We start from the raw sequence: 44,326 nt of genomic DNA, 5'->3' as shown, positions 1-44,326 counted from the left end.
TTGTAAAGGTACTCTCATGCAAACTGAAGCAAACGACCAAAACAACGCCAAGGCCATCTATGAGAAGCCGGAGTTGGAAGATCATGGTTCGCTGGCGGAGCATACGCAATCTGATCCCTTCGGCGGCGGAGGACCTGACTTTGGTTCTTCATGAGCTTTTAGAATCCAGGTAAATTATTGAGCGGCCTGCATAGCAATTTACGCCGGCCGATTGGTGGAATCCGTGTAATCCCCATTCCATCTATTGAGAAAGCCCCATATGGTGGATGCGATTCTGGAGGGTATGGTTGGGTATCGCCTTGGGCGAAACGGGTTTGCGCCTCCAATATCCGCTTCCGTTCAAGTTGATGCGGCCGGTGCGTTCCACGCCCACTCTAGTTTACATGTCTATCCTGTAAATCGGGGCGGATGGCTGGTGGCGGATGCCCGGCTAGACAACCGTGACGAGATCATCGAAAAATTACCGATACCGGCAGCGCAGACTAAGAACATGGTCGATACCGCGCTATTGGCTCAGGCTTATGATGTTTGGGGCACCGATGTCGGTTCCTATTTGCTTGGGTCATGGAGTTTTGCGGCGTGGAAGCCACAAGAGAAACAGCTGATACTGGCGCGCGACGCTTTGGGTTTCAATTCGCTTTATTATCACCTTTCTCCCGGCGGGATCACATTTGCCGACCGAATGCCCTCGCTGCTCGCTCATGCCGACACCAGGCGGCATCTCAATATGGCTGCGCTGGCGCAATTATCCTACGGCACAAAAAGAGACACCAGCAGCTTTTACAAAAACATCCATAAAGTTCCACCCGCCAGCCTCTTGATTTTCAACGAGGGCACGACGCCGCGCCGTCATCGCTATTGGGATCCGGGAGAGGTTCCCGATATACGGCTCCGCAGCGATGATGAATATCGCGAGGCATTTCTCGAGACCTACCGCACAGCGGTGGCGAGCAAATTGCACGGCGAGGGGCCGTTTGGGATCACTCTGAGCGGCGGACTGGATTCGGGTTCTACGGCAGCATTGGCGGTGCCGATGCTGGCTGCGCGCGGACAGCGGTTAAAGGCCTTCACATGGACTCCGGGCGGAGAGACGCCGGACGTCAAGAACGACCGCACACCCGATGAATGGGCAAATGTGCAAAGACTGGCCGCATTTACCGGAGGGATTGATGTCACGCGGGTCTCCGGATTCCCGACTTCTCCTCTCAAGGCTCTAAGGACAATGCTCGACATCACCGAGGAGCCGGGAAACGCGCTGGCCGGTTGGTCATGGTATTATGGTGTGTTGCAACAAGCCGGACAAAGCGGAATCAAGACGCTGCTCACCGGTGAGGCAGGCAATTTCACGGTTTCGCTTGACCATATGGAGCGTAGGCGATCTTTCTGGCGACGACATTATCGGCGAATGAGAGAACGAATTAAAGCACACCGGCGCGGCGACCAGGCACATGCCCGCATGCTGATCCGCCCCGATTTTGCACAAAGGATATTGGAGGCATCGCCCCCCGCCGACCCCGAATTGCACGATAAATGGAAAACCGCGCCGCAGCCGATGCGATCAGCCTATAATATCATGCAATCGGGCGGGTTGACCGTATCGAGAGAGATTGCCGGCCATTTTGGCGTCGACCTCCAGATTCCAGCGATGGACCGCAGGCTGTTCGAATTTTGTTATGGCATCCCACCCGAACAATATGCGCGCGGCGGCGAGGGTCGCTTGCTTATCCGTCATGCTTTTGCCGGCCTTATGCCGCATGAACAGCTGTGGGATAAAAAGCGCGGACTGCTGGCCGGCAATATGAACCAGATATTATCTGGGAGTCGTGATGAAATCATGGAGATCATTGAAAACGCAAGGTCTTCGCCGATCGCCAGCGAAGCGCTTGATCTCGACTGGATAGAAAGGAGTGCCAATACGATATGTTCAAACGGGGAAAGCAGAGGCCTTTTAAACGGCAAGATAGTGTTGCGCGGCCTGACTTACGCCATGTTTCTCGAACGGTTCAGTGATACAGATACGGGAGCGGAATGATCAAGGCGACAGCTGTTTCCCTTGGCGATGTGAGCCGGCCTTTCGTGCTGATACTGGGCATGCATCGTAGCGGTACCAGCTGCTTGGCGGGCGCGCTCGAGCGTTGCGGGCTGCATCTGGGCGATGTCCGCAGGACGGGTACGCACAATAAAAGGGATATTTTGAATCTCGCGAGTTGGTGGCGCTGCATGACGAAATATTGACGACCAATGGTGCGGCGTGGGACCGGCCAGCAGTGGCCGTGGATATCGCGCCCGCACAGCAATTAAGGCTCGCGCGCTTTGCCGCTTTATTGGCTGCGGACCGGCCCTGCGGCATCAAGGATCCTCGCACTTTATTGCTGTTGGACGACTGGTTGAATATAGCGCCCCAACCGGTATCTTGCATCGGAACATTCCGTCATCCTCTGGCGGTGGCGTCCTCGCTGCATCATCGCAATGGTCTGCCAATTGAGCGCGGGTTGGCACTTTGGGAAGACTATAACCAACGGCTGATCAAGCAACATCGGAACGCCCCCTTTCCCATCATCACCTATGACTTGAAACAGCCGGGCAAGTACCGACAAACGATCAAGGATCTTGCCGGCGATTTGGGATTGCAGCCGTCGTCATGGAAATTGTGGCGCTTTGTCAGTAGCAATCTTGATCATCAACGACCATCTTCAGACGCCGAAATGCCCAAATCTTGCGCACATCTATATAGCTATCTATGCCAGCACAGCCTGAACCCTCCGGAAAGCAACCTTGTTCGATGCTAATGGCGCTCAAAAGCCTGCCACGCCGGCTGGCGAAGAAATATTTGTGGTCGCGGCGGATGCGCGCGACTGAGTCGTTGCGACCATCGCCATCTGCCTCGCCAATCTATGTGTTCATCAAAAGCTGGAACCGCCCGCTGCATCTTTGGGCGTCGCTAGATTCCTTCTACCGAAACACCAAAAGCCCCTGCCGGTTCGTGCTGATCGACAACGCGTCCGACGATCCGGTGGTGGACCAGATCATAGCGTCTTTTTCACGGCGCGGGATGTTTCATGCGGTGCATAAAATGCCCGAAAATATTCCCGAGAATCAGGAAATGATTTACGCGCAGCACCGCGCCGATATGGGCGACTATATGGTTCTCGCCGATGGCGATGTAACGATCGATGACGGTCAGCCTGATTGGCTCTCGCGGATGTTGAATGTTATGCAGGTCCGGCCAACCTTGGGGCTGCTTGGAACGTCGATTGATTTGTCAGACTTTATTTCCCCCGTACAAGCCCGACAAATAGCACCCGGCATGCCTGAAGATGTTTTGATGGCCTTGATCAAAGCAAAGAGTCCCGAACGCGCTCAGCCGGATGCGCATGGTATGGATATCATTAATCCGTATAAGCCTGCTGGACGGTTGCTGCTTGCGAGGACAGAAACGCTCGATAAAACCGGCGCCTTGATTGGCAACAACAAACTATGCGAGGCTGTAAAAATGCAGGCTATGATATCGGCATCACGCCAAAAGTAGTGCATCGGCACCTCTCTTTGCTCAATCTGTATGATTATCCCGAATATGATTTTGGACAATTGCAACGCTATTTGGGGAAAGTTTAGTTCGTGCTGCCCAATTTCCTTTGCATCGGCGCGCAGAAATGCGGCACTACGAGCTTGTGGCATTTGTTGAATGCGCATCCTGATATCTATATGGCCAGCCCGCGCGAGACCCGTTTTTCAGCGAGGATGTGCGCTATGCTGAAGGTTTGGCCGCTTATGAGCTAAGGCATTTCGCGGGCTGGAACGGCGAGGTGGCAGTGGGAGAGAAGTGTCCCGAATATCTCTATTTGCCGAAAGTGCCGCAACGTCTCCATGATGGTCTTGGCAAAGATCTGCGGTTACTGATCAGTCTGCGTAGTCCAGCCGCCCGCGCCTATTCGCATTATCGCCACAATGTCGCGCAATTTCGCGAATCACGGTCTTTCGCAGAAGTTGTCGAAAACGAGGCAATGTCGCTCGTGACTGGCAAGCGCGACCAACCGCCATTCGGCTATCTGGGCCGCGGCCTGTATGCCGAGCAGATCGAACGCTATCTGGATAAATTTCCCACCAACCAATGTCATTTCATTTCTTTCGAGGCAATGACACAACGTCAATCGTCGATCATGCAAAGCATCTATTCCTTCCTCGGTGTTGCCCCTTTCAAAATCACCAGCCGGTTTCGTCAGGGCGGCCGCCCGCTCGCAACTTACAATTGCTGTCGGGCGACCAAGGTAACGAAGCCGTCGTAACCGTGAATACCGGTGGGCGAAATGAGGCTGCAAAGCCGGTTAAACAAAGTCTCGTGACTTTGGCAAAAACGGCCTTGGGGCATCCACCGCGATCAGCCACGGGGGTCGATACTATCACTGTGCGCAACCCGTCGAAGCAGTTACGCGCCTTTGCATCGCGGACAAGCGCGTTGGGATCGCTGCCGTTAGGATTAACGGCAGAGGAAGAACTGCGTATCAACCGGAGATATTTTTCCGATGATATCGCAAAGCTGAGCAAGCTGATACCTTTCGAGGTCGGGCATTGGCTAGATCGCTCCCTCGCACCGAAAGCGAACTCATGATGGAACAGATCACGTTCAACATAATCTACACGCCGGGTACGGTGATCCACCTGCTGCCCTTTGTGCAGTCCTTGCTGCGCCAGAGCGCGGCGCGTTTCCGCTTGGTCGACAATGGCTGTATGATGCCGGAACGCAGGATATTAGAAAATTTTGTCAAGACCCATGAGAGGCTCGAACTATGGCAAATGTCCGGAGATGGTTGCCGCCCGCATGGCGAAGTGCTTGATGCACTTTTTGCTCTGGAAACGCCGGGACCTTTTGCCTTCATGGATTCCGATATCGTCGCATCCGGCCCGTTTCTGGACGATGTGCTCGATACCGCAAAACTGCGCCAGCGGTATTCTCGGGTGCACCGGTTTGGCTGGCGGACGGCGCTGGCATATTCAGGGATGATTTTCAGAGCCTGACTGGTGAATATATCTGGGATTCACGAGGCGATTGCCTGGGCTGCACTTACCTGGCCGTCTATGACCGCGCGCCGTTGGGCGACATCATGAGAAAATATGACCTGCGGTTTGGCGAGTATCGATGGGAAGCTTTGCCGCCTACCGTGCAACAGGAGTTGATACGGCGCGGACGCAAAGCCGCGATTTATGACACCGGGAAAGTGATCAACGCCATGCTGCCCACACCGGGATACTACATAGAGCTGCCCCATCTACATCATCTGGGCGGATTTAGTTTTCCGGCATTGCGCGCAGCGGGACCGCAAGGTCGGCTTGCACGTTGGGGACTCGACAAGAGTCGCTTGCTTGCACCGCTGCTCCGCCTTAGATCGCTGCGCAGATATCGGCGTTTTGGCGAAGCTGCCGAAGCCCGTTCACATTACACCCGCCGCGTCCTCTTTCGCGATCCCGTTCGGGAATATTTCCACTCATTGTTGCGCGATATTTCGATGAGCGGCACTTCCTTGCCAACTATGCCGGATACCGACTGCGCCTCGGTCAACGCGCAAGTTGCTGCAGCCACAACCGCGATCCTGGAGAACTGCTCCGCTGAGGGGCAAACCGCAACACATGCGGTCAACCTGCGATGACCCGATTTCATTATCATGCCTATGGCATGCAAATCACCTCCAACCAGCCGCTTGATTCATTGAAACCAGGCGCTGGCGGAGGCTCTGCCGATCTGACTTTGCAATTCTCGGAGATGGCAGAATTGCCAGAACAGTCGGCAGGCCATTCGATATTGCGGACCACGGGACTGAACGCAGCCGGTCTACCCTATCTCGAGATATTGATGGCGGATGAAGGCGGCAATGGCCCATGGCTGGCCAAGCACCGGAGCGACAAAGGTGCGATCGATTATATCCTGCACCTTTCGCCCAAACGTATCGAGGTCATCGTACAATCTGGAACGCCAGCCGAGGACGTCGAAGCCTATCTTACCGGCGCAGTTTTCGGGTATTTTTGCGGCTTTGCGGGAATAGCTGTTTGCATGGTGGTTTCCTTTCATGGCACGGAAAAGCTATCGGTGTAGTTGGTCCCAAAGGCGCTGGAAAATCCTCTCTGACCGCAGGCTGGGCCCAGCAAGGTGTGCCGGTTTTAGCCGATGATGTCGGGCGCTTGATCACCAACGGCGAGAATTGGAAAATTGCATCCGCTTATCCCAGAATCCGGCTTTGGCCCGAGACCTTCAATGGTCTCTTACTCGAAAATTCGCAAAATATTGGCAGCGTAATGTCTTTCGCTGACAAGCTTTATGTTGATCTGGAGCAATCGCCATTCCGTTTTGAGGCCGAGGCAAGGCCGTTGGGCACGATTCTTGTTCTGGCGCCACGTAGGGCAGGTGAGTTAACAATTGAGAAACTGAGCGGCGCCAGTGCACTCGCCGCTTTGCTTGGCCAAATATACGCGCCGCAGGCGGGCGGGAAGCAAGCGCGCATACGCGATGTGAACAGGCTCACCGACGTTATAAAGACTGTTTCCGTCTACCGCGCCGCCCTACCCGACAGATATGACTGGCTGCGCCATAACAGCTTGGAATTACTCGACCGCATAACCAACCAATGCAGTAGTGACATATAGTTCGCCCCTGGAAGTTTAGCCGGTCAGGGCCGACATCCGCCCATCGATCTATTGAGTGCCGACGACATACATATAATTCTTATCCACAAACGCGGCAGTCGCGCTCCGACCATGCGAGCAATTTTTGCACATTGGGCACGGGGTTGGCAATTATGCTGCACTGGCGCTAGTGCCTGGCTACAGCTATTTTCGAGGCCGTAGATAAAGGAGGTTGCGTGCGTAAGGGCATTGTACTCGCAGGAGGTTCCGGCACTCGGCTTTATCCGGCTACCAAGGCGATTAGCAAACAACTCATGCCGATTTATGACAAGCCGATGATCTATTATCCGCTATCGGTGCTCATGATGGCGGGTATCCGCGAAATCATGATTATTACAACCCCCGATGACGCATCATCATTTCAACATCTGCTCGGCAACGGCAGGGATTGGGGCATTGACCTGACCTATGCCGAGCAGCCCGAGCCAATGGGCCTTGCCCAAGCCTTTCATATTGGCGAGAATTTTATCGGAAATGATCCGAGTGCGCTTATCCTCGGAGACAATATTTTTATGGTCATGGCCTGCCCGAGTTGATCCGCGCTGCCAATGATCGGGATTATGGTGCAACCGTATTTGGCTATCATGTCAAAGATCCGGAGCGTTACGGCGTGGTCGAATTTAATGCTGATCGTCAGGCTATTTCCATCGAGGAAAAGCCCGCAGAGCCAAAATCCAACTATGCCGTTACGGGCCTCTATTTTTATGACGATCAGGCCGTGGAATTCGCCAAAACGGTCGGACCATCGCATCGCGGGGAGTTTGAAATTACCGACCTCAACCGGCTCTATCTCGAACAAGGCTCGCTCAATGTCGAGATTATGGGCCGTGGCTTTGCATGGCTCGACACCGGCACGCATGATAGTCTTCTGGAGGCATCGCAGTTTACACAGGTGATAGAAGACCGCCAAGGCATGAAAATCTGCTGCCCCGAGGAAGTGGCGTGGGAAATGGGCTTTATCGATGATGAGCAATTGCTGCGAATAGCGCAGCCGCTTATCAAAAGTGATTACGGCGTATATCTAAAGCGTTTGCTCGAACGGAAGCATGACTGATGCGATTGGTTGACACCAGCATAGCAGATATCAAAATTATCGAACCTGAAGTGTTTGGCGATGATCGTGGCTTTTTCTACGAAAGTTGGAATGAGGCGAGGTTTGCCGAGCTGGGGCTGGAATTGAAATTCGTACAAGACAATCACAGCCGGTCGGCCAAAGGTGTGTTGCGCGGGCTGCATTACCAGATACAGAAACCGCAGGGAAAACTGGTCCGCGTCGTGGCGGGGTCGATCTATGACGTCGTGATCGATTTGCGGAAATCCTCGCCGACATTCGGCAAATGGGAAGGCTTCACGCTGTCGGAAGAAAATAGAAACCTGCTGTGGGTGCCTCCGGGCTTTGCTCATGGGTTTCTATCGCTCGAAGACCGGACGGAGGTGCTATACCGCTGCACTGATTTTTACGCGCCGGAACATGAGCGGTCCTTGCTGTGGAATGATGCAGAGCTCGGCATCGACTGGCCCCTAGATGGCGAGCCGCTCTTATCGGACAAAGATGCCGCAGCCGTGGCTTTCGCGCAGGCGGAAACATTTATATGAAGGCGCTTGTTTTCGGCGGCAGTGGGCAGCTGGGGCGAGCCCTGCAAGCCAAAGCAGGTGATGGCTGGACAATAGAAGCTCTCGGTCGAGCAGAATGCGACATCACCGATGAGGGTGCGACCAGGGCAATGATTGCTGCCAGCGATTGTGATATTATCATCAACGCAGCGGCATATACTGCCGTGGATAAGGCCGAGGGCGAGCGGGCGCTGGCGCGAAAGATCAACGGGGATGCGCCGGGCTGGATAGCGCAGCAATGTGCAGCTTCGAACAAGGCGCTAGTGCATATTTCAACCGACTTCATCTTTGGCGAAGGCCACGACGAGCCAATCAAGCCAAACGCCAAAGCTTCGCCGCTCAGTGTTTATGGCGCGACCAAGCTAGCCGGGGAGCTTGCGGTACAGGCAGCCTTACGCGACGTTTTGATCATTCGTACTTCACGGGTTTATGCGGCAGAAGGTTCGAATTTCGTTCTCACTATGCTTCGGCTCATGGCCGAGCGAGATGAATTGGACGTGGTAGCCGACCAGACCGGGTCGCCGACTGCTGCGGGAGACCTTGCGGATGCGGTGATAAGATTTGCGGATGCTGGAGCGACGGGCATCTATCATTTCACAAACGACGGAATGTGCAACTGGCATGAATTTGCCATCGCAATTGCAGAAGAGAGCCTGGCGGTTGGATTGCTCGGAAAATGCCCGATCATCACCGCTGTCCCGACAAGTTGCTATCCTACACCCGCTCGTCGCCCGAGCTATTCAGTGCTCGACAAGCAGGCAGCATGGAACGTCCTGGGTAGTCCGGACCGCCATTGGCGCGACGCCCTGCGTGACACCATTTTGGAGATCAAGGAGAATGGCTAATTTGCTCGTCACTGGCGGCGCTGGATTTATCGGAGCAAATTTTGTCCGTTACTGGAACGGCAAGAATCCCGGTGACACGATTACGGTTGTTGATGCGCTCACTTATGCGGGTAATGCGCAAAGTCTCGAAGGCGTTAATGCCGAACTGGTGGTTGCTGACATCTGTGACCATCCCGCAATGACGGCTTTGGTGAGAGCCCGCGATATTGATACCATTGTCCATTTTGCAGCAGAGAGCCATGTGGACCGGTCGATTGATGGCCCCGACGCTTTTTGCAAACCAACATTATCGGTACACACAGCCTGTTGAAAGCAGCCAAAGAGAACTGGCTGGATGGCGGGGGAAAAGCACACCGTTTCCATCATGTTTCCACCGATGAAGTTTATGGTAGCCTTGATCCCGGTGATCAGGCTTTCAGCGAGACCACAGCTTTTAGACCCAATTCGCCATACGCGGCATCGAAGGCAGCAAGCGACCATCTGGTCCGTGCCTATCACCAAACATATGGGCTGGAGACCACGACCAGCAACTGTTCCAATAATTACGGACCCTACCAGTTCCCCGAAAAACTGATTCCGCTGTTTCTTCTCAACTGTCTCCATGGCAAGCAGCTTCCAATCTATGGGGACGGCATGAATGTGCGCGACTGGTTGCACGTGGAAGATCATTGCAGAGGAATTGAAGCAGTGATTGCAAAAGGCCAGATTGGCGAAACCTATAATATAGGTGGCGGGCAGAAACTAACGAACCTGTCGGTAATACAAAGACTGTGCGAAACCGTAGACGCTGCCTTTGTTCACGACCGCGCCCTAGCCCGACATTTTCCAGACGCACCTGCAGCGCAGGGAAAGTGTAGCGATACACTTCAAATCTTTGTCGCTGACCGGCCGGGGCATGATCGCTGCTATGCGATTGACGAAACGAAAGCTCGCGAGCAGCTTGGTTATCAGCCCAGCCGCACTTTCGAAGAGGGTCTGGCGCAAACGGTCAAATGGTATCTACACAATCAGAATTGGTGGCAGAAGTCGACCACGTGGGAAATCTAGCGAGTCGAAGACAAAGAGGGTTCCTATCAGGGAATCGGCACCTGCTATTCAACCATGCGTCTTTTGTACCATCATCGCAAAACGAACAATCAGGACGGGTTGGGAAAATAGGGATCGTCCTCCATTAAAATTCTCCGGGACGCTCGGAAACTGCCTTCGTCCAACTACAGGCGCACCCTTTACGTTACGCTTGAACTGCCGCCCGAGGTGATTCCTGGCGGTAGCATACGCGGGTATCACAGCTTCGGCTTGCAACGGGGTGCCGGCTAATGCACGATGCCGGCCGCCTTGAGCGTGGCGATCTGTTCTGCGGTGAAGCCGAGTTCGCCCAGCAGGGAGCCGGTATCGGCCCCTTCCGTCTTCAGCGTGGCCGCAGCCGAGGGGCGGGTGCCGTTCATTTCGATCGGCAGGGCCGGCAGCCTGGTCTGCGTGCCATCGACCAGGGTCACGTCTTCCAGCCCGCCACTGGCGGTCAGATGCGGATCATCGAACATGTCCTCGGTGCGTGCGATGGGGGCAAAAGGCAGGCCGGTGCCGTCCAGCAGGGCGATCAGATCATCGCGCCTGTAGGTCGCCACCAGCTCGCGGATCTGCGGCATGATCCGGTCGCGCGCGGCCACACGATTGTTGTTCTCGCGAATGCTTTCGTCGGCCCATAGTTCGTCCAGCGCGAAGAGCTTGCAGAATTTCTCCCATAGAGCGTCGGTGACCACGCCGATGAATATCGGATCATCCTTTGTCTGGAACACATCGTAAATCGCCCAGGCCGAAATCCGTGCGGGCATCGGGTCGGCAGCTTTTCCGGTGACCGCCTTCTGCGCCATATGCTGGCCGATCAGATAGACGGTGGTCTCGAACAGCGAGCTTTGTACTTTCTGCCCCTTGCCGGTGCGATGGCGTTCCTCGACGGCAGCAAGAATGGCAATGACGCCGAACATCCCGCCGGTCACGTCGATGACGCTGGAACCGGCGCGCAACGGCTGGCCGGGAGGCCCCGTCATATAGGCAAGTCCGCCCATCATCTGCGCAACCTCATCGAGCGCCGTGCGGTTTTCATAGGGACCGGGAAGAAAGCCTTTTTCCGAACAGTAGATCAGACGCTCGTTATTTTCGGACAGCGCCTCATAGCCGAGTCCCAGACGGTCCATCGCGCCGGGACGGTAATTTTCGATCAGGATATCAGCGTCCGAGACCAGTTTTCGCGCGATAGCCAGCCCTTCCGGATCCTTCAGATTGAGCGAGATGCTCTGCTTGTGCCGGTTATACATCGGGAAATAGCCCGATCCCGAGCCGACCAGATTGCGGGTCCGGTCGCCGCCGATCGGTTCGACACGGATGACGTCCGCGCCCAGCGAGGCGAGAATCGCGCCGACCGCCGGCCCCATCACCATATGGGTGAATTCGATGACTTTCAGGCCTGCAAGGGGAGTCGGTTGGTTCATGCTGCTGCTTTCTCAAATCCAAGGGGAAGGCCTGCGTCTGGGGTGAAGCCGTACAGGGGCTCGCCGGGAAGCGCTTCGGCCACGATATCACGCACTTTGAGCAATTTTTCCAGATCGATACCGGTGTCGATGCCCATCGCTTCCAGCATGAACACCAGGTCTTCGGTCACGATATTGCCCGAAGCACCCGGCGCGAACGGACATCCGCCAAGGCCACCGAGCGAACTGTCGAAGGTGGTGATTCCTTCAGTCAGGCCGGCCATGACATTTGCCAGACCCAGCCCCCGCGTGTTGTGGAGATGCAATGTATTGAGCTTGTCCGCGCCGATTGCCGCCTTCACCTTGCGCACCAGCCGCGTCACTTGCGCGGGATTGGCATAGCCCGTGGTGTCGGAGAGGCCGCATTCGGCGACACCGGCCTCCATCGCCGCTTCAGCCAGACGGACGATCTGGTCGTCCGGCACAGGCCCCTCGAGCGTGCAGCCGAAAGCGGTCGACAGGCCGACTTCGAAATGGGGGCGCTGGCCCTCGGGCTGCTGCGCGACCAGATCGGCGATGCCCCTGATCTCCGCCAGCATCGCCGGATGATCTTTGCGGACATTGTTGATCGAGTGGGTTTCCGACATGGAAAAGGGGATCGACATCTTATCAACACCGCAGGCGATGGCGCGCTCGGCGCCCTTCAGATTGGGTATCAGCGCCACCACGTCGAGATTCGGGATGGTCTTGGCAAAAGCGACAATCTCCGCCGTATCGGCCATCTGCGGGAGCAGCGAAGGCGGCACGAAGCTGCCGACCTCGATCTCGCTCACGCCAGCCTCTGCTTCGGCCCGGATCCAGGCCTTTTTCGCTTCAGTTGCCATGACACGATCCACGCTTTGCAGGCCGTCGCGCGGCCCGACTTCGCTGATCGTCACGGATTTGCTCATCTGTTTGCTCCTAGATATATCCACGGTCGCATGGCGCGGTCAGCCTGCTGCCATGCGGTGATTTCATCGGCCATTTTCAGGCTGAGATCGATAGCGTCCAGTCCTTCCAGCAGCATCGCCTTTGCCTCGGCCTCAATCGGGAAGCTCCAGATTTGGCCGTCGGCGGTTGCGATGGTCTGGGCACGCAGGTCGACGGTGACCGCTGTCTTGGACCGTTCGATCGTCGTGATCGCAGCGGCATCCAATATCGCTGGCAGGATTCCGTTGCGCACGCAATTTCCGGCAAAAATGGGCGCGAAGCTTTGCGCGATCACCGCGCGGAAGCCATATTCCGAAAGCGCCCAGACCGCATGTTCCCGGCTTGAACCCGAACCGAAATTGGTGCCGCCCAGAATGATCTGGCTATCAGCATAGACCGGATCGTTCATCACGAAATCGGTATCGGGCTCGCGACCGCCTATCTCGGTGTAGCGCCAGCCGGCAAACAGGCCGTCGGAGAGGCCGGTCTTGCCGGTGCTCTTCATCTCGCGCGATGGAATGATCTGGTCGGTGTCGATATTGTCGCGGATCAGCGGCATCGGCAGCGAGATCAGGATTTCAAAAGCTTTCGCCATCAGACCAGCTCGCTTTCCAACAGGTCCCGGGGATCGGAGATCATGCCGGCGAGAGCACTGACAACCACCGTTTCCGGACTGGCAATATGGGTCCGGACATTCGGCCCCTGGCGGCTTTCGAAATTGCGATTGGTCGTAGAGATCACCCGTGAACCGGCCGCAAAGCTTTCGCCCCCTGCGTAAAAACACATGGAACAGCCGCTCTCGCGCCATTCGAACCCGGCATCGGTGAAAATCCGGTCGATCCCCTCCGCTTCTGCCTCGCGCTTGACACGGGTGGAGCCGGGCACACAGATCGCCTTGATTCCCTCGGCGATTTTCCGCCCCCTGAGCAGGGCGGAAGCCCGGCGCAAATCGGACAGGCGGCTGTTCGTGCAACTGCCAATGAACGCAGCGTCGATCGGCACCCCCCTGATCGGCTGGTCCGCCGTCAGGCCGATATAAGCGAGAGGTGCTGGCGGGGCGTCGACCGGGACGGCACCGTCAATGCTGCATGTCTGGCCGGGATTGGTACCCCAACTCACCATCGGCGCGATCGCGCCCGCATCAATTTCGATCTCCTGGTCGAAGACCGCCTCGCTATCACCGACCAGTTCCCGCCAATGGTTGCAAGCCCGCTGCCATTGGTCACCCGAGGGGGCATAGCGACGACCTTCGAGATATTCGAACGTCTTGTCGTCCGGCGCGATGAAGCCGGACATGGCGGAAAATTCCGTCGCCATGTTGCACAAGGTCATCCGTCCTTCCATATCCAGCGCCGACACCGCTTCTCCGGCAAATTCCACGGCATGCCCCTTGCCGCCGGCCGCACCATGGTGCGCCAGCAGGGTCAGGATCATATCTTTCGGCGTAACTCCGGCGGCTAACTTGCCCGTGAACGTCACCCGCATGGATTTTGGATTGGACAGGCGCAGCGTACCGGTCGCCATGGCATGTTCGGCCTCCGAGGAACCGATGCCCCATGCCAGAGCACCAAAGGCCCCCTGCGTGCAGGTATGGCTGTCCGGCGCAATGACCGTGGTACCTGGCAGAACAATGGCAAGCTCCGGCGATATCACATGGACGATCCCCTGGTCGGGATCATTGACATCGAACAATGTGATCCCCGCTGCCCTGGCCGCGGCGCGTGTCTCGGTAATGAAGGCCTGACCACCGGGCATCAGCGTCTGGTCCGTGCGGCCCGGCCGCGTGTCGACAATATGATCGGTAACGGCAAACACCCGAGACGGATCGGCGACCTTGCGACCGGCTTCCGCAAGCGAATTCAGCGCTGCCGCTCCGGTACGCTCGTGCAGGAACACCCGGTCGATGGCTATCAGCGCTCCGCCGCCAGGCAAATCGGCCACCACATGGCTGCGCCACAATTTGTCGAAAAGGGTCAGCGCCTGTTTCAGATGCCCAGCCCCATTTCCTTGTCGATCGCGCGCCAGTCCTTGGTTACGAAAGTTTCCTGAATCGCGGTGCGCGTTTCCAGCTTGCCGTCGCGAATCCAGTGCCAGGTCCGGCACCGGTTTTGCCCGTCGTCGCTGATCTGGATTTGTTCGTAGAGATAAAGCGAAGGATCGCCAGTGCGTTGCCAGTAGAGCATCACGGTGCGGTTATATTCATCCAGCGGCACTTCGGCGGCCCAGCCGATGATCAGGTCATTGTTCCACCAGATACGATTGTCGCGATATTCGGCGGGGAACTCGCGAATCTCGGTCTTGCCGTCCGCCCATGTATAATGGTTGGTCTGGTGATAAGGTGCCTTGCTCTCATCATCGGGAAAGCGGCAGAGCAAGCGCGATGCATGCTCGTCAATCTTTTCGTTCTGCGCGTTGAAATAGCTATAGGTACCATCCCAAACGCCTTCGTGGCGCGCCAGCAGGGGCATGTTTTCGCGAATTCCCATAATTTATTCCTTCGTTAGCGTATCTGTCTGTTCTGTAATGCGAGATGATATTCCTTGGCCGCTCTGGCGTTCAGCAATTCGAGATGCCGTTCGGCCAGCATGTGCGGTTCCAGATTTTCGGGATCGAACGGAACGGCGTGGGCCGCCGTTGCCTCATACCATGGTTCGAATATCTCCGCCGCCCGGACAATCTGCCATGCTTTTGTCAGGTAAGAGCCAAAGCGGTCCGGCGAAAGATCGGGGTAGAGCAAATCCGCCTCACCAGCAGGCAGGGTCTCGTACCGGACATCATCCGTACCGAGCCGTTTTGCGCAGGCTTCGACAAGATTCGCCCAGCCAGACCAGTCTGTAGGGGCCTGGCCTTGCCAGTCATCCGACAAGCCGTGCCCGGCCATGTCGATATACACGGCGTCGCTTCCGGTTTTCCTGGGTGCAGCCCGGCCCGGCGCATGCAGCACCAGAGTAGATGCCGCTGGGTTGCCGCACCAGTGTATCAGTCCGTCAAAACCGTCGGATTCAATATGAATGAATCCTTCGTCCGTGACATCGTTCAAGGGACCGGTCACCGGCGTTTCTGTCTGCCGCAGATGCGCCAGACTATGGTGCTGATGGTCGTCCGGCGTCGCAACCTTGCGGGCCGACCATGATGGCGGCAATTCGCCGAGCCGGTCGATATGATCCTGCAACGGATCCCCCTGATAGGCGCTGATCAGGCAGGGTGGCACGTCTGCATCCACCGCCGGAATATCGCGCGGCGCGCGCAGAACAGCCCCATAGCCAAACTGATAGGCATTGCCGGCATCCAGCATTTCCCGGACCACGGCATCCACGCGTAGCGGATCGGCATGGGCCACCGACAGACGATGTTGGTTATCGGCTGCAAACCACGGGAAAAACCAGCTCTGCTCCAAAATCCGGCTCCATAACCAGACCAGATGCTCGCCATATTTTGAAGGGTGGAATTCGGGCAGATATTGCTGGCTGAACAGCTCCATCTCTTCCGGCGTCCATATGGCATAGCCGCCGATCGCCAAAGTCGTGAAGTGATTCGCGTGACGCTTGACCGCCGTGACCAGAATGATCCCGCCACTGTGGAAGCCGTAAGCCGCGCATTTTTTGACACCCAGTGCATCGAGAAATTCGATCAGCGCGTCGGCATAGTCATTGATATCGGGCGTTCCGGGCAACCGGTCCGACTGGCCGAAACCCGGCGTATCAGGGGCGATACAGGTGAAATATTTCCCCCATTTTCGCATCAGGGGTTCATATTCCTTTGAACTGCGCGGACTCTGGTGCACCATCAGCAACACCGGCCCGCTACCCGACAAGCGATAATGGACACGGCGTTTGTTGCCGTTGGACTCGACGTCGATAAAGTGGCGTGTAATCATAAACCCCAATTTGTCCGGACAAATATGTCTCGACAAGCTTTTTCTTGTGATTAAGATGCTTTATTCGAATCCGGAGTACAAAAATTATGACGCTTATTGGTACCAAAATGGTGGAAGATGGCCGCACAGCGAGAGAAATCTTCGACCAGGTGATTGGTAATCCTGCCCGTAAAAAATTTGGATTTGGCGAAAAACTGGCGATCGTCAATGTCGATGTGCAGCAAGCCTATACGCGGACCGACATGTTCAAGACCGCTTATGAGACCGATCCCGGACAGATCGACTATATCAACAGGATTTCGAATCTGGCGCGGGCGAAGGACATGCCCGTGATCTGGAGCCAGGTCGCCTACAAGAATGACGCCGGCGACGCCGGGGTCTGGGGCACGCGCACCGATACCGAAGATTCGCTTCAGAATATCAAATATGGCAGCGAGCGGCACAAACTGGATCCGCGTTGCGAAGTCGGTCCCAATGACCTGCAATATACCAAGCGGATGCCAAGCGCTTTTTTGAAACGCAGCTGGCGAGCTATCTGGTCTGGCACAAGGTCGATACGGTTGTGGTCACCGGCGGCTCGACCTCCGGTTGCGTCCGGGCAACCGCCGTTGATGCGCTCAGCTACGGTTATCGCACGATAGTCCCGATCGAAACCTGTGCCGACAAGCACGAAAGCTACCATTTTGCCAATTTGACGGACTTGCAGATCAAATATGCCGATGTTGAACCGGTGCAGACGGTGATCGACTGGCTGGAAGCGCGATGATGGGGGAGATGCAGAAAGCCGATCCCGGCCTTTATGACTATCTGCCCTACCGCAACCGGCCCAGGATCGAATGGCCGGACGGCAAGACCTGCGCCGTCTGGGTGGCGCCCAATCTCGAATTTTACGAACTCGACCCCGCGGTCAATCCGCATCGTAAAAGCTGGGCAAAGCCGCATCCCGATGTGGTCGGCTATTCCCATCGCGATCATGCCAACCGCGTGTCGCACTGGCGCATGGCCGAGATGATGAGCAAACACGGCTTCCCCGGCTCGGTCAGCCTGTCGGTGGCGCTTTGCGACCATATTCCCGAAGTGGTCGAAGATGCGAGCCAGCGCGGCTGGGAGTTTTTCAGCCATGGCATCTACAATACGCGCTACAGCTACGGGATGGACGAAGCGCAGGAACGCGCGATCATCGAAGACAGTATTGAGACGGTAGAGCGCGCCACCGGTCAGCGGATCCGCGGCTGGCTGGCGCCGGCACTCACCCACACGCCCCGCACGCTCGACCTGATCGCCGAATATGGTCTCGACTATACCTGCGACCTCTATCATGATGACCAGCCCACCGACGTGAAAGTGAAATCGGGGAAGCTGACCGCTATCCCTTACAGTCTCGAGGTCAACGACCATTACGGCTTTTTCATCTACAATATGTCACCACGCGAATATGCCGACACGCTGATCCGGCAATATGACCGGCTGGCAGAAGAGGGCGAAGCGTCCAGAACGGTCATGTGCATCCCGCTGCACAGCTATCTGATCGGTCAGCCTCACCGTATCGGCGCCTTTGAATCGGTGCTCGAACATATCGCCGGCGATGGCCGGGCCTGGATTACAAAGGCCGGCGACATCGTCGATCGTTTCCGGGAGCAAAACGCATGAGCCTTGATCCGAGCTATCTGGAATATCCGAAACGTGGCCGCGGGATGGATCACGACTATTATCCCTATTCGAATTTTTTCGAGCGCAAACCGCTGCAATGGCCGGATGCCAAGAAGCTGCTGATCTGGCCGGTCATCAGTCTGGAATATTTTCCGATGATTCCCGGTGATGATCCGTTTCGCGCGCCGGGTCACATGCAGACCGCCTATCCCGACTATCGCCATTATACCGCGCGGGAATACGGCACCAGAATAGGCATTTACCGGCTGCTTGGCGCGTTCGAGAAAGTGGGCGCCAGAATTTCGGTGGCAACCAACAGTGCAGTCGCCGAACGCTATCCCGAGCTGATCGCGGATATCCTGGCGGGCGGACACGAGATTGTCGCCCATAGCACCGACATGAACGGCACCATTGCCAGCGGATTGGGCGAGGCAGACGAAAAGGCGTTGATCATGCAATCGCTCGACAGCCTTGAAAAAGCGACCGGCGACCGGCCCCGCGGCTGGCTCTCGATTGCCCGGTCACAAAGCTTCAACACGGCCAGATTACTGGCCGGTGCCGGTCTCGATTATATGTGCGACTGGGCCAATGACGAATTGCCCTATGGCTTTCAGACACCGGCCGGCGAGATTACCAACCTGCCGCTCAACCATGAATTGTCGGATCGGCAGATCATCAATGTCCAGCAACAATCGGTAGACAGCTACGCGCAGCAGATGACCGATGCGGCCGACTGGCTACTCGGCGAAGCGGATCAATTCGGCGGGCGGATGATGCCGATGCACCTCACGCCCTATATCATGGGCCTGCCCTATCGCATTGCCGCATTTGAAACGCTGATTGCCGGCCTCGCCGCACGCCGGGAAATCGGCTTTGCGACCGGCGAATCCATCGTCAGCAGCTGGAGATCGCAGCAATGAAGGTCCGCAATCCCCGCACCGGTGAAGCGGACTATGAATTCACCCCCGTGGACAGCGAGGGGGTCGCCGCTGCCGCCAAACGCCTGCGCCGGCACCAGCCCGAATGGGCCGCCATGGCGCTTGCCGAACGCAGCGCCATCCTGCTGCGTTGGGCTGATGCGATAGAGAAACATGCCGGCGCGATCATCGGCCAGCTGACCATCGATACCGGCAGGGCGGGCATCGCGGCAATCGAGGTCGGCGGCGTGCCGGGGACGATCCGGCGCTGGGCCGAACAGGCCCCCGAGATTATCGCGCGCCACTCGCCTTCCGAAATCCAGTCGGCCAACCCGACCGTTATCAACAGCACGCGGCTGGTTCCCTTTGCATTGTTCGGTGCGATAGCCCCGTGGAACTTTCCGATGACGCTCAGCACCATCGACGCGATCCCGGCATTATTCGCCGGCTGCGCCGCGCTGATCAAGCCTTCCGAGATTACACCGCGATTTGTCGAACCGTTGCGGGCGAGTATCGCCGAGGTCCCGGAACTGGCAAAATACTCGAGATTATCGTCGGCGATGCCGCCACCGGCGAGGCTCTGGTCGCCAATGTCGACTATGTCTGTTTCACCGGCTCGGTTGCGACCGGTCGCAAGGTTGCAGTGGCCGCAGCAGAGGCGTTCATTCCCGCCAATCTCGAACTGGGCGGCAAGGATCCGATGATCATAATGGCCAGCGCCGATCCCGTCGAAGCGGCCAGAACAGCGCTCCGGGCCAGCATCCTCGCGACCGGACAGGCGTGCCAGTCGATCGAACGGCTCTATGTGGCCCGCCCGATCTACGACAAATTCCTCGAGACCCTGGTAAACGAAGCGGAGAAAGTGCGACTCAACTATCCGGATATCCACCAGGCGAGATCGGTCCGTTTATCTTCGCGCCGCAAGGACAGAAAATCGCCGAGCAGATTACTGAAGCGAAGGAAAAAGGTGCGCGCATTCTGGCCGGGGGAACCGTCGAAATATTGGGCGGCGGCACCTATTTGCGACCCACAGTGATCGCCGATGTCACGCCGGACATGGCCATCGTCCGCGATGAAAGCTTCGGGCCGGTGCTGCCGGTCATCCCCTTTGACGACGTCGAAGAGGCGATCGCTCAGGCCAATGACACAATCTATGGCCTGTCCGCAGCGGTTCTGGCGGGCAGCACAGCAGAAGCGGAGGCGGTTGGCACCCGGCTGGAAGCCGGCGCATCTCGATCAACGACGGATCGATGACGGCAATGGTCTGGGACGCGGAAAATTCGAGCTTCAAAATGTCCGGCATGGGTCCATCGCGTATGGGCGAGAGCGGGCTCACCCGCTTCTTCCGCAAGCAGGCGCTGATCCGCCAGACCGCAACGCCGGCACGGATACAGGATTTCGCCGAAGAGAATTTTGTGGGCGACGGTCGCCCGTGAGCGGTTGGCGCGCCTGATGGCCGAGAATATGCCAAATATGCTGGCGCATGAAGGCCGCTGGATGGTATCTATCGCCATCAGGACAGTGAAGGCAATCTGCTCGACGAGCATCGCACGCTTACCCGTTGCGAATTTCCGGACGACGGCGAATTTGCCTACATCCAGCATAATGACCTGATCTGGGCCGACGGCCGCAAGCAGCATTTCGAATTTGGCGGCGTTTATCGGGACGGCCGGCTCTATTGGGAAACCGACCGCTTCTCAGGCTATGGCTGGGAAAGCGACGGGCTGATATTGTTGCGACTTGACCGGAACGATGCGCCGGGTGAACGCTATACCGAAATGATCGAGATGGCCGGAAACGGACAATCAAGAGCGCGAACCTGGCAATGGTTCCGCGACGGCACACCCGATCGACGGACTTTATGTGACGAGCAACGACTAGCATAGGAGCATGGCAAAATGGGCGTAGAACTGCAGCATCCGATGAAACCGGAACTGAAACCCGACGAGGCGGCGCGGGGACGGTTCGTCTCCGGTATCCGTTCTTTCATACTCAATGACCTCGCGGGGGATCTGAGAACGGCCTATGACAAACGGGCGGCACCCGCCTTTGCCCGCGAGACCGGCCGTCCACCCGAAACCAGCAACGAGGCCCACAAGGCGCTGCGCGGCGATGCTGCCTTCAATATCTATTCTGCCATGCGGGTGCAGGCGCAGAAAATGGTCTGGAACGCTGCGGGTTCCGTGGTGGCCCGCGATATCGCGCGGATGGAGGCCGAGGCAGCAAAGGTCGAGGGGGCTTCCGGCTCGCTGACGCTCAACCCCGATCTCGACATCCCGCGCAATATCGACGGCATCGAGGTGCATCTGATGCCCGGCAGCTATACACGCGGCGGAGATTCGCTCGAAGCCGGGGCCGTCTATGATCAGGGGCTAGCCGTCTTTTCCATGGGACTGATGGGTGCCAATCTCGACGATATCGGACTCTCGATGGCTGCTTATGTATCGGGCAAATTCCCGGATTTCAGGCCGGAACATATTCTGGATACCGGCTGCACCATCGGCCACAATACCCTGCCATGGAAACAGACTTACCCCGAAGCCCATGTCGAAGCCATCGACGCGGCTGCCGGGGGACTGCGCTATGCTTCGGCGCGCGCCAAGATGCAGGGGCAGGAAATCCATTTCAAGCAGATGTCTGCCGAGGCGCTGGACTATGAAGACGCGAGCTTTGATCTCGTTTTCTCGTCGATGTTCCTGCACGAACTTTCAAGGAAGGCACGCACAGCGGCTTTCAAGGAAGCCTATCGGGTGCTCAAGCCCGGCGGTCTGCTATTGCACATGGAACTGCCGCCGAACGGGCAGATGAACGCTTTCGACGGTTTCTATCTCGATTGGGACAGCTGGTATAATAACGAACCCTTTTACAAGGGCTTCCGGGATGAAGACCCCAAAGAGCTTTGCGAGAAGGGTGGCTTCGACCCGGACGATTATTTCCAGTTCGTTGTCCCCAGCATCGGCGTCTACGGGGCCGATGCAGTGACCGATGCCATCGCAGATGAAGCCGCAAATGCGGTCGACAGCGAAACAACCGGCCGGCTTGCCGAAGGTATCATGTGGTTCGGTTTCGGGGCCTGGAAACGATGATGACAGAACCCGCTTTCAAACCCGATGGCACGCCAAAGGACATCTACGGTCCCGATGGCAAACCGAAATTTTTCGACGATCCGGGTATGGACCGGTTCGTCGCCGTTATCATGAACATGGCGCAGGAGATGTGGGTGCAGGAGGAACGCCTCATGACATTGGAAGGTCGCGAGCCGGATTCTGCAGACCGGGAAGCGAAGATGAAAATATTCATAGAACGAATTTTTGCGCCGTTGCGCGAAGGAGCCTGATTGATGAAAGTTTGGGAAATCGGTGCACGCACCGGAATTGACGGCCTGCGCATGGCCGAGCGGGAGGAACCCGCAGCCGGAGCCGGTGAATTGCTGGTCAAGGTCACGGCGAGCGGGCTTAACTACCGCGATCTTATGGTGTTGGCAGGCGACTATGGCAGCGATCTGCCAAAAATCGTATTCCCCTGTCCGACGGCATCGGCGTGGTCGAAGCGATCGGCGAAGGCGTCTCCGGTTTCACCATCGGCGACCGGGTCACAGCGCCGCATTTTCTGAACTGGCTCGATGGCCCCTATAATTTCGGAATTTTCGGAGCCGATCTCGGTGTGACAGCCGATGGCTGGCTGGCCGAGAAAATCTCGCTTCCGGCCAGCGCCGCCGTTGTTCTGCCCGATGCCGTCGACGACCAGACCGCTGCTTCGCTTTCGGTTGTCGCCGGAACCGTCTGGCACGCCATGGTCGTGTTCGGCGCGGTAAAGCCAGGCGAGCTCGTCCTCGCCCAGGGAACCGGCGGTGTATCGATTTTCGCCCTGCAGCTGGCCAAGGCACTGGGCGCCGATTTTGCCATTAGCTCATCCAGCGACGAGAAGCTGGCGCGCGCGAAAGAAATGGGGGCCGACTATGCCATCAACTATCGCAAACGACCGGATTGGGCGGCCGCCCTGCTGGAAGAGACCGGCGGTCGCGGCGCGGACGTTGTGGTCGACACGCTCGGTTTTCCTGCCCTGGGAGAAACGGTCGCGGCCACCGGAGTGAACGGTCGCATAGGCACCGTGGGCGCGCTATCGGGAACACCCCAGGCCACGGCGAGCGCCAGTCAGGGTGCAATCATCGGCAAGAATATAACGATCAAGGGCATTGCGTCGGGTAGCCGCGCAATGACAGCCGCGGCCATTGCAGTGATCGCCGAACATGGCATCAGCAATCCCGTCGACCAGCAATTTTCCTTCTCGGACGCGCCGGCGGCCTTTCGCCATCTCGAGAGCGGCTCTCATTTCGGGAAAATCCTGATCCGACCGGATTGATCGGCTGCGCCCTACAAAGGGGCGGTGACCGGATTGAACGCCATCATCTCCATATTGTTCATCGGCGCGGAGGCCGGTTTGAACAGGTCCGGATCTATCGCCTGCGTAACCTGGCCCTGCACAAGGGATGCGGCGTGGACCTGTTCGGTGCGCGGTTGCCGCGCGGCTTTGTAGCGCGCAATTGCCAAGTCTGTATCGGATTCCAGCGTCAGTGCCCGGGCCAGAATATAGCCGTCCTCGATCGCCATGGCCGCGCCCATGCCCAGAAAAGGGAGCATGGCGTGCGCTGCATCACCCATTAACACCGTCCGTCCGCGCGACCAGCTGGCCAGTGGTTTGCGATCGTAGAGACCCCATTTGATGATATTTGAGGCGTGCCCGATCAGACCACGCACATCCTCATGCCATCCTTCAAATGCCTGTGCCAGTTCGGCTTGCGTGGCACCGATCGACCAGCCTTCCGGCACCGGCTCCTTCGTCTCCACAAGTCCGGCGCAGTTGACGACTTCGCCGTTGCACATGGTGTAGCGGTTGAAAGTCCGCTGCGGACCGATAAAAATGGCGCTGCGTCCCAGCGCCATAAACGGGCGTGCCGAGTCCATCGGAACCAGAAAGCGATAGGCGACATGATCGGTAAAACGCGGCTGGTCGCCGGGCCAGAGTATCGCCCGAACGGCGGATCGGACACCATCGGCCCCCACCAGCAAATCGCCTGTGGCCGTCTCTCCGCTGGCAAATTTCGCGGTCACCTTGTCGCCACTTTCTGCAAAGTCGACCAGCTTGTGACCGGTAAAAATGCGACCGCCGAGCCGTTCCAGCGCGGCAATCAGGACCTGTTGCAGATCGGCCCGGTAGATGTGGCGGACTATATCGGCCGTTCCGTCATCCGCCCGTCCGTCGCCCGTGTCAAAATCACCCATCAACAGCCGGGCATTTTTGTAGTGGAGAAACGGCAGGACACCTGCGGGGCAGGCTCTGTCCGCAACAGCGCCCTGCAGGTCCAGCGCGCGGAATACATGTTGAGCACCCAGGCCGAGGGTCAGGCCTGCACCGGTTTCCTCAAGCCTGCCAGCCGCTTCGTGGACCTCGACATCCATCCCTTGCTGCCGCAGCGCAATTGCTGCCGTCAGTCCGCCGAGCCCGGCTCCGATGATCAAGACTTTCATCGCGCGCATTTGACCTTCAGCGCTTCAGCTCGACCAGCTCGTACCAGGTCATCATATAACCGCCGACGCCGCCCTGTACGAAAATGCCGTCCTCATCATCGGTGATCCAGACGTCATAAGGGGGATGTTCGCCAGCCATACCGCCCGTGCCGGGAACGATGCTGGCATCATCGATGAACTGCAGATGCTTGCAGGCGAAGGTGCCCGCCGGAACCGTCACCTCCTCCTTGCCGATATAGAGTGCACCGATTTTTACCTGGGCAATTTGCGGGGGCGTGGCGCCGCGATGATCGGGGGAAGGCAGATAGAAATTCAACAATTTCTTGTCCCCGTCCTGCCACTGGAGTGTCGAGAGCATATAGCCGTCGGACGCGATCGGATGCGTGCCGAAGCCGGTCAGCGGCAGTTCCGCCTTCACCCGCTGCGACAGGCGCCCGATAGACGGTCCAAAGCTTTCCATCTCTACATCGGTTCCGTCGAAGCGCATCCAGCCGGATCCCATGAAAGCATCGCCAACTGTGAGCCGGACATGCAAATCCATTGGCTGGCTGTTCTCGTCCAGCGAATAGATGACGTCGCGCATCACCGTTGGCTCCGGCTCTTCAATTTCGCAATGGGCACGTAGCGTCACCTTGCCGTCGCCGTGCCGCGTAAACATGAAGGTCTCGAAGCCCCGATTCTTCCCCTCCATTCCGGGTTTGCGCGATGTATAATCCAGACGGCCTTCGATGATGCGATGCTTCATGCCAATTTCTCCTTGTCTTTGTCATGCCAGCCGATTATCCGATTGCCAAGAATAATTTGTCCGGACAAGTTATTAGCGACTTTTGGCGATAGACGGGGAATCAGGCCATGGAATTTCTGACCGTAAACGAACTGAGCATTTTGCGCTGGATTCATATCCTGGCGATGGTTTACTGGCTCGGCGGCGAATGGGGCGTGTTCCAGACAAGCTATAATGTCACCAACCGCAATCTGTCGCTCGACGAGCGCAAGCGCCATATGGAAACCGCCTATCGCATCGACATATTGGCGCGCACAGGCATTGTGCTGCTGCTCCCTCTCGGATTGCACATGGGCAAGCTTTACGGTTTTGTTCCGATGCTCGAAGGCAGCGGTATCTGGTGGATGTGGCTGTTTTTCGCAATCTGGCTGGCCATGACGTGGACCGCCTTCATCAAGCGGGAAACCAATATCGGCATTACCGTCACGATGATCGAGGAGAAGCTCCGCTATCCCCTGATCATCGCCCTGTTCGTCCTGTCCTATCTGGCGTTCCAGGGCAGCGGTCCGATCGTGTCGGGTGAAGGCAACCACTGGTATCCTGCCAAGATTGCGCTCTATGCCTTTGCCCTGTGCATTGGCCTGTTCCTGCGTCTGGTGATGCGGCGCTGGACGGAACGCTTCCGTATCTTGGCGCAGGGGCCGGACCCCGTGCAGGAAGCGGCACTGGAGCGGGAAATCGCCCAGGCGCGCTTTGCTGCCTATATCTACTGGATCACGATCGCCGGCGTATGCTTCCTTGGTGCGGTAAAGCCTTTCTAGGGCCGCCGCCCGTAGCCGACAGGCATACTGCTCAGATTTCCTTGAGTTCCCGGCTTACGTCTTCCACAGGCGGTTCGGCCTGCCTCAGCTCTTCGACCATCTGGTGCGGTCCGCGCATCACCCTGTAGATATATTCACGGATCATCACACCGCGCTCATAGGCGGCATCCTTGTCGGGAACATAGGTTTCGATATCGTCGCGGGAAATCGTACCCTTGGCGTCGAGCAGCCGTTCGACGGTATCCATCCGCTCACGCAGGACCGAAACTTCACCCACCACCGCCATAAGGATCGAGAGCATTCTCTCGTCCTGGGGCGCATCGAAATATTCGGGGCGCTTGCCTTTGGCCTTTTTATTGGCCGCCGCCATCCAGTCAAATGCTGCTTCGCTCATTCTGCGGCCTCCTGCATCTCGCTCGAATTTTTCCAGGCACCATAAGCATGCCAATAGGCTGCCCGCCCATGATCCTCGTCCTCGCCGGTCGGCGCTTCGGGGAAAATATCCCGGTCAACGACTGCGCGTACGCCGGTTTCAAACAGCTCCTCGCGTGCAAAGCCGGCTGCCACCATTTCGCCCTTCATGTCGAGCGCGTGCATCGAGGACCAGAAAGGTTCATTATTGTTGAAAGCATCCCAGTCGCGCAGAAACTGTTCGAACAAGGGCATGCCGTCATGATATTCCGGCTGCTCGAGATGCAACATCAGCCCGTCATCGGCGAGCACGCGATAGCCCTCGGATAATATCTTCGGCAAAGCCTTGCCGCTGGTTTCATGCAGGAACATCGTCGTCTGCACCCAGTCGAAACTGCCGTCTTCCCAGCGTGAGAGATCTTCGGCATTCGCCTGTATGAACCGGATATTGGTAGCGCCCAGCGATTGCGCCCGAGCGTGAGCGTAGCGCAAGACTGGCGCCGCCGTATCAATCGCGATGATCTCGCAATTCGGAAAAGCCAGTGCCAGCGGAACGATATTGTGACCGATGGTACAGCCGATATCGAGCACGCGGCGCGGTTCCCAGCCGGGCCGGGTCTTCCTGATCCATTCGACCAGCGCCTGTCCACCGCCGTCGGACAGAGCCCCCAAACCGCCCGCCGTGGTGGCGAACAGCCCGCTGTCATAATTTGCACCGGTGGAGACATCGCCGGGATGCTCCTCACCATGATAGCTGCCTGGCATGCAGTGGATATCGACTGCGCTCTGGTAGCGGGGAATTTCAATCTCGGGATTCAGTTCCAGCGTATCCCGGCCTTCGTTATATTGCCGTGCCTTGGCGTTGAGTTCGTCAATCTGGCGCAGCGCGATCGCCCGCCCATTTTGCTGGCGCATCTCCATCGAATTGCGTTTCAACGCCGACCAGAACTGGTGAAAGGGATCGTCATTCATCGCGTGGCGGATTTCGAACCGGTCTTTCGGTTCCCGTCCATGGTCCTTCCTGAACTTCGGCAGGACGCGGGCATCGTAGGCAAGCTTGTTGCCCGGTCCGAGCGCACCGGACAGAAATTTGTTGAAATTGGCGAGGAAGTCAAATCGCGCAATTTCGTCATGCGATGGCTCTGGCGAAACGCCGTGCCGCGCCACGGCCGTATAGGGCGGTGCTACGTCGAGCTTGTTGTCACTGCTCATATCAGGTCTTCCTTGATCATGCGTTCAATCACTTCTTCCTGCGTGCGCAAAAATAGTCGCGGTCCGGAATCCGGGCCTTCCCGTCTTTCATCAGCCCGTCGGCCCCTTGTATCCGTATTTCACCATAGGTCGCGGCGAAAAGATCGAGCCTCTGACGGGCGAGAAAATTGGTCATCGCGGGCTTTCGGCGCGCGGCGCGCAACGCTCCCAGATCAATGTCGGCAAAGGCGGTAAATGTCTCGCCGCTGTTCGATTCGGCCAGCACCCTGCCTTTATAATCGACGACCATGCTGTTGCCGTCAGCCGATGCGAGCGGGAGCGTGGTATTTTCAATCCCGGCGGTGTTCGCAGAAATGACATAGGCCATATTCTCCTGCGCCCGGGCGCGCTTGCCGATATCCTTGGGCGTATCGAGCGGAGAGCCGATCTCCGAACTGCTGTGGACGAAGATTTCCGCTCCGCGCAAGGCGTGAGCGCGGGCGATTTCCGGATAGAGAATTTCCTCCGAAGCGATCGCGGCCAGATTGCCGATCGCGGTCCGGGCAACCGGGAACACGCCATCCAGTCCGTAAATATCGAGATATTTCGTCCAGACATCATGCGGCGTCGGCGCGAACATCGAATTGAGCCGGCGGTAGCGCAGGACCACGTCGCCGGACGGGGCAATGATGAAACAGGCCTGAAAATAGAGGCCCGGGAAATTCCGGTCAGTCTCATAGGCGTTGCCGGCGACGAACATGTTCAGCCGCTGCGCCATCGCCCCCAGGGCTTCATATTCCGGGCCGTCCACCTCAAGCGCCGCCTTGTCGGCAAATTCGGGAATGGAAATACGTCCCGGATAGCTGGTCAGAAGATATTCCGGCAGCACCGCCAGTTTTACCGGACTTCCGGCATATTGCCGGATGAATATCGTGGCCGAGCGGATCTTGCTTTCCAGTTCTCCGATCATTGCCAGCATCTGCGCGCGCGCGGCTGCCGTGTCGGGCGTTTTTCTACCGATCGCGCCGCCAGCTGCATGGCGACCGCCGCATATGTTACCGTGTCTGTCATGCTGTTCTCATTTTCATTTTCCCGTACACCCGCGAAAAGACTTGTTGGCGTTGAAGCGCAGATCGCGGCGGCCATCAACTGTCTGCGATCGATCTCCATCGGCCTCTAGAGACCCAGTGAACCCGGATTCATCAACCCCCTCGGGTCCAGTGATTTCTTGAGATCAACCAGCAAGGCATCCGCCGCCGGGTCGAGGCTGTCGCGATAGCGATAGGTTCGACCGATCTGCAGATGCACCGCGCCATGATCGTGGAAAAGGTCAACCAGCGCCTGTTTCATGCGCTGGGCAAAGGCCCATGCCTCGGGATTGCTTTCCAGCACCGGCAGCTTTGCCAGATGCGCGTCTTCTACCGTATCGCGATGAAGCGGATTGGCGGCATCAGGCCAGTAGAGACAGGGTTCGATAATCGCGCCCGAACCGCTGACCGCCGATACCAGCGTACCGGTAAACATGCCCAGCCGGTCCATTTCCCCGCCATGCTCCGCGAACAATGCCTTGATGGCATCATAGCAGGCGACGGCTTTCGAGTGCGGCAGCAAACCGTGGATCGGCGCCCATCGCTGGCCCTCGGGGCCGAGCATGGAATTGAGCGGGCCGAACGGATTGGCGCGGATAATTTTGGGGATCGTATTTTCGGTCTCGGTCCCGCCATGCGCCAGTGCCAGTTTTCGCGCGCGCGCCAGGTCATCATCGGCCGCTGCCTGCAGGCGCGCTTCGGTCAGCACGTGCAGCGAATATTTGGCTTCGTCGATGAAATCGCGCCCGGCAACCACCACCTTTGCGCCTTCCTTGATCGCGCCCCAGACCGAGCCCTGTTTCTTCATCATCTTGCCCAGCGCTTTTGCGTCGCTGGTAAGGCTGTCCCGTTTCATCCGGATGGCGTTGAGGCCCGGGTCGAAACCGAAACATTCGGTGGAAACGCCGGACCGGTCTATCGCGCCCAATGCGGCCAGCGTGTCCTCATAGCTTTCGAAACTGAAGCTGGCATAGCCATGGGCCTGAGCCTCCGGAATCAGACGCAGCGTGATTGTCGCTTTCATACCCAGCGCGCCGGTATCTGCCAGAAACAGTCCGGTCAGATCGGGTCCATAGGGCCGGGTGAAATTTGCGCCGGTATCGAGAATTGTTCCGTCCGCCAGCACCACCTCCATCGCAAGACAGCTTTGTACCGCGGTACCATAGCGGCCCGAGCCCCAGAACACGCCATTCTGGCTCATGCCCCCGCCGATGCTGGCTTTCAGCCCGGACAATGTCCCCCAGAAGGGCGTGCGCAGTCCCTTGGCCTGCAACGCTTCATAAAGCATCGCCCAGGTGCAACCCGCCTCCACGGTGACGGTCATGTCGGTTTCGTTGATCTCCAATATCCGGTCCATCGAAGCCAGGTCGAAGAGCACCGCGTCCGGTCGGCTGGACGTATAGCCACCCGTATAGCTCATCCCGCCGCCGCGCGGAATCACCGCGATATTCTGCGCGGTAGCAGCCGCGACGGCCGCCGACAGTTCCTGCTTGTTCTTCGGTCTGACAACCGCCAGCAGATCCGCACCGCGCTGGTAGATATCATGCGCATAGAAATCGAGAATGGCGCTCTCGGTCAGCACGGTTACCCCGGTTTCGGCAATATGGTCCGCCGCGGACATGTTCGCCTTTGTCGCCATCAGCCTGCCTCCATAGCCAGTTTGCCCGCGGGAGCCGCTTCGGCTTCCGGCAAACTCTCCGGATAGCGGCCCAGCAGCATCAGAAGCGCGCCGCCGATGAAAAAGGCAAACAGGGCAACCGACAGGACCGGATCATAGCTGCCGGTCGTGTCCCTGACATTGGCGTATATGATCGGAGAAAGAGCCGAGAAAAAGCCGAAAGGCATATAGAGCATGCCGTAGATCTTGCCATAATGGGCCATGCCGAAATAGCGGCCGGTCAGATAGGCAATGAGATCACTCTCCGCGCCTGCAGCAAAACCGAGAAGGAAACCGGCCAGCGCGGCCATTGGAAATGCGATCTCGTGGCCGAGCAAGATATAGCAGGAAATAGCGGGGAGGCAGAGCAGGGGAAAGGCCACAAAACCGGCCCAGAAGCGATCGAGAAGCATCCCGGTGATTATCCTGCCGGTAAAGATCCCGATGCCCAGAACACCCATGACCGAGGCCGCGGTTTGGGCTTCCAGCCCGCGATCGGCCAGCATCGTCGGCAAGTTGATGAATGCTCCGCCGAACGAACCTGCGACAATTGCGATGGATATCCAGATCAGCCAGAAACGATAGTCCCTCATGGCTGTCCGCAGCGTCACGCCGGTCAGATTGCCGCTCACGCCGCTATCGCCTGGGGTCGCTCGTCGGCCCGCGGTTCGCGAAACAGGAAATAGCCAAGAGGCAGCGCCACGGCCAAGGGCAAAATCGCCACGATGGCGAACATCGAGCGCCAGCCGTAATTCTCGATGCCCCAGACCGCCAGCTTGGGAACGGTAATCGCGGCAAGGCTCGTGCCCATCAGCAATATGCCGAGGGCGAGACCGCGTCGCTTGTAGAACCAAAGGTTGATCGCGCGACTCCAGCTGACCGGCGTAGAACCGATGCCCACCAGCCCGATCAGCACCCACAGGGCATAATAAATATAGAGAGTCGACGTCACTTGCGCGGTCGGCGTCAACGCAACCATCGCAAAGGAGACCCCGAAGGCAAATAACGAATAGAGCGCCACTTTCCGTACGCCATATTTATCCGCCAGAGAGCCGAAAACGGGGCGAGCAGCGAGGCGATGATCCCGAAGATGGTGACCGGCATCAATATCTGCGTGCGGGTCCAGCCAAATTCGGCGATCAGCGGTTCGACGGTAAAGCCGATGACGTTGAAAGGAAGCGGTGAAGCACCGCAAGCCACGCCAAGCACACTGGCAAACAGCACTTTCCAGCCGAGTGCAAATTCACCGCGTTCTTCTGTGCTAGATACCATATGCCCTCACTACTCAAAATTTGTCCGGACAACTATAACTGCGCCAGTCTATTATACCAGAACAAAAAAGGCGAACCGAAACGGTCCGCCTTTTTTTCTCGATCTATCCGCCAGGCTATCAGAACTCGAACCGTCCCTTGATCAGGAAGGTGCGCGGCGGGTTCAGATAGCTGTAATTGGCCAGAGCGGACTCGACCGCCTCTTCGTCGAGGCAATTGGAACATTCGGCCGACAGCGCCCAGCCCGTATCACTGCGCAGCACGATATTGGCGTTAACGATCCAGCGGCTGTCGCTGAACGAGCCGGTGATGAAATCGCCGCCGAACGGGTTGGAGTCGAAGACGGTTCCGGTCGAACTGGTAATTGAGCCGCTGAACAGGCTGAACTGGCTGGTGCCGACTTCGCTCTTGTCACGCCAGCTGGCATTGACCGACGGGATGAGCGACAGGCCACCGCCGAGCTCGGCCTCGTAGCTGCCGCCGATCGCCAGATTGAATTTCGGCGTTCGCACCGGCTCTGCCAGACTGCCGTCCGGCGCCACGATACCGACACCGCAATTGGACGCTTCGGTGGCGCCGCCGCTTGGCACAAGTCCGGCTGCCAGCTGCGCCAGGCAACTTGCCTGCTGGCTGGCGACGGAAGAAACGCCATAGGCGTCGAGCAGGGGCGCATTGGCATCAATCTTATACTTGTCGTCCTGATAGCCGAAGGACGCGAACAGGTTCAGACCGTCCACCGGAGCCGCATTGATTTCCAGTTCGATGCCTTTATTCTCGTAATCGGCAAAATTGCGGGTGATGAACGCAATCGAGCCATCGGCTCTGGTAAAGGCAGCCGGCGTCTGCAGATCGGAAACGTCGAGATAATAAGCCGTCAGATTGAGCCGCAAGCGGTTGTCGAGCAACTCCGTCTTGAATCCCGCCTCATAGTTCCAGGCGGTCTCCGGTCCGAATGGCAAGAGCTCGCTTGGCGCGGTGCCGCGCGCGTTCCAGCCGCCCGACTTGAAGCCGCGCGTCGCCGAAACGAACAAGAGCAGATCGTCGCTCGGCTGGTAATTGGCAGCGAATCGGGGAGTCCAGATTTTCGTGGTCTGGCTCTGGGGGATTGCCGCACCATTGGCCGCCGTCAGATTCTGGTCATCGATACAGGTTGCTTCGAGGGTACCGTCGTTGCAGCTGGCCCGGTTGTCACTGATGCTGAACTTCTTGGTTTCGTCGGTATAGCGAATGCCCGCGGTCAGCTTGATCTGGTCGGTGACATTGAGGTCGCCCTGCAAATAACCGGCATAGGCCGTGGTCGAATTGCGCAATGTGCGGTCCGCAAGAATCAGCGGGAAGCCGTCCGGTGGCGGAGCGAATGGCAGGCTGATCGAGAAGAGGTCACCAAAATCGCTGTAATTATCCTCTTCAAAATAATAGACCCCGCCGACCAGATCGAGCAGCCCGTCTCCCAACGAGGCATTCACCTTGATTTCCTGGGTGAACTGGGAAAACTCGCCTTCATTGGCGATGGTGAAACCGCCAAACGTATAACCCAGCACGTCCGGTACCGGATTTGAAAGGCTTGGCAGGCCCCGGCCATCGGCAAAGTCCAGCGCATAATCCTGAGCGGTGTAGACATAGCCGGTGATGATGTTGACCGAGATATCCTCGCCGCTGCCGATTTCCAGATTGGACGAGATGAAATCCATGTCGGTTTTATTGCCGAGTCCGAAATCATTCTTCTTGCCGGTAAACAGGCCACCGAAATTGCCATCCTTGGTATAGCCGGTGGTGACAAAGCGCCCATCGCAATTGGAGGGATCCGCCGGGTCGCAATCGAAATTCAGGATATTCGCGCCCTCGGTATTGATGTGCATGTAGGAACCGGTCCAGCGGGCCGTGTCGGAAAGCTCGCCACGAAAGCCGAGACGAACGCCCCAGCCATCACTTTCATTCACCCGTTCACCGGTTGTCGTATTCTGGGCATAGCCCTCATCCTGCTGGTAATATCCGGAAACCTTGACCGCGAAACTGTCCGCCAGCGGAATGTCGAGAGAGGCTCTCGCCATATATTTTTCATAGCTGCCATAGCCCGCCTCGACAAATCCGGCGAATTCATTGCCGGGTTCCTTGAGAAAGACATTGACCGCGCCACCCGTTGTGTTGCGGCCAAAGAGCGTGCCCTGCGGGCCGCGCAAGACTTCCAGACGCTGGACGTCGAACAGCGACAGATTATTGGCATTTTGGCGGCTGATATAAATATCGTCGACATAGGTGCCAATCGGCGGATCAAAGGTCGGGATCGTTTCGCTATTGCCGATCCCCCGCAGATAATAGGAGTTTGCCGAACCCAGACCGGTATTGTTCAAGCCGACCAGATTAGGAACAAATTGCGCCATTTCCAGCGCATTGGATACCCCTCGGCGGAGCAATTCTTCCTCGTCGAAGGCGCTGATCGAAATCGGTATGCTCTGGACACTTTCCTCGCGGCGCTGAGCGGTCACCACGATAACTCCGAGACCGCCTTGTTCGGCCGACTCGTCTTCGCTGGCAGTTTGCGCGAGCGCCGGAACAGAAGTTCCCAATGTGGCTAGCGCGACTGAGGCAAGCAGTAAATTTTTCACAATATCATTCTCCCGGAGCGTTCCCATTTGTCCGGACAAATCTACATAGTGTATACAGTTTGGCAAGATATTGATTCGTTCGCCTTTCATTTGAGCGATTATCTGTGGCAAAAAGAGCGCATAAGGGAATAATATTATGGATTTCACCGCCGTCAGTTTTTACCAACTTCTTGTATTTGTACACATAATCCTGTTTGTTCTATGGCTGGGGGCCGATGTCGGCGTGTTCATGCTCGGACAACATTTCCGCAAACGGCAAAAATATGACCTGCCACAGCGGCTGATATTGCTGCAGCTGCTCGTCAATCTCGACATGGTGCCGCGCACCGCCTGGGCGCTGATGGTGCCGCTGACATTGACCATGGTCGATGCCGGTGGCTGGTGGGATTTGCCGGTCTGGGCGCTGGTCGTGGCGTGGGCGGTCGGCGGCTTCTGGCTCTGGCTGGTCTGGGATGCGCACCGCCATGACCAGACCGAACGCGCCGCCCGCGATCGCAAAATAGAGAAGCCGCTGACCGTCGGCCTGACGGTTTTCTACATCGGTCTCGGACTGGTTTCCCTGACCCAGCGCCCCGCTTGCGCCGGTCTGGCTGGCAACCAAGGCGCTGATGTTCGGCCTGATATTTGCTGCGGCAATCATGATCGACGTGGCCTTCAAGCCGGTCGGTCCACAGCTGGGAAAACTGATCGCCGAAGGATCGTCCGACGAAACCGAAATCCCGCTGCTCCACACGATGGACCGGACGCGAATCTGGGTGTGGGTCGTCTACCTGCTACTGGTGGCGACGGCCTTTCTCGGCAACATCAAGCCATTTTGACCGGAATGAGCAGTGACGGAAAAAGAAAGGCCGGTCCTCCGACCGGCCTTTCAGCGAGACAGAATCTGCCCCGGATCTATTTGCCTTCGGCCTTTGCCGCCCGCTCGGCGTCGATCATTTCCTTGAACACGGTCCAGGTCGTTTCATTGGGCCGCGGATCGTCACCGGGAGGAGGCGCCGTATATTCGGGATGGTTCAGCGCGATCTCGTCCTTGATCACCTTGGGCAGGTCATCATAGCTTTTCAGCTTGGCACCCATTGCGTTGAAGACCATCTGTCCTTGCCGGCCGCGCATTTTCATCCACGGCATCCAGTCGGATATCCGGACCCAGCTGATCGTCGGATAAGCAGTCGGGTTCTTCGTATCGAGTATTTCGTCGGCCAGCATGGCAAAGTCGAAAATCTCCATGGCGTGATATTTGTTGCCGACATAGTCCTGATAATCGCCGGCCAGAACATTGTGATAGAAGAGCGGCACTTCCATCGGCAGGAACAGCCATTTGCCCTGCCGGTGCATGGTCGGGAGCGCATAAGGCTTGCCATCTGCGGAATAGGGATAGCTTGGATGGCCATTCACCGGATCATTGGCGATCTGCATGACATTGACTGTTTCCCCGCTCCACGGATTGTCCCAGGTGCGGAGAACCTCGTTGGTTTCCGGATCGAGATAGAACATGACTTCGCGGCTGACCTGGCGATAGCCGACTCCGCGTTTCGGATCTTCGACGCGGACACATTGGCGTATATTCATGCCTTCGCCATTGAACAAATGGCGGTCCGGTTCGCCGGCCACGCGGGAATAGACTTTGCCCGACCAATAATAGACCGCCGGCACGCCGTCGGCTTCCCCGCATTGGGTACGCTTCATGATCTCGAGCGCATCTTCCGGCACATTGGCGTCCAGAGTACGCGCAAAAGCAGGGGTTACAGAGGATGTAGCGGCCACCACCGCCAACGCAATACCGAGTTTAAAAACAGATTTCATAGATAGCTCTCCCGAAGTGAATGAGATGAAATAATTTCACTTTCCGGTTGACTTTATATTTGTCCGGACAAATTGGGAAGGGACAATATCGTATTTTTAGACATGGGATAACATGATCAGCTTCACCAACTTTCTCTTTGTTCCGGCAAACCGTCCCGAACGCTACGCAAAGGCCGCGGCCAGCGGCGCCGACATGATCTGCATCGACCTGGAAGATTCGGTGCCTGCCGGCGAAAAGGACGCGGCGCGTCAATCCGTGCTGACAGCGCTGGCCGATCTCGATCGGGACAAGACCGCCGTCCGGATCAATGGCCTGAACACCGCCGACGGTCTTGCAGACCTGCTGGCATTGCGGAATGCCGATCATTGTCCCGCGCTGCTGTTCGTTCCGATGGTCGAGAGCGCAGGCGAAATTGAAATCGCCCATAATATTCTCGGCGACAAGGTCGACGGACTGGTTCCCCTGATCGAAACGGTCAAGGGGCTGCGGGCCGGCGACGCGATCGCAGCCAGCAAGGGCGTGACCGCAATGATGTTCGGCGGTGGAGACTTTTCCGCAGAGCTGGGAACGAAGCTGGAGTGGGAGCCGCTGCTCGCCGCGCGGGGTGCATTCATCATGTGCTGTGCATCAGCGCAGATCGGCGCGATCGATGTTCCCTATATCGACATGTCGAACGAAGAGGGGCTGGCCGAGGAATGCGCCCGCGCCAAAGCGATGGGCTTTCACGCCAAGGCCGCTATTCACCCCAAGCAGCTCGCGGCGATCCAGACCGCAATGCGCGCAAGCGATGCAGAGATCGCCGAAGCAACCGACGCGCTTGCCGCCTACGAACAGGCCGGCGGCAAAGCAATCAATCACAATGGCCGGATGCTGGAAGCGCCGGTCATGCAAAGATACCGGCGGATCGTCGAATCCGCCCGGTTCAATTCAAATCTGGATAAAGGAAATTAGATATGCGTGATGGAGTTATTGAAGTCAGTCCGGGACGTTTCCGCGAGACATTTGGCCGCTATTTCGAGGATTTTGCCGTTGGCCATATCTACGAGCATCGCCCCGGCCGGACGATTACCGACACCGACAACGTGCATTTCACGCTGCTGACAATGAACACCCACCCGGCGCATTTCGATTATGAATTCGCCAAGAAGACCGAGTTCAAGAAGCCGCTGGTCTGCTCGCCGCTGACGGTCGCGCTGATGGTCGGAATGAGCGTTTCGGACACCAGCCAGAAGGCGGTGGCCAATCTTGGCTGGGACAAGATCCGTCTCACCCATCCTCTGTTCCCGGGCGACACGCTCTATGCAGAGAGCGAAGTGCTCGACAAGCGCGAGTCCTCCTCGCGCCCCGAGCAAGGCATTGTCACGGTCAAGACGATCGGCAAGAACCAGGATGGCGATGTGGTTTGCACATTCGAACGCACCATGCTGATCTGGAAGCGCGGTTTCGGCGGCGCAGACGACTAGAACAGGCAATAAGGGAGCGTGAATATGGCGAGTGCCGTGAATATGAACCAGATCAGGACGATAGACCCCGACGACGAACGCGCCTTCATGGATGCGATCGAGAAATGGGTCGAAGGTGAAGTCAAGCCAGTGGTGATGGAACATGACCATGGAGACATCTGGCCCGAGAAACTGGTTGCCCAGATGGCGGAAATGGGACTGTTTGGCGCGACCATCGGCGAAGAATATGGCGGTCTGGGCCTGCCCGCGACCACCTATGCGAAAATCATCGCTTATGTTTCGTCCTACTGGATGGCGATCACCGGAATCGTGAACTCGCACCTGATCATGGCCGCGGCAGTCGAGCGGTTCGGTACCGAGGAGCAAAAGTCGAAATGGCTGCCGAAATTCGCCAGCGGGGAAATCCGCGGCGGGCTGGCCCTCACCGAGCCCAACGCCGGCACCGACCTGCAGGCCATCCGGACGGTCGCGACGCGGGACGGAGACGATTATGTCATCAATGGCACCAAGACCTGGATTTCCAACGGGATCAAGGGCGAGTGCTTTGCCCTGCTGGTCAAGACCAATCCCAAGGCAGAACCGCGCTATCAGGCATGAGCCTGATGATCGCGCCAAAGGGCGAAGGCTTCACCGTCGGCAAGAAATTCGACAAGCTGGGATATAAGGCGATCGACAGCGCCGAATTGATGTTCGACAATTATCGCATCCCGGCAGAAAACCTGATCGGTGGCGTCGAAGGCCAGGGCTTTTTCCAGGCAACCGGCGGTCTCGAACTGGGCCGGATCAACGTGGCGGCGCGCGGCGTCGGCCTCGCCGACGGAGCGCTGCGGCTGGCAACCGAATATGCCCAGCTGCGCGAAACCATGGGCAAGCCGATCTGCGAGCATCAGGCGATCCAGTTGAAGCTCGGGGAAATGGTTACCCGCGCCCGCGCTGCACGGCTGCTGACGCTGGACGCTGCGAAAATCTATGATCGTGGAGAACGGTGCGATATGGAAGCCGGCATGGCGAAATATTTCGCATCCGAGGCCGCGGTCAGAAATTCCGAAGAAGGCCTGCGCATCCATGGCGGCTATGGCTATTCGAAAGAATATGACATTGAACGCTATTATCGCGATTCCATCCTGATGTGTATTGGCGAGGGAACCAACGAAATGCAGCGGATGATTATCTCGAAACAATGGGTAAAAAGGAATCCGGCTTGATGGGATTTGAACGTCGGGGATATTCTCGCCGAAATCAGCAATTTTCAGGAGCGTCCGGCGGGTGCCGGATCGAAATATCTTCATGAGCGTAAAACAACCTCTCAAGGGCTTTCGTGTCCTCTCGGCCGAGCAATATGGTGCGGGCCCCTATGGCACGATGTTTCTTGCCCAGCTCGGCGCCGACGTCATCAAGATCGAACCGCCCAGGGGCGGCGACACGGCACGGCACGTCGGCCCGCATTGGTTGCGCGAGCAGGAAAGCCTCTATTTCCAGAGCTTCAATCTCAACAAGCGCTCGCTCACTCTGGATCTTCGTTCGGACGAAGGCATCGAAATCCTGCACAAGCTGGTCAGCAATTCGCATGTCATGGCGAATAATTTGCGCGGCGATGTGCCGGCGAAAATCGGCCTCGATTACGAGGCCCTCAAGACAGTCAATCCAGCCATCGTCTGCGCCCATGTCTCGGCTTATGGTCGCGACAACGAACGGGCGAAATGGCCGGGCTACGACTATCTGATGCAGGCCGAGGCCGGTTTCTGCGCCTTGACCGGGGAACCCGACGGACCGCCGGTCCGCTTCGGCCTGTCGATGGTCGACTTCATGTCCGGCACGCAAATGGCGGTCGGCCTGCTCGCCGCCCTGCTCGATGCCCAGCGGTCGGGCGAGGGTTGCGACGTCGATGTCGACCTGCTTTCCGCTGCCGTCCACCAGACCAGCTATCCGGCGCTCTGGTATATGAATGAGGGCGATGTGACCAAGCGCGCACCCCGCGGCGCCCATCCCTCGGCCACGCCGAGCCAGATGTTCAAGGCTGCTGACGGATGGATGTTCGTGATGGCGCAACTGCCGAAATTCTGGACGATATTGTGCGAACGCATCGGCCAGCAGGCTCTGATGACCGATCCCCGTTTCGATACACCGGCCAATCGCCTGACCAATCGCACCGAATTGTCAGCCGTGCTGGACGGGATTTTCTCGACTCGGCCGATCGCGCACTGGATGGAGCTGCTGCAAGGGGAAATGCCGGTCTCGCCAGTATATGAACTCGATCAGGCGCTGGACAATCCCTGGCTCGAAACCATCGGCATGCGCGACACCATCAGCCATCCCGACAAGCCGGAAATGGATGTCCTGTCCAGCCCGATCAAGCTGAACGGCCAGCGTCTGCCAAACAGGGCGGGGCCCCTGCTGGGTGCGGACAATGACAGTATATTGGGCGAAATCGGCTATGATCCAGATGCCATTGCCGCGCTTCGTGCCGGCGGGGTGATTTGATCCGATGGGAAAATTGTCCGGCATAAATGTTGTTGATCTGTCGCTGTTCCTGCCCGGTCCGATGCTGTCGATGATGATGGCCGACCACGGTGCAGAGGTTATCAAGGTCGAGCCACCGACCGGCGACCCGGCGAGGGAAATGGCTCCGGTCGAAGCGGGCCAGTCGGTCTGGTTTCGCAATCTCAATCGCGGCAAGCAGGCGCTGGCCCTCGATCTGAAATCCGACGAAGGCCGCGAGCGGCTATGGGCCCTGCTCGCCGAAGCCGATGTGATGATCGAGGGCTTTCGCCCCGGCGTGATGAAACGTCTGGGGTTCGATTATGACGCGGTTGCCGCCCGGAACCCCGGGATTGTCTATTGTTCGATTTCCGCCTTTGGCCAGGAAGGCGAGATGGCGCATCATCCCGCGCATGATCTGGCGGTCCAGGCCCTGTCGGGCTTCCTGTCGGTCAACGACGGTCCCGACGGCATGCCGGTTGTACCGGGTGTCCCCTCCGCGGATATGGCAGCCGGGCTCAATGGGCTGTCCGCCGTGCTAATGGCGCTGATCGGTCGCGAGCAGAGCGGCCGTGGCGATTATGTCGATATTGCCATGTATGACTCGATGCTGCCGTGGTGCGCCCATATTGCCGGCAGCGCCATACAAGGCGGAACATCGCCGAAATCACAGACGCAACGGTCGCTAGGCGGAGCCGCTTTCTACAATGTCTACCAGACCATGGATGGAAAGCATGTCGTTCTCGGTGCCCGCGAAATCAAATTCGCGAAAGTGCTGCTGACCGCTCTAGACCGGCTCGATCTGCTGCCGCTGGCGGAGCGGGAAGCCGGAGAAGCGCAACGGCCGCTGATCGATTTCCTGCGCCAGACCTTTGCCACGAAGAGCCGCGATCAATGGGTAGAATGGTTTGCCGACAAGGATGTCGCATTTTCCCCCGTGCTCGATTTCCGCGAGGCGCTGGACCAGGATTTTGTAAAGGAAAAGGGGTTGCTCGTCGAAGCCGGTGGCTGGCACCAGATCGGTCCTTCTTTCCGTTTCAAGTCGGAAGAGGAATGGCAGGCTTCCGACGCACCGGAACTGCGCAAATGAATGTTTCAGTCCACCTCGATATGCATGGCATAGGCAAAGCGTTCGCCGGGGTGGTAGCTGGCCGAAATTTCGAACAAGCGGCCATTCTCGTCGAAAAACAGCGCAGGATACGCAGGATAGGATCCCCTTCCTCAAGCCCGAGATCCGCAGCGAATTTCTTGGTCGCCGCGATCGCCTGGATATCCTGGGTCACTCGGCTGACCGTGACCTGGGCATATTCCTCGATCTGACCAAAGAGCGTCGCTCCGTTGGCGTCAATCCTGTCAACGGCATCGGCAAGGTCGGGATTGATCCAGGCAACGGTCACCGCGATCGGGCGTTTGCGCCCCGGCTTCAGTCGCTTGCCATGGAAGACAAACCATTTGTGCTTCGGCGTGATGCCAATCTGTTCGGCAATCTTGACCGGAATTTCCTGTGCCGGCAGCCGCTCAAAACTGATCGTCGTATCGCGCGCATATTGCATGATCTCGCCGACGTTGCTCAGCGGCTGGTGAAGAGCGCCCGCCCGCGCGGTCGCCGGTTGAACGATCGTCCCCGATCCGCGCTTGCGGGAAATCAGTCCCTCGGACATGAGCTTGCGCAAGGCCTCGCGGACCGTGAACCTGCTGACATCAAATTTCTTGCAAAGTACCGATTCGGTTGGGAAATCTCCGGGATCGGGATAATCGCCGCGCAGCACTTCCTCGCGCAACTCGTCGGCAAGCTCGAGATAGCGCGGCTTCTTTTTGCTGGGAGTTTCAGATTTCTGTCCGGACATGGACTTGTCTTAAGACGGGTGACGGCATGACGCAAGAGAGCCTGACCGAGAAACTCGCAACCCATTTGATGCGACCTGTCGACGAAGCGACAAGACAGCGGGCAAGATTGCATTTGCTCGACTGGCTGGGTTGCATTGCAGGCGCGCGGCGGAGTGGGGTTGCCGAGTGTGTCATCTCGCAGGGGATAGAAACATATGCTCTCGCCACCGCGTCCTGGCTCGGCAATGTCATGGAGATGGATGATGTCCATCGCGCATCAATCTTGCACCCTGGACCAGTGATCTGGCCATGCATTCTGCACAATGACGCAGATGATTTCGACCATATGCTCGATGCAGCGATAATCGGATACGAAGCTGTAATTACGGTTGGGGAAACTTTCGACGACGCACATTACGGTTTTTACCACAACACCGCGACGGCTGGCGTTTTCGGGGCAACGGCAGCCTTTTGGCCATTCCCGGACGATGACCATGATCAGAAGCAGACCGAAGACAATTTGCAAAAGCTCGTCTCCGCGTTCGGTCTGGCGGGAACCTCGAGTTCCGGACTGTGGCAAATGCGACACGAAGATAGCGATGCGAAACAATGGCATATCGCCCGGGCCGTCAAGACGGGCCTGGATGCTTCTGTTGTCGCGTTCAAGGGCATAAAGGGGCCGCGCTTCATATTGGAAGGACCACAAGGTCTCTACGCCGCCACCTGCAAAATCCCAAGCCGATGACCTTCCCCGACCAATGGCGGATTCACGAGGTCAGCTTCAAGCCCTGGGGCGCCTGTCGCCATGCCCATCCGGCGATTGACGCCGCGCTGGAACTCAAGGCCAGGCTCGGCGCGCTGGAGGAAGAAATTCTGGTCGAAACCTATGCCGATGCAGTCGCCTTTTGCGATCGGCCGGATCCGCAGACGGTCCATGACGCCAAATTCTCGATCCAGCACGCGGTGGCCATCGTCGCCACAAGAGATGTGCCGCAGCTCGCCGATTTCGAACCGGAAGCCATAGCCGCGCTGGCCGATGCGCGGAACCGGGTCACCGTGTCCGAAGCATCGGATATCACCAGCCGCTATCCCGAACATTATGGCGCGCGGATTCATTGCGCCGGCGAGACGGTCGAGCTGGTCGATACGCGGGGCGATCCGGAACGGCCGCTGTCAAAAGACGGCATAATCGAAAAGGCGCGCGCGCTGATCGCCTGGGGAGGATTGTCCGAAGCGGAAGCGGACCGCGCGGTTGATCTGGCGCTCAACGGTAAAGACGCAGGAGCAATAAACCGGATGCTGACGGACTGGCTGTCATGAACGCGACCGGGAAAATCATCGCCTTTGCGGCAGCCGACCATGACTTGTCGGACTCCGCGAGAACAGCAGCGCTCCATTTTCTGAGCGATACATTGGCCGGCGGCGCGGCCGGTGCTGCTGCCGATGAAGCACGCGCCATGCTCGGCGCCGTCATCGGCTGGGGGACCGGCGGGGAAGCGCGGCTGCTGGGTTCGGGCGACCGTCTGCCCGCGCTTCGGCGGCCTGGTTCAACGGCTTTGCCATTCATTGCCTCGAATGGGACGCGGTGCACGAACCGGCGGTGGTCCACGCACTTTCGGTGGTGACTGCCGCCTTGCTTGCTTCGGCGGACCGACTGCAAGGCTGTGATCCGGAAGATTTTCTCACGGCGCTCGCGGTGGGTGTCGATATCGCCAGCGGGCTAGGCATTGCCGCGACCGGTGCGATGCAGTTTTCCGGCCCGCCACCGCCGGAGTGATCGGCGCGGCGCTGGCCGTGGCCCGTCTAGAATCTATGCCGGCAGAACGGTTCCCGGACATTCTCGGGCTCGCCTATTCGCAGGCCGCAGGCACGATGCAGGCGCATGTCGAAGCATCCGTCGCCCTGCCCCTGCAGATCGCCAATGCATCACGCGCCGCCATCACAGCCGTTGATCTGGCGAAAGCCGGCATGGACGGGCCGCATGATGCGCTGGAAGGCCCGTTCGGTTATTTCGCCTTGTTCGAGCCTGGTGATCTTGCGCGCTATACGGACATTATCGGCAGCAGCTGGCAGATCGAGAATGTCAGCGTGAAGCCCTTTCCGTCGGGCCGGGCCAGCCATGGCATATTGGGTGCGCTCGACGTCATGCTGCGCGAGGGCGCGCTGGATCCATCGCAGGTTGTCGCCGTCGACGTCGCGGCGCCGCCACTGATCCACCGTCTGGTCGGACGACCCTACAGCACGGATATGAGCCCCAGCTATGCGCGGCTGTGCCTGCCGTTTCTGGTGCCCCTGATGCTGCGCGACCGGATCATCGATCCGCGCTGTTTCACACCAGCAGAATTTGCCAATCCCGATCTGGCAAAGCTCGGCGAAAAAGTGATCGTACGAATTGATGACAATCCCGATCACAACGCACTGGCACCGCAAAGCCTGACCATC

Annotated in this window: 51 protein-coding genes and 5 pseudogenes (1 of these 56 running past the window's edge); 38 read left to right on the top strand and 18 right to left on the bottom strand. The window is 57.9% G+C overall.

Annotation, left to right across the window (positions count from 1 at the left end):
• Positions 1-16: 16 nt before the first annotated feature.
• The 14 genes and pseudogenes from C8024_RS23325 to rfbB all read left to right on the top strand — a co-directional run bounded on the left by C8024_RS23325 (position 17) and on the right by rfbB (position 10,181).
• Complete coding sequence (locus tag C8024_RS23325; RefSeq protein ID WP_173204607.1) at positions 17-154, top strand: lasso RiPP family leader peptide-containing protein; 138 nt, start codon at positions 17-19, stop codon at positions 152-154.
• A gap of 105 nt (positions 155-259) precedes the next feature.
• Complete coding sequence (locus tag C8024_RS09905; RefSeq protein ID WP_367947266.1) at positions 260-2,032, top strand: asparagine synthetase B; 1,773 nt, start codon at positions 260-262, stop codon at positions 2,030-2,032.
• Entirely contained in the window at positions 2,029-2,235 is a 207-nt protein-coding gene (locus C8024_RS09900) for a hypothetical protein (protein ID WP_173204579.1), read from the top strand. The genes C8024_RS09905 and C8024_RS09900 overlap by 4 nt, the downstream gene beginning before the upstream one ends.
• The gene (locus C8024_RS09895) at positions 2,211-2,789 is read left to right on the top strand and encodes a hypothetical protein (protein ID WP_173204576.1); all 579 of its coding nucleotides are present in this window, start codon (positions 2,211-2,213) and stop codon (positions 2,787-2,789) included. The genes C8024_RS09900 and C8024_RS09895 overlap by 25 nt, the downstream gene beginning before the upstream one ends.
• Positions 2,783-3,529 carry a glycosyltransferase family 2 protein gene (locus tag C8024_RS09890; protein ID WP_173204573.1) on the top strand — a complete coding sequence of 249 codons (747 nt, stop codon included), beginning with the start codon at positions 2,783-2,785 and terminating at the stop codon, positions 3,527-3,529. Before C8024_RS09895 ends, C8024_RS09890 begins: the two co-directional genes overlap by 7 nt.
• 214 nt (positions 3,530-3,743) lie before the next feature.
• Entirely contained in the window at positions 3,744-4,286 is a 543-nt protein-coding gene (locus tag C8024_RS09885) for a sulfotransferase domain-containing protein (RefSeq protein WP_173204570.1), read from the top strand.
• A gap of 319 nt (positions 4,287-4,605) precedes the next feature.
• Positions 4,606-5,016 (top strand): hypothetical protein, encoded by a 411-nt coding sequence (locus C8024_RS09880; protein WP_173204567.1) that lies wholly within the window; start codon positions 4,606-4,608, stop codon positions 5,014-5,016.
• A 74-nt stretch (positions 5,017-5,090) separates the two neighbouring features.
• Positions 5,091-5,645 carry a hypothetical protein gene (locus C8024_RS09875; protein ID WP_173204565.1) on the top strand — a complete coding sequence of 185 codons (555 nt, stop codon included), beginning with the start codon at positions 5,091-5,093 and terminating at the stop codon, positions 5,643-5,645.
• A complete protein-coding gene (locus C8024_RS09870; protein WP_173204562.1) occupies positions 5,642-6,088 on the top strand; it encodes a hypothetical protein in 447 nt (148 codons plus the stop codon). The genes C8024_RS09875 and C8024_RS09870 overlap by 4 nt, the downstream gene beginning before the upstream one ends.
• Entirely contained in the window at positions 6,043-6,636 is a 594-nt protein-coding gene (locus C8024_RS09865) for a hypothetical protein (RefSeq protein ID WP_173204558.1), read from the top strand. Before C8024_RS09870 ends, C8024_RS09865 begins: the two co-directional genes overlap by 46 nt.
• Before the next feature lie 215 nt (positions 6,637-6,851).
• Positions 6,852-7,729 (top strand): annotated as a pseudogene (rfbA, locus tag C8024_RS09860) (glucose-1-phosphate thymidylyltransferase RfbA).
• Positions 7,729-8,271 carry a dTDP-4-dehydrorhamnose 3,5-epimerase gene (rfbC, locus tag C8024_RS09855; RefSeq protein ID WP_173204555.1) on the top strand — a complete coding sequence of 181 codons (543 nt, stop codon included), beginning with the start codon at positions 7,729-7,731 and terminating at the stop codon, positions 8,269-8,271. The pseudogene rfbA and the gene rfbC overlap by 1 nt, the downstream one beginning before the upstream one ends.
• Positions 8,268-9,134 (top strand): dTDP-4-dehydrorhamnose reductase, encoded by an 867-nt coding sequence (gene rfbD, locus C8024_RS09850; protein WP_173204552.1) that lies wholly within the window; start codon positions 8,268-8,270, stop codon positions 9,132-9,134. Before rfbC ends, rfbD begins: the two co-directional genes overlap by 4 nt.
• A pseudogene (gene rfbB, locus C8024_RS09845) lies at positions 9,127-10,181 on the top strand (dTDP-glucose 4,6-dehydratase). The gene rfbD and the pseudogene rfbB overlap by 8 nt, the downstream one beginning before the upstream one ends.
• 266 nt (positions 10,182-10,447) lie before the next feature.
• Here the strand turns inward: rfbB and C8024_RS09840 are convergent.
• The 6 genes from C8024_RS09840 to C8024_RS09815 are packed head-to-tail and all read right to left on the bottom strand — an operon-like array spanning position 10,448 to position 16,448.
• On the bottom strand, positions 10,448-11,623 hold the full coding sequence (locus tag C8024_RS09840; RefSeq protein WP_173204549.1) for a CaiB/BaiF CoA-transferase family protein: 1,176 nt from the start codon (positions 11,621-11,623) through the stop codon (positions 10,448-10,450).
• A complete protein-coding gene (locus C8024_RS09835; RefSeq protein ID WP_173204546.1) occupies positions 11,620-12,552 on the bottom strand; it encodes a hydroxymethylglutaryl-CoA lyase in 933 nt (310 codons plus the stop codon). The genes C8024_RS09840 and C8024_RS09835 overlap by 4 nt, the downstream gene beginning before the upstream one ends.
• Positions 12,549-13,166, bottom strand: coding sequence for a 3-isopropylmalate dehydratase small subunit (gene leuD, locus C8024_RS09830; protein WP_173204543.1), 618 nt, complete (start codon positions 13,164-13,166; stop codon positions 12,549-12,551). Before leuD ends, C8024_RS09835 begins: the two co-directional genes overlap by 4 nt.
• On the bottom strand, positions 13,166-14,560 hold the full coding sequence (locus tag C8024_RS09825) for a 3-isopropylmalate dehydratase large subunit (protein ID WP_173204622.1): 1,395 nt from the start codon (positions 14,558-14,560) through the stop codon (positions 13,166-13,168). Before C8024_RS09825 ends, leuD begins: the two co-directional genes overlap by 1 nt.
• A complete protein-coding gene (locus C8024_RS09820; protein ID WP_173204540.1) occupies positions 14,557-15,057 on the bottom strand; it encodes a DUF3598 domain-containing protein in 501 nt (166 codons plus the stop codon). Before C8024_RS09820 ends, C8024_RS09825 begins: the two co-directional genes overlap by 4 nt.
• 14 nt (positions 15,058-15,071) lie before the next feature.
• Positions 15,072-16,448, bottom strand: coding sequence for an alpha/beta hydrolase (locus C8024_RS09815; RefSeq protein WP_173204537.1), 1,377 nt, complete (start codon positions 16,446-16,448; stop codon positions 15,072-15,074).
• A gap of 86 nt (positions 16,449-16,534) precedes the next feature.
• On the opposite strand from C8024_RS09815, the pseudogene C8024_RS09810 reads away from it, so the two are divergent.
• The 11 genes and pseudogenes from C8024_RS09810 (at position 16,535) to C8024_RS09775 (ending at position 23,377) form a co-directional block, all read left to right on the top strand.
• A pseudogene (locus tag C8024_RS09810) lies at positions 16,535-17,214 on the top strand (isochorismatase family protein).
• The gene (locus C8024_RS09805; RefSeq protein ID WP_254305773.1) at positions 17,211-18,098 is read left to right on the top strand and encodes a polysaccharide deacetylase family protein; all 888 of its coding nucleotides are present in this window, start codon (positions 17,211-17,213) and stop codon (positions 18,096-18,098) included. The pseudogene C8024_RS09810 and the gene C8024_RS09805 overlap by 4 nt, the downstream one beginning before the upstream one ends.
• Complete coding sequence (locus C8024_RS09800) at positions 18,095-19,018, top strand: polysaccharide deacetylase family protein (protein ID WP_173204534.1); 924 nt, start codon at positions 18,095-18,097, stop codon at positions 19,016-19,018. Before C8024_RS09805 ends, C8024_RS09800 begins: the two co-directional genes overlap by 4 nt.
• Positions 19,015-19,449 (top strand): annotated as a pseudogene (locus tag C8024_RS21535) (aldehyde dehydrogenase family protein); the annotation flags it as partial. The gene C8024_RS09800 and the pseudogene C8024_RS21535, both read left to right, overlap by 4 nt.
• Positions 19,407-20,051: an aldehyde dehydrogenase family protein gene (locus C8024_RS21530; protein WP_367947269.1), complete on the top strand. Its 645-nt coding sequence runs from the start codon at positions 19,407-19,409 to the stop codon at positions 20,049-20,051. The pseudogene C8024_RS21535 and the gene C8024_RS21530, both read left to right, overlap by 43 nt.
• The gene (locus C8024_RS21525; protein WP_367947268.1) at positions 19,949-20,269 is read left to right on the top strand and encodes an aldehyde dehydrogenase family protein; all 321 of its coding nucleotides are present in this window, start codon (positions 19,949-19,951) and stop codon (positions 20,267-20,269) included. The genes C8024_RS21530 and C8024_RS21525 overlap by 103 nt, the downstream gene beginning before the upstream one ends.
• The gene (locus tag C8024_RS21520) at positions 20,266-20,451 is read left to right on the top strand and encodes a hypothetical protein (protein ID WP_254305772.1); all 186 of its coding nucleotides are present in this window, start codon (positions 20,266-20,268) and stop codon (positions 20,449-20,451) included. Before C8024_RS21525 ends, C8024_RS21520 begins: the two co-directional genes overlap by 4 nt.
• A gap of 462 nt (positions 20,452-20,913) precedes the next feature.
• Entirely contained in the window at positions 20,914-22,101 is a 1,188-nt protein-coding gene (locus C8024_RS09790; protein ID WP_173204532.1) for a class I SAM-dependent methyltransferase, read from the top strand.
• Complete coding sequence (locus tag C8024_RS09785; RefSeq protein WP_173204529.1) at positions 22,098-22,352, top strand: hypothetical protein; 255 nt, start codon at positions 22,098-22,100, stop codon at positions 22,350-22,352. Before C8024_RS09790 ends, C8024_RS09785 begins: the two co-directional genes overlap by 4 nt.
• A gap of 3 nt (positions 22,353-22,355) precedes the next feature.
• Positions 22,356-22,628 (top strand): hypothetical protein, encoded by a 273-nt coding sequence (locus tag C8024_RS09780; protein ID WP_173204525.1) that lies wholly within the window; start codon positions 22,356-22,358, stop codon positions 22,626-22,628.
• Positions 22,556-23,377 (top strand): NAD(P)-dependent alcohol dehydrogenase, encoded by an 822-nt coding sequence (locus tag C8024_RS09775; RefSeq protein WP_173204522.1) that lies wholly within the window; start codon positions 22,556-22,558, stop codon positions 23,375-23,377. Before C8024_RS09780 ends, C8024_RS09775 begins: the two co-directional genes overlap by 73 nt.
• 11 nt (positions 23,378-23,388) lie before the next feature.
• On the opposite strand, the gene C8024_RS09770 is transcribed toward C8024_RS09775, so the two are convergent.
• Positions 23,389-24,543: an NAD(P)/FAD-dependent oxidoreductase gene (locus C8024_RS09770; protein WP_173204519.1), complete on the bottom strand. Its 1,155-nt coding sequence runs from the start codon at positions 24,541-24,543 to the stop codon at positions 23,389-23,391.
• 16 nt (positions 24,544-24,559) lie between these two features.
• A complete protein-coding gene (locus tag C8024_RS09765; RefSeq protein WP_100092903.1) occupies positions 24,560-25,288 on the bottom strand; it encodes a hypothetical protein in 729 nt (242 codons plus the stop codon).
• A 107-nt stretch (positions 25,289-25,395) separates the two neighbouring features.
• Between C8024_RS09765 and C8024_RS09760 the strand changes: the two genes are divergently transcribed.
• Positions 25,396-26,088, top strand: coding sequence for a hypothetical protein (locus C8024_RS09760; RefSeq protein ID WP_100092904.1), 693 nt, complete (start codon positions 25,396-25,398; stop codon positions 26,086-26,088).
• A 31-nt stretch (positions 26,089-26,119) separates the two neighbouring features.
• Here C8024_RS09760 and C8024_RS09755 read toward each other — a convergent pair whose 3' ends face one another.
• Genes C8024_RS09755 through C8024_RS09745 form a run of 3 tightly spaced genes read right to left on the bottom strand, consistent with a single transcriptional unit; the run spans position 26,120 to position 28,669 of the window.
• Positions 26,120-26,482, bottom strand: coding sequence for a hypothetical protein (locus C8024_RS09755; RefSeq protein ID WP_173204517.1), 363 nt, complete (start codon positions 26,480-26,482; stop codon positions 26,120-26,122).
• Entirely contained in the window at positions 26,479-27,711 is a 1,233-nt protein-coding gene (locus C8024_RS09750; RefSeq protein WP_173204515.1) for a class I SAM-dependent methyltransferase, read from the bottom strand. Before C8024_RS09750 ends, C8024_RS09755 begins: the two co-directional genes overlap by 4 nt.
• A gap of 28 nt (positions 27,712-27,739) precedes the next feature.
• Positions 27,740-28,669: a nitrilase-related carbon-nitrogen hydrolase gene (locus tag C8024_RS09745; protein ID WP_254305771.1), complete on the bottom strand. Its 930-nt coding sequence runs from the start codon at positions 28,667-28,669 to the stop codon at positions 27,740-27,742.
• Between the two features lie 57 nt (positions 28,670-28,726).
• On the opposite strand from C8024_RS09745, the gene C8024_RS21515 reads away from it, so the two are divergent.
• A complete protein-coding gene (locus C8024_RS21515) occupies positions 28,727-28,870 on the top strand; it encodes a hypothetical protein (RefSeq protein ID WP_254305770.1) in 144 nt (47 codons plus the stop codon).
• Here the strand turns inward: C8024_RS21515 and C8024_RS09740 are convergent.
• The 5 genes and pseudogenes from C8024_RS09740 to C8024_RS21500 all read right to left on the bottom strand — a co-directional run bounded on the left by C8024_RS09740 (position 28,867) and on the right by C8024_RS21500 (position 34,952).
• Positions 28,867-30,417 carry an FAD-binding oxidoreductase gene (locus C8024_RS09740; RefSeq protein WP_173204513.1) on the bottom strand — a complete coding sequence of 517 codons (1,551 nt, stop codon included), beginning with the start codon at positions 30,415-30,417 and terminating at the stop codon, positions 28,867-28,869. The two genes, C8024_RS21515 and C8024_RS09740, sit on opposite strands and share 4 nt — an antisense overlap.
• Positions 30,417-31,456 (bottom strand): annotated as a pseudogene (locus C8024_RS21510) (MFS transporter). The gene C8024_RS09740 and the pseudogene C8024_RS21510 overlap by 1 nt, the downstream one beginning before the upstream one ends.
• Complete coding sequence (locus C8024_RS21505) at positions 31,402-31,707, bottom strand: hypothetical protein (protein WP_254305785.1); 306 nt, start codon at positions 31,705-31,707, stop codon at positions 31,402-31,404. The pseudogene C8024_RS21510 and the gene C8024_RS21505 overlap by 55 nt, the downstream one beginning before the upstream one ends.
• A gap of 118 nt (positions 31,708-31,825) precedes the next feature.
• The gene (locus tag C8024_RS09730; RefSeq protein ID WP_173204511.1) at positions 31,826-34,312 is read right to left on the bottom strand and encodes a TonB-dependent receptor; all 2,487 of its coding nucleotides are present in this window, start codon (positions 34,310-34,312) and stop codon (positions 31,826-31,828) included.
• A gap of 199 nt (positions 34,313-34,511) precedes the next feature.
• The gene (locus C8024_RS21500; protein ID WP_254305769.1) at positions 34,512-34,952 is read right to left on the bottom strand and encodes a hypothetical protein; all 441 of its coding nucleotides are present in this window, start codon (positions 34,950-34,952) and stop codon (positions 34,512-34,514) included.
• On the opposite strand from C8024_RS21500, the gene C8024_RS21495 reads away from it, so the two are divergent.
• Positions 34,951-35,130 (top strand): hypothetical protein, encoded by a 180-nt coding sequence (locus C8024_RS21495; protein WP_254305768.1) that lies wholly within the window; start codon positions 34,951-34,953, stop codon positions 35,128-35,130. The genes C8024_RS21500 and C8024_RS21495 overlap by 2 nt on opposite strands.
• A 76-nt stretch (positions 35,131-35,206) precedes the next feature.
• Here the strand turns inward: C8024_RS21495 and C8024_RS09720 are convergent, their stop codons facing one another.
• On the bottom strand, positions 35,207-36,115 hold the full coding sequence (locus C8024_RS09720) for a DUF1838 family protein (protein ID WP_173204509.1): 909 nt from the start codon (positions 36,113-36,115) through the stop codon (positions 35,207-35,209).
• Between the two features lie 112 nt (positions 36,116-36,227).
• Here C8024_RS09720 and C8024_RS09715 point away from each other — a divergent pair, with 112 nt between their 5' ends.
• From C8024_RS09715 to C8024_RS09695, 6 genes are all read left to right on the top strand, one after another.
• Positions 36,228-37,067 (top strand): CoA ester lyase, encoded by an 840-nt coding sequence (locus tag C8024_RS09715; RefSeq protein WP_173204507.1) that lies wholly within the window; start codon positions 36,228-36,230, stop codon positions 37,065-37,067.
• 2 nt (positions 37,068-37,069) lie between these two features.
• Positions 37,070-37,579 (top strand): MaoC family dehydratase, encoded by a 510-nt coding sequence (locus tag C8024_RS09710; protein ID WP_100092912.1) that lies wholly within the window; start codon positions 37,070-37,072, stop codon positions 37,577-37,579.
• Positions 37,580-37,603: 24 nt separating this feature from the next.
• Entirely contained in the window at positions 37,604-38,176 is a 573-nt protein-coding gene (locus tag C8024_RS21490) for an acyl-CoA dehydrogenase family protein (RefSeq protein ID WP_254305767.1), read from the top strand.
• Positions 38,173-38,784 (top strand): acyl-CoA dehydrogenase family protein, encoded by a 612-nt coding sequence (locus C8024_RS21485; RefSeq protein ID WP_254305766.1) that lies wholly within the window; start codon positions 38,173-38,175, stop codon positions 38,782-38,784. Before C8024_RS21490 ends, C8024_RS21485 begins: the two co-directional genes overlap by 4 nt.
• An 82-nt stretch (positions 38,785-38,866) precedes the next feature.
• The gene (locus C8024_RS09700) at positions 38,867-40,060 is read left to right on the top strand and encodes a CaiB/BaiF CoA-transferase family protein (protein WP_173204505.1); all 1,194 of its coding nucleotides are present in this window, start codon (positions 38,867-38,869) and stop codon (positions 40,058-40,060) included.
• Between the two features lie 4 nt (positions 40,061-40,064).
• On the top strand, positions 40,065-41,147 hold the full coding sequence (locus tag C8024_RS09695; RefSeq protein ID WP_173204502.1) for a CaiB/BaiF CoA-transferase family protein: 1,083 nt from the start codon (positions 40,065-40,067) through the stop codon (positions 41,145-41,147).
• Here the strand turns inward: C8024_RS09695 and C8024_RS09690 are convergent.
• A complete protein-coding gene (locus tag C8024_RS09690; protein ID WP_173204499.1) occupies positions 41,095-41,904 on the bottom strand; it encodes a GntR family transcriptional regulator in 810 nt (269 codons plus the stop codon). The two genes, C8024_RS09695 and C8024_RS09690, sit on opposite strands and share 53 nt — an antisense overlap.
• 26 nt (positions 41,905-41,930) lie before the next feature.
• Between C8024_RS09690 and C8024_RS09685 the strand changes: the two genes are divergently transcribed.
• From C8024_RS09685 to C8024_RS21475, 4 genes are all read left to right on the top strand, one after another.
• The gene (locus C8024_RS09685; protein WP_173204496.1) at positions 41,931-42,629 is read left to right on the top strand and encodes an MmgE/PrpD family protein; all 699 of its coding nucleotides are present in this window, start codon (positions 41,931-41,933) and stop codon (positions 42,627-42,629) included.
• Positions 42,626-43,204, top strand: coding sequence for an MmgE/PrpD family protein (locus tag C8024_RS09680; RefSeq protein ID WP_173204493.1), 579 nt, complete (start codon positions 42,626-42,628; stop codon positions 43,202-43,204). The genes C8024_RS09685 and C8024_RS09680 overlap by 4 nt, the downstream gene beginning before the upstream one ends.
• 157 nt (positions 43,205-43,361) lie before the next feature.
• Positions 43,362-43,661 (top strand): MmgE/PrpD family protein, encoded by a 300-nt coding sequence (locus C8024_RS21480; protein WP_254305779.1) that lies wholly within the window; start codon positions 43,362-43,364, stop codon positions 43,659-43,661.
• A 17-nt stretch (positions 43,662-43,678) separates the two neighbouring features.
• Positions 43,679-44,326, top strand: the 5' portion of a protein-coding gene (locus C8024_RS21475; RefSeq protein WP_367947265.1) for an MmgE/PrpD family protein. It continues 180 nt past the right edge of the window; only the first 648 of its 828 coding nucleotides appear in the window; the start codon lies at positions 43,679-43,681; its stop codon lies off the right edge, out of view.

Origin of the sequence: Sphingopyxis sp. BSNA05 (assembly GCF_013265645.1) — a bacterium.
Lineage (GTDB): Bacteria > Pseudomonadota > Alphaproteobacteria > Sphingomonadales > Sphingomonadaceae > Parasphingorhabdus.
The sequence above is the reverse complement of the archived record's forward strand: the minus strand, read 5'-3'. Positions and strand labels throughout refer to the sequence as shown.

Excerpts from the sequence above, each read along its gene's own strand:
- leuD (WP_173204543.1), bottom strand. The coding sequence starts at position 13,166 with ATGGCGAAAGCTTTTGAAATCCTGATCTCGCTGCCGATGCCGCTGATC.
- C8024_RS09700 (WP_173204505.1), top strand. The coding sequence starts at position 38,867 with ATGAGCGTAAAACAACCTCTCAAGGGCTTTCGTGTCCTCTCGGCCGAG.
- C8024_RS09805 (WP_254305773.1), top strand. The coding sequence starts at position 17,211 with ATGATGGGGGAGATGCAGAAAGCCGATCCCGGCCTTTATGACTATCTG.
- C8024_RS21490 (WP_254305767.1), top strand. The coding sequence starts at position 37,604 with ATGGCGAGTGCCGTGAATATGAACCAGATCAGGACGATAGACCCCGAC.
- C8024_RS09785 (WP_173204529.1), top strand. The coding sequence starts at position 22,098 with ATGATGACAGAACCCGCTTTCAAACCCGATGGCACGCCAAAGGACATC.
- C8024_RS09900 (WP_173204579.1), top strand. The coding sequence starts at position 2,029 with ATGATCAAGGCGACAGCTGTTTCCCTTGGCGATGTGAGCCGGCCTTTC.
- C8024_RS09695 (WP_173204502.1), top strand. The coding sequence starts at position 40,065 with ATGGGAAAATTGTCCGGCATAAATGTTGTTGATCTGTCGCTGTTCCTG.
- C8024_RS09905 (WP_367947266.1), top strand. The coding sequence starts at position 260 with ATGGTGGATGCGATTCTGGAGGGTATGGTTGGGTATCGCCTTGGGCGA.
- C8024_RS09870 (WP_173204562.1), top strand. The coding sequence starts at position 5,642 with ATGACCCGATTTCATTATCATGCCTATGGCATGCAAATCACCTCCAAC.
- C8024_RS09740 (WP_173204513.1), bottom strand. The coding sequence starts at position 30,417 with ATGGCGACAAAGGCGAACATGTCCGCGGCGGACCATATTGCCGAAACC.
- C8024_RS09800 (WP_173204534.1), top strand. The coding sequence starts at position 18,095 with ATGAGCCTTGATCCGAGCTATCTGGAATATCCGAAACGTGGCCGCGGG.
- C8024_RS09715 (WP_173204507.1), top strand. The coding sequence starts at position 36,228 with ATGATCAGCTTCACCAACTTTCTCTTTGTTCCGGCAAACCGTCCCGAA.
- C8024_RS09690 (WP_173204499.1), bottom strand. The coding sequence starts at position 41,904 with ATGTCCGGACAGAAATCTGAAACTCCCAGCAAAAAGAAGCCGCGCTAT.
- rfbD (WP_173204552.1), top strand. The coding sequence starts at position 8,268 with ATGAAGGCGCTTGTTTTCGGCGGCAGTGGGCAGCTGGGGCGAGCCCTG.
- C8024_RS09890 (WP_173204573.1), top strand. The coding sequence starts at position 2,783 with ATGCTAATGGCGCTCAAAAGCCTGCCACGCCGGCTGGCGAAGAAATAT.
- C8024_RS09680 (WP_173204493.1), top strand. The coding sequence starts at position 42,626 with ATGACCTTCCCCGACCAATGGCGGATTCACGAGGTCAGCTTCAAGCCC.
- C8024_RS09880 (WP_173204567.1), top strand. The coding sequence starts at position 4,606 with ATGATGGAACAGATCACGTTCAACATAATCTACACGCCGGGTACGGTG.
- C8024_RS23325 (WP_173204607.1), top strand. The coding sequence starts at position 17 with ATGCAAACTGAAGCAAACGACCAAAACAACGCCAAGGCCATCTATGAG.
- C8024_RS09750 (WP_173204515.1), bottom strand. The coding sequence starts at position 27,711 with ATGAGCAGTGACAACAAGCTCGACGTAGCACCGCCCTATACGGCCGTG.
- C8024_RS09815 (WP_173204537.1), bottom strand. The coding sequence starts at position 16,448 with ATGATTACACGCCACTTTATCGACGTCGAGTCCAACGGCAACAAACGC.
- C8024_RS09835 (WP_173204546.1), bottom strand. The coding sequence starts at position 12,552 with ATGAGCAAATCCGTGACGATCAGCGAAGTCGGGCCGCGCGACGGCCTG.
- C8024_RS21505 (WP_254305785.1), bottom strand. The coding sequence starts at position 31,707 with ATGGTATCTAGCACAGAAGAACGCGGTGAATTTGCACTCGGCTGGAAA.
- rfbC (WP_173204555.1), top strand. The coding sequence starts at position 7,729 with ATGCGATTGGTTGACACCAGCATAGCAGATATCAAAATTATCGAACCT.
- C8024_RS21495 (WP_254305768.1), top strand. The coding sequence starts at position 34,951 with ATGATCGACGTGGCCTTCAAGCCGGTCGGTCCACAGCTGGGAAAACTG.
- C8024_RS09755 (WP_173204517.1), bottom strand. The coding sequence starts at position 26,482 with ATGAGCGAAGCAGCATTTGACTGGATGGCGGCGGCCAATAAAAAGGCC.
- C8024_RS09710 (WP_100092912.1), top strand. The coding sequence starts at position 37,070 with ATGCGTGATGGAGTTATTGAAGTCAGTCCGGGACGTTTCCGCGAGACA.
- C8024_RS21500 (WP_254305769.1), bottom strand. The coding sequence starts at position 34,952 with ATGATTGCCGCAGCAAATATCAGGCCGAACATCAGCGCCTTGGTTGCC.
- C8024_RS21515 (WP_254305770.1), top strand. The coding sequence starts at position 28,727 with ATGGCGACCGCCGCATATGTTACCGTGTCTGTCATGCTGTTCTCATTT.
- C8024_RS09685 (WP_173204496.1), top strand. The coding sequence starts at position 41,931 with ATGACGCAAGAGAGCCTGACCGAGAAACTCGCAACCCATTTGATGCGA.
- C8024_RS09840 (WP_173204549.1), bottom strand. The coding sequence starts at position 11,623 with ATGAACCAACCGACTCCCCTTGCAGGCCTGAAAGTCATCGAATTCACC.
- C8024_RS09765 (WP_100092903.1), bottom strand. The coding sequence starts at position 25,288 with ATGAAGCATCGCATCATCGAAGGCCGTCTGGATTATACATCGCGCAAA.
- C8024_RS09820 (WP_173204540.1), bottom strand. The coding sequence starts at position 15,057 with ATGGGAATTCGCGAAAACATGCCCCTGCTGGCGCGCCACGAAGGCGTT.
- C8024_RS09770 (WP_173204519.1), bottom strand. The coding sequence starts at position 24,543 with ATGAAAGTCTTGATCATCGGAGCCGGGCTCGGCGGACTGACGGCAGCA.
- C8024_RS09760 (WP_100092904.1), top strand. The coding sequence starts at position 25,396 with ATGGAATTTCTGACCGTAAACGAACTGAGCATTTTGCGCTGGATTCAT.
- C8024_RS09780 (WP_173204525.1), top strand. The coding sequence starts at position 22,356 with ATGAAAGTTTGGGAAATCGGTGCACGCACCGGAATTGACGGCCTGCGC.
- C8024_RS21485 (WP_254305766.1), top strand. The coding sequence starts at position 38,173 with ATGAGCCTGATGATCGCGCCAAAGGGCGAAGGCTTCACCGTCGGCAAG.
- C8024_RS09790 (WP_173204532.1), top strand. The coding sequence starts at position 20,914 with ATGGGCGTAGAACTGCAGCATCCGATGAAACCGGAACTGAAACCCGAC.
- C8024_RS09745 (WP_254305771.1), bottom strand. The coding sequence starts at position 28,669 with ATGCTGGCAATGATCGGAGAACTGGAAAGCAAGATCCGCTCGGCCACG.
- C8024_RS21520 (WP_254305772.1), top strand. The coding sequence starts at position 20,266 with ATGACGGCAATGGTCTGGGACGCGGAAAATTCGAGCTTCAAAATGTCC.
- C8024_RS09720 (WP_173204509.1), bottom strand. The coding sequence starts at position 36,115 with ATGAAATCTGTTTTTAAACTCGGTATTGCGTTGGCGGTGGTGGCCGCT.